Origin of the sequence: Arthrobacter sp. SW1, assembly GCF_001766675.1 — a bacterium.
Classification (GTDB): domain Bacteria; phylum Actinomycetota; class Actinomycetes; order Actinomycetales; family Micrococcaceae; genus Arthrobacter.
This window is the reverse complement of record NZ_MJLT01000013.1, coordinates 1-49976: the sequence shown is the minus strand read 5'-3', so window position 1 is coordinate 49976 and position 49976 is coordinate 1. Positions and strand designations below refer to the sequence as shown.

General features: G+C 66.2%; 46 protein-coding genes. 32 read left to right on the top strand and 14 right to left on the bottom strand.

Annotation, left to right across the window (positions count from 1 at the left end):
* Nucleotides 1-211: IS30 family transposase (locus BIU82_RS19305; RefSeq protein ID WP_139146562.1), on the top strand; the 211-nt coding region annotated here is incomplete at its 5' end.
* Between the two features lie 80 nt (nucleotides 212-291).
* Here BIU82_RS19305 and BIU82_RS09415 read toward each other — a convergent pair.
* Nucleotides 292-2451, bottom strand: coding sequence for a Stk1 family PASTA domain-containing Ser/Thr kinase (locus BIU82_RS09415; protein WP_070349215.1), 2160 nt, complete (start codon nucleotides 2449-2451; stop codon nucleotides 292-294).
* A gap of 80 nt (nucleotides 2452-2531) precedes the next feature.
* Nucleotides 2532-3842: a lytic transglycosylase domain-containing protein gene (locus BIU82_RS09410; RefSeq protein WP_070349214.1), complete on the bottom strand. Its 1311-nt coding sequence runs from the start codon at nucleotides 3840-3842 to the stop codon at nucleotides 2532-2534.
* A gap of 239 nt (nucleotides 3843-4081) precedes the next feature.
* On the opposite strand from BIU82_RS09410, the gene BIU82_RS09405 reads away from it, so the two are divergent.
* Nucleotides 4082-4435, top strand: a complete 354-nt coding sequence (locus BIU82_RS09405; RefSeq protein ID WP_070349213.1) for an Rv2175c family DNA-binding protein — start codon at nucleotides 4082-4084, stop codon at nucleotides 4433-4435.
* A gap of 106 nt (nucleotides 4436-4541) precedes the next feature.
* Here BIU82_RS09405 and BIU82_RS09400 read toward each other — a convergent pair whose 3' ends face one another.
* Both BIU82_RS09400 and BIU82_RS09395 read right to left on the bottom strand, forming a co-directional pair.
* Nucleotides 4542-5633, bottom strand: a complete 1092-nt coding sequence (locus BIU82_RS09400; protein WP_070349212.1) for a polyprenyl synthetase family protein — start codon at nucleotides 5631-5633, stop codon at nucleotides 4542-4544.
* Nucleotides 5630-6025 (bottom strand): hypothetical protein, encoded by a 396-nt coding sequence (locus BIU82_RS09395; RefSeq protein ID WP_363968107.1) that lies wholly within the window; start codon nucleotides 6023-6025, stop codon nucleotides 5630-5632. Before BIU82_RS09395 ends, BIU82_RS09400 begins: the two co-directional genes overlap by 4 nt.
* Nucleotides 6026-6330: 305 nt before the next feature.
* Here BIU82_RS09395 and dinB point away from each other — a divergent pair, with 305 nt between their 5' ends.
* From dinB to dnaE, 23 genes are all read left to right on the top strand, one after another.
* Nucleotides 6331-7527 carry a DNA polymerase IV gene (gene dinB / locus BIU82_RS09390; RefSeq protein ID WP_070349210.1) on the top strand — a complete coding sequence of 399 codons (1197 nt, stop codon included), beginning with the start codon at nucleotides 6331-6333 and terminating at the stop codon, nucleotides 7525-7527.
* Between the two features lie 223 nt (nucleotides 7528-7750).
* The gene (locus BIU82_RS09385; protein ID WP_070349209.1) at nucleotides 7751-8113 is read left to right on the top strand and encodes a DUF3040 domain-containing protein; all 363 of its coding nucleotides are present in this window, start codon (nucleotides 7751-7753) and stop codon (nucleotides 8111-8113) included.
* A gap of 320 nt (nucleotides 8114-8433) precedes the next feature.
* A complete protein-coding gene (mraZ, locus tag BIU82_RS09380) occupies nucleotides 8434-8865 on the top strand; it encodes a division/cell wall cluster transcriptional repressor MraZ (protein ID WP_070349208.1) in 432 nt (143 codons plus the stop codon).
* A 161-nt stretch (nucleotides 8866-9026) separates the two neighbouring features.
* On the top strand, nucleotides 9027-10025 hold the full coding sequence (rsmH, locus tag BIU82_RS09375; protein ID WP_070349207.1) for a 16S rRNA (cytosine(1402)-N(4))-methyltransferase RsmH: 999 nt from the start codon (nucleotides 9027-9029) through the stop codon (nucleotides 10023-10025).
* Complete coding sequence (locus BIU82_RS09370; protein ID WP_070349206.1) at nucleotides 10022-10678, top strand: hypothetical protein; 657 nt, start codon at nucleotides 10022-10024, stop codon at nucleotides 10676-10678. Before rsmH ends, BIU82_RS09370 begins: the two co-directional genes overlap by 4 nt.
* Before the next feature lie 42 nt (nucleotides 10679-10720).
* The gene (locus BIU82_RS09365) at nucleotides 10721-12517 is read left to right on the top strand and encodes a penicillin-binding protein 2 (RefSeq protein WP_070349205.1); all 1797 of its coding nucleotides are present in this window, start codon (nucleotides 10721-10723) and stop codon (nucleotides 12515-12517) included.
* A 255-nt stretch (nucleotides 12518-12772) separates the two neighbouring features.
* Entirely contained in the window at nucleotides 12773-14338 is a 1566-nt protein-coding gene (locus BIU82_RS09360; RefSeq protein WP_253182733.1) for a UDP-N-acetylmuramoyl-L-alanyl-D-glutamate--2,6-diaminopimelate ligase, read from the top strand.
* Nucleotides 14339-14344: 6 nt separating this feature from the next.
* On the top strand, nucleotides 14345-15835 hold the full coding sequence (gene murF / locus BIU82_RS09355; protein WP_070349203.1) for a UDP-N-acetylmuramoyl-tripeptide--D-alanyl-D-alanine ligase: 1491 nt from the start codon (nucleotides 14345-14347) through the stop codon (nucleotides 15833-15835).
* Nucleotides 15832-16941 (top strand): phospho-N-acetylmuramoyl-pentapeptide-transferase, encoded by a 1110-nt coding sequence (mraY, locus tag BIU82_RS09350; protein ID WP_070349202.1) that lies wholly within the window; start codon nucleotides 15832-15834, stop codon nucleotides 16939-16941. The genes murF and mraY overlap by 4 nt, the downstream gene beginning before the upstream one ends.
* Complete coding sequence (murD, locus tag BIU82_RS09345; protein WP_070349201.1) at nucleotides 16923-18491, top strand: UDP-N-acetylmuramoyl-L-alanine--D-glutamate ligase; 1569 nt, start codon at nucleotides 16923-16925, stop codon at nucleotides 18489-18491. Before mraY ends, murD begins: the two co-directional genes overlap by 19 nt.
* A gap of 2 nt (nucleotides 18492-18493) precedes the next feature.
* Complete coding sequence (ftsW, locus tag BIU82_RS09340; protein WP_070349200.1) at nucleotides 18494-19762, top strand: putative lipid II flippase FtsW; 1269 nt, start codon at nucleotides 18494-18496, stop codon at nucleotides 19760-19762.
* Nucleotides 19763-19768: 6 nt separating this feature from the next.
* Nucleotides 19769-20905: an undecaprenyldiphospho-muramoylpentapeptide beta-N-acetylglucosaminyltransferase gene (gene murG / locus BIU82_RS09335; RefSeq protein ID WP_070349199.1), complete on the top strand. Its 1137-nt coding sequence runs from the start codon at nucleotides 19769-19771 to the stop codon at nucleotides 20903-20905.
* Nucleotides 20902-22272 carry a UDP-N-acetylmuramate--L-alanine ligase gene (murC, locus tag BIU82_RS09330; RefSeq protein WP_070349198.1) on the top strand — a complete coding sequence of 457 codons (1371 nt, stop codon included), beginning with the start codon at nucleotides 20902-20904 and terminating at the stop codon, nucleotides 22270-22272. The genes murG and murC overlap by 4 nt, the downstream gene beginning before the upstream one ends.
* On the top strand, nucleotides 22265-23155 hold the full coding sequence (locus BIU82_RS09325; RefSeq protein ID WP_070349197.1) for an FtsQ-type POTRA domain-containing protein: 891 nt from the start codon (nucleotides 22265-22267) through the stop codon (nucleotides 23153-23155). Before murC ends, BIU82_RS09325 begins: the two co-directional genes overlap by 8 nt.
* Before the next feature lie 239 nt (nucleotides 23156-23394).
* Nucleotides 23395-24636, top strand: a complete 1242-nt coding sequence (ftsZ, locus tag BIU82_RS09320; protein WP_070349196.1) for a cell division protein FtsZ — start codon at nucleotides 23395-23397, stop codon at nucleotides 24634-24636.
* Between the two features lie 18 nt (nucleotides 24637-24654).
* Nucleotides 24655-25344 (top strand): polyphenol oxidase family protein, encoded by a 690-nt coding sequence (locus tag BIU82_RS09315; protein WP_070349195.1) that lies wholly within the window; start codon nucleotides 24655-24657, stop codon nucleotides 25342-25344.
* Nucleotides 25345-25393: 49 nt separating this feature from the next.
* Complete coding sequence (locus BIU82_RS09310) at nucleotides 25394-26107, top strand: YggS family pyridoxal phosphate-dependent enzyme (protein WP_070349220.1); 714 nt, start codon at nucleotides 25394-25396, stop codon at nucleotides 26105-26107.
* A gap of 98 nt (nucleotides 26108-26205) precedes the next feature.
* A complete protein-coding gene (gene sepF, locus BIU82_RS09305) occupies nucleotides 26206-26739 on the top strand; it encodes a cell division protein SepF (RefSeq protein ID WP_070349194.1) in 534 nt (177 codons plus the stop codon).
* A 101-nt stretch (nucleotides 26740-26840) separates the two neighbouring features.
* Nucleotides 26841-27128: a YggT family protein gene (locus tag BIU82_RS09300; protein WP_070349193.1), complete on the top strand. Its 288-nt coding sequence runs from the start codon at nucleotides 26841-26843 to the stop codon at nucleotides 27126-27128.
* A gap of 163 nt (nucleotides 27129-27291) precedes the next feature.
* Nucleotides 27292-28026 (top strand): DivIVA domain-containing protein, encoded by a 735-nt coding sequence (locus BIU82_RS09295; RefSeq protein WP_070349192.1) that lies wholly within the window; start codon nucleotides 27292-27294, stop codon nucleotides 28024-28026.
* Nucleotides 28027-28122: 96 nt separating this feature from the next.
* Nucleotides 28123-28716, top strand: a complete 594-nt coding sequence (gene lspA / locus BIU82_RS09290; RefSeq protein WP_070349191.1) for a signal peptidase II — start codon at nucleotides 28123-28125, stop codon at nucleotides 28714-28716.
* On the top strand, nucleotides 28709-29635 hold the full coding sequence (locus BIU82_RS09285) for an RluA family pseudouridine synthase (RefSeq protein ID WP_070349190.1): 927 nt from the start codon (nucleotides 28709-28711) through the stop codon (nucleotides 29633-29635). The genes lspA and BIU82_RS09285 overlap by 8 nt, the downstream gene beginning before the upstream one ends.
* A 50-nt stretch (nucleotides 29636-29685) precedes the next feature.
* Nucleotides 29686-33240 carry a DNA polymerase III subunit alpha gene (gene dnaE / locus BIU82_RS09280; protein ID WP_070349219.1) on the top strand — a complete coding sequence of 1185 codons (3555 nt, stop codon included), beginning with the start codon at nucleotides 29686-29688 and terminating at the stop codon, nucleotides 33238-33240.
* Nucleotides 33241-33301: 61 nt separating this feature from the next.
* Here the strand turns inward: dnaE and BIU82_RS09275 are convergent, their stop codons facing one another.
* Nucleotides 33302-33802 (bottom strand): flavin reductase family protein, encoded by a 501-nt coding sequence (locus BIU82_RS09275; RefSeq protein WP_070349189.1) that lies wholly within the window; start codon nucleotides 33800-33802, stop codon nucleotides 33302-33304.
* A gap of 129 nt (nucleotides 33803-33931) precedes the next feature.
* Between BIU82_RS09275 and BIU82_RS09270 the strand changes: the two genes are divergently transcribed.
* The 3 genes from BIU82_RS09270 to nrdR all read left to right on the top strand — a co-directional run bounded on the left by BIU82_RS09270 (nucleotide 33932) and on the right by nrdR (nucleotide 36615).
* A complete protein-coding gene (locus BIU82_RS09270; protein ID WP_253182732.1) occupies nucleotides 33932-34534 on the top strand; it encodes a hypothetical protein in 603 nt (200 codons plus the stop codon).
* Nucleotides 34535-34543: 9 nt separating this feature from the next.
* Nucleotides 34544-35914, top strand: a complete 1371-nt coding sequence (gene hisD, locus BIU82_RS09265) for a histidinol dehydrogenase (RefSeq protein ID WP_070349188.1) — start codon at nucleotides 34544-34546, stop codon at nucleotides 35912-35914.
* 173 nt (nucleotides 35915-36087) lie between these two features.
* Complete coding sequence (gene nrdR / locus BIU82_RS09260; protein ID WP_074466420.1) at nucleotides 36088-36615, top strand: transcriptional regulator NrdR; 528 nt, start codon at nucleotides 36088-36090, stop codon at nucleotides 36613-36615.
* A 70-nt stretch (nucleotides 36616-36685) separates the two neighbouring features.
* Here nrdR and BIU82_RS09255 read toward each other — a convergent pair whose 3' ends face one another.
* The 3 genes from BIU82_RS09255 to map form a co-directional block, all read right to left on the bottom strand.
* Nucleotides 36686-37453 (bottom strand): SDR family oxidoreductase, encoded by a 768-nt coding sequence (locus BIU82_RS09255; RefSeq protein WP_139146561.1) that lies wholly within the window; start codon nucleotides 37451-37453, stop codon nucleotides 36686-36688.
* Between the two features lie 2 nt (nucleotides 37454-37455).
* Nucleotides 37456-38256: a polyphosphate--glucose phosphotransferase gene (ppgK, locus tag BIU82_RS09250; protein ID WP_070349186.1), complete on the bottom strand. Its 801-nt coding sequence runs from the start codon at nucleotides 38254-38256 to the stop codon at nucleotides 37456-37458.
* 67 nt (nucleotides 38257-38323) lie between these two features.
* On the bottom strand, nucleotides 38324-39202 hold the full coding sequence (map, locus tag BIU82_RS09245) for a type I methionyl aminopeptidase (protein ID WP_070349185.1): 879 nt from the start codon (nucleotides 39200-39202) through the stop codon (nucleotides 38324-38326).
* 60 nt (nucleotides 39203-39262) lie between these two features.
* Here map and BIU82_RS19665 point away from each other — a divergent pair, with 60 nt between their 5' ends.
* On the top strand, nucleotides 39263-39427 hold the full coding sequence (locus BIU82_RS19665) for an SPOR domain-containing protein (protein WP_139146560.1): 165 nt from the start codon (nucleotides 39263-39265) through the stop codon (nucleotides 39425-39427).
* 85 nt (nucleotides 39428-39512) lie between these two features.
* Here the strand turns inward: BIU82_RS19665 and panB are convergent, their stop codons facing one another.
* Nucleotides 39513-40433 (bottom strand): 3-methyl-2-oxobutanoate hydroxymethyltransferase, encoded by a 921-nt coding sequence (gene panB, locus BIU82_RS09240; RefSeq protein WP_070349184.1) that lies wholly within the window; start codon nucleotides 40431-40433, stop codon nucleotides 39513-39515.
* 187 nt (nucleotides 40434-40620) lie between these two features.
* Between panB and glnA (BIU82_RS09235) the strand changes: the two genes are divergently transcribed.
* A complete protein-coding gene (gene glnA / locus BIU82_RS09235; RefSeq protein ID WP_070349216.1) occupies nucleotides 40621-41961 on the top strand; it encodes a type I glutamate--ammonia ligase in 1341 nt (446 codons plus the stop codon).
* A 9-nt stretch (nucleotides 41962-41970) separates the two neighbouring features.
* Entirely contained in the window at nucleotides 41971-44982 is a 3012-nt protein-coding gene (locus BIU82_RS09230) for a bifunctional [glutamine synthetase] adenylyltransferase/[glutamine synthetase]-adenylyl-L-tyrosine phosphorylase (RefSeq protein WP_070349183.1), read from the top strand.
* Nucleotides 44983-44998: 16 nt separating this feature from the next.
* On the opposite strand, the gene BIU82_RS09225 is transcribed toward BIU82_RS09230, so the two are convergent.
* The 3 genes from BIU82_RS09225 to glnA (BIU82_RS09215) form a co-directional block, all read right to left on the bottom strand.
* Nucleotides 44999-45484 carry an NUDIX hydrolase gene (locus BIU82_RS09225; protein WP_070349182.1) on the bottom strand — a complete coding sequence of 162 codons (486 nt, stop codon included), beginning with the start codon at nucleotides 45482-45484 and terminating at the stop codon, nucleotides 44999-45001.
* A 13-nt stretch (nucleotides 45485-45497) separates the two neighbouring features.
* Complete coding sequence (locus BIU82_RS09220) at nucleotides 45498-45824, bottom strand: hypothetical protein (RefSeq protein WP_070349181.1); 327 nt, start codon at nucleotides 45822-45824, stop codon at nucleotides 45498-45500.
* Nucleotides 45825-45946: 122 nt separating this feature from the next.
* Entirely contained in the window at nucleotides 45947-47371 is a 1425-nt protein-coding gene (gene glnA / locus BIU82_RS09215; protein WP_070349180.1) for a type I glutamate--ammonia ligase, read from the bottom strand.
* A gap of 318 nt (nucleotides 47372-47689) precedes the next feature.
* Between glnA (BIU82_RS09215) and BIU82_RS09210 the strand changes: the two genes are divergently transcribed.
* Nucleotides 47690-48127 carry an RDD family protein gene (locus BIU82_RS09210; RefSeq protein ID WP_070349179.1) on the top strand — a complete coding sequence of 146 codons (438 nt, stop codon included), beginning with the start codon at nucleotides 47690-47692 and terminating at the stop codon, nucleotides 48125-48127.
* A 69-nt stretch (nucleotides 48128-48196) separates the two neighbouring features.
* Here BIU82_RS09210 and BIU82_RS09205 read toward each other — a convergent pair whose 3' ends face one another.
* Both BIU82_RS09205 and lipA read right to left on the bottom strand, forming a co-directional pair.
* On the bottom strand, nucleotides 48197-48949 hold the full coding sequence (locus BIU82_RS09205) for a DUF4191 domain-containing protein (RefSeq protein WP_070349178.1): 753 nt from the start codon (nucleotides 48947-48949) through the stop codon (nucleotides 48197-48199).
* Nucleotides 48950-49025: 76 nt separating this feature from the next.
* Nucleotides 49026-49976 (bottom strand): lipoyl synthase (gene lipA / locus BIU82_RS09200; RefSeq protein ID WP_070349177.1); only part of this gene is annotated, 951 nt, incomplete at its 5' end.

Below are 49976 nucleotides of genomic sequence, written 5' to 3'. Positions count from 1 at the left end.
CTTCTGCGACCCGGCCAGCCCCTGGCAACGCGGCTCCAATGAGAACACCAACGGGCTGCTGCGCCAGTACTTCCCCAAAGGCACCGACCTGTCCGTCTACGGGCCAGAGGATCTTGAACACGTGGCCCAGGAACTCAACGGCCGACCACGCAAAACGCTCGACTGGGATACCCCAGCCGAGCGCCTGCGTGATCTACTACTAGCCATCTAACCAACAAGTGTTGCAACGACCCTTAGAAACCGCCCCGCGGATTCCGGGGCCTCAGCTGTACGCTCGGGCGGACGGGAAGGCTAGACCACCGTCAGCGTGATCGTGGAGCCTTCGGGAACGGCGGTGTCCACGGGATCCTGGTCCCGGACCGTGCCGAAGAAGCCACCCAGGACGTTGTTGATCTCCACTTCGAAGCCGAGCTTCTTCAGCTCGCGCTCCGCCTGCTTGGCCTGCTTGCCGATGAAGTTGGGCACCTCGACCATCCGTGGACCCTTGGAGAGGGTCAGGGTGACGACGCCGCCGCGGTTCAACGTGCCGTCCGACGGCGACTGGCTGAGCACGGCTCCGGCGGGAACCTTCTTGTTGAAGACGCCCTCCGGAGCGACCTTCACGGTCAGCCCGGCATCGCTGATGGCCTTTGATGCTGTCGCCTGGTCCATGCCGCGCACGTCCGGCACAGGGATGGGCTGGGGACCCTTCGAGACCACCAGGGCCACGGCGGTTCCGCGGCGCACGGGGGTGTCTTTGGCCGGGGCCTGGGACAGGACGGTTCCGGCGGGCGCCTTTTCGTCGTACTTTTCGGTGACCTGGCCCAGCCGCATCTCCGCGGCAGCCAGCGCCTCCTTGGCCTGATCCAGGCTGAGGCCGCCAAGGCCCGTCAGGGGAAACAACTGCGGCCCCTTGGACACAAAGAGCGTGACCGGCTGGAACTTCCGGATCTCGACGCCCGCCGCCGGATCGGTGCCCACGGCGTATCCGGCCTTCACCTGGTCATCGAAGACATCCTGGGCCTGGGACTGGAAGCCGGCGGTGCGCAGGATCTGCTGCGCCTCCACCACCGGCTTGTTCTTCAGCGGCGGGATAGTTCCGGGCGATCCAGGGCCCATGCCGAAGAACCAGCCGGCGGTTCCGGCCAGGATGGCCAGGAGCAGGATCACCAAGGTCCAGACGATGGCGCGGCGCCGCGGATTGCCGTTCCGGAGCGTACGCGACGGTGTCGCAGCAGCCTTCGCGCGGTCCTTCTCGGCCTGCTTCGCAGCCCGTTTAGCCTCGCGCGCCGACAACGCCGCCGGGGCGGCGTCCTCGTCCGAAGCCTCCCCGCCGGCAAGCGAGGCGCCCGCTGTGGAAGCCGGGCCCGCGACGGCGGCCGGCGGCAGCACCGACGTCGGGAACGCCTGCGCGGAAACGGCCTGGGGTGGGGGCACCTGGGAGGGGAAAACCTGCGTGGGTGAAGCAGCGGAACGCGGCATGACGGAAGTCGGCTGGTGCCCGGAAGCGATCACCTCCGTGGGCCGGCCGCCGTCCTCCCGCACGGCCGTGTGGTCGAGGAATTCCGTGTGCGCCCCGGGCACCGGTCCGGCGGCGGCAGCGCCAGGCGGCACCTGGTCCAGTTGCTCATCGCTCAGCGTGGTGCGAATGTGCCGGAGCTCGGAAAGGAGGGCCCCGCCGTCGATGGGGCGCTGCTCCGGGTCCTTTGCAGTGCACCACTGAACAAGCTCGTCAAGGTCCGCGGCCAGTCCGGGAGCCGCGGACGAAGGCGCCGGCATCTCCGTGTTGACGTGCTGGTACGCCACCTGGATGGGCACGTCGCCCGTGTAGGGCTGGGTCCCGGTCAGCATTTCGTAGAGCATGACGCCGGCGGAGTAGATGTCGCTGCGGGCGTCGGCGGCCTGGCCGAGGACCAGCTCCGGAGCCAGGTAGGCGACGGTGCCGATCAGGGAGCCGGTGCTGGTGGTGGCCGTGACGGCGCGGGCGAGGCCGAAGTCGCCCACCTTGATCCGGCCGTCGTCGGCGATCAGCACGTTCTCCGGTTTCACGTCCCGGTGGATGAGCCCTGCGGCATGCGCAGCGGCGAGGCCCTCGATCACCGGATCGATCAAAGCCAGCGCCAAACGCGGGGGAAGGGCGCCTTTCTCCTGCAGGACATCACGGAGCGTGTGGCCCTTGATGAACTCCATCACCAGGTAGGCGGTCTGCCCGTCCTGCCCCTGGTCCAGCACACCCACCACATGCGGGTGCGAAAGGCTTGCGGCAGCGCGGGCTTCCCGCCGCAGCCGGTCCAGGAAGCTGGCGTCATTGGCCAGGTGCGGGTGCAGGACCTTCAGTGCGACGTCGCGGTCCAGCCGCTCATCTGTGGCCAGGTAGACCGTGGACATCCCGCCGCCGGCCAGCCGGGCGCGAACGAGGTACCGGCCGTCCACGAGGGCGCCGAGAAGGTGGTCCGAGACTTGTTCCTGCACCCTACGATCCTAAGTGAGCCAAGACAACGGGCCCGAATCGCCGCCGCGATCCGGGCCCGTGCCGTCAGTGGAAAACCGTCCTAGAACTGCTTCATGAGGGCCTTGACCGAGGCCACGTACTGCTTGGTGTCCGCGTACATGCCGTTCTTGCTGACGGAGTACTGGCCCTGGTAGTAGCCGGCGATCGCCAAGTCGAGGGTCTTGCTGGTGCTCACGAGGGCGCGGATGATCGCGACGCCGGCCGTGGCGTTGTCATAGGGATCGAGCAGGTTGAGCTTGCGGCCCACCAGTTCCGAAGCCCATTCGCCCGAGGACGGGATGACCTGCATGGCGCCGATGGCATTGGCGGGGGAGACCGCACGCTGGCTGAAGCCGGACTCCTGGTAGGAGAAGGCCAGCGCCAGGGACGGGTTGACGCCCATGCGGCGGGCGGTGTCCGCCACGATCGCCTTCATCTGCTCGCGGGTGGGAACGGGCGATGCCTCGAGGATCGCCTTGTTCTTGTTCGCCGAGCTCACGACGGCGGCCGGGTACGTGTAGCCCAGGAAGGAGCTGGGAACCAGGGGCTTGGTGCTCGACGCCGGCTGCAGCGTGGCTGCGCCTGGAATGGCGAGCTTCTGGCCGGGGTAGATGATGGTGCTTGCCTTGAGCCGGTTCGCCGACAGCAGCGCAGACAAGGAGACCTTGTGCCGGTAAGCGATGCCGCCGAGGGTGTCGCCGGCCTTGATGGTGTAGGAACCCGGGGAGGCCGCCTTGGCCGGGGCAGGGGCCGCGGGGCGGGGAGCCGCCACGGCAGCGCCGCCGAGTTTGATCTTCTGGCCGGGGTAGATGATGGAGCCGGCGTTCAGGCCGTTCCAGCTGAACACCTTGGACAGTCCGACGCCGTGGCGTGCCGCGATACCGCTGAGGGTATCGCCGGGCTTCACGGTGTACGTGCGGCTGGGCGCCGTGGCAGCTGCCGCGGGACGCGGCGCCGGCGCTGCGGATGCGGCGCCGGTCAGCTTGATGCGCTGGCCGGGGTAGATGATCGAGGTGGCCGAAAGCCGGTTCAGCTTCAATACGGCGTTGGTGCCGAGGCCGTGGCGTGCTGCGATGCCGCTGATGGTGTCACCGGGCTTCACGGTGTAGCTGGCCGGAACCGTGCGCAGGGCGCTGGGAAGCGTCGTAGCTACGGAGTTCGCCGGAATAACCGCACCCACGGCCTGGGCGGCCTGTGCCTTCATCGCTGCGGCGAGGCTCGCCGGAATCCGCTGGGGCTGCGATGCCGGGGCGGAGGCGGCAGCGGGCTGCGCGAGTGCCAGCGAAGAGAGTACGACGGCGGGCAGCGCCGCGGTGGTCGCCGCAATCACGGGCACGCCGGTTGTCTTCTTGGACGAGCGGGGGATCGTCATAGGAATTCCTCATCTCAGCTGCGGCCCGTGGTGAGTCCACTGCTGCCAGTGATGCCAATGTTACTAATGTGATTAAAGTGCACAGAGATGCAATTGTGATCAAAGTGAATCTCTCACAGATTCGGGAAAGGCACAAGAAAACACCTGCTCAATGGCACATTCCGGTCCGCCAGGAACATTTCCGGAACGGGACGGGCGCCGGCTAGGCGAAGGCCGCCGGGGCGTGGCAACCTTGTTCCGTGAGTAATGTAGAAAGCCTCGTTTCCGAATGGCTGCCGCTGCCCGACGTCGCCGAAATCCTCAACGTTCCCATCACGAAGGTCCACGGACTGTTGGATGAACGTGCACTCGTGGCGTTGCGGGTCGGCGAACGGAAAATCCGCAGCATCCCGGCCCTTTTCCTCCAGGACGGCCACGTCCTCGACAGCCTGAAGGGCACGGTGGCCGTGCTCGGTGATGCCGGTTACAGCGACGAAGAGCTGATCGTCTGGCTCTTCACCCCGGACGAATCCCTCCGCGGCCGCCCCGTGGACGCATTGCGCGAGGGCCGCAAGACCGAAATCCGCCGCCGCGCCCAGTCTTTGGCTTGGTAGGAGCGGATCATCCTAAGAAGAGGCCCGCTTAAAACAGAGGACGACGGCGGCAGTCACCTGCCGCCGTCGTCCTCTGTCTTTTAAGCAGTCGCTTGTTCCCGGAGCCTCAGGCGGCCCGGCTCACCGCAGCCTCGGCGAGGCCGCGGAGCGCTGACAGCGGAAGTTCGTCCAGCGGAAGCTGTTCCAGGGCTTCGAATGCCCGGCCGCTAAGCTCATCGATCATTGCCTCGGTGGCTGCGAGGGCGCCGCAATCCACCATGATCTGCCGGATCTTCTCCACCTCGTCTTCGTCGAGCTCCTGCCGGCCGAGGGTGGCATCGAGGTAGGCGGAGGTTGCGGCGTCGCTGCGGTTGATCGCAAAACCCACCAGGACCGTGCGCTTGCCTTCGCGCAGGTCGTCGCCGGCGGGCTTTCCCGTGGTGTCCGGATCGCCGAACACGCCTAGGACGTCATCGCGAAGCTGGAACGCCTCGCCCAGGGGGAGGGCGAACGCCGAGTAGCCGGCCAGCAGGGCGTCGTCCGCTCCCGCCAGCGCCCCGCCGAGGGCCAGGGGATGCTCGGTGGAGTACTTGGCCGATTTGAAGCGGATGATCGATGTGGCCCGTTGAACGGCACCGGCGCGGTCCCGGACCGGCCCGGCGACTTCTTCGAGGATGTCCAGGTACTGCCCGGCCATCACTTCCGCGCGCATGAGGTTGAAGATCCGGCGCGCGGTGGTTCCGGACGCGGCACGCGCGCCGATGCCGGTGAACGCCTCCTCGCTGAAGGAGAGACACAGATCTCCGGTCAGGATCGCCGCAGCATGGCCGAATCGTTCGTCGTCCAGCGCCCAGCCTTGCGATTGGTGGAGCTGGCTGAAGCGGCGGTGCACGCTGGGCCCGCCCCGGCGGGTATCCGAACGGTCGATGATGTCGTCATGGATGAGGGCGGCGGCCTGGAACAGTTCCAGGGCGCAGCCAGCAGTCACGATGTCCGTGTGGCCGGCCGCTCCGCCGGCGCCACGCCAGCCCCAATAGGCCATGAGGGCGCGCAGCCGCTTGCCGCCTGTCACCAGGTTCGAAATGGACGCCATCAGTGGCGCGACATCCGGGGAGATGCCCGCCATGATCGAGTCCTGCCCGGCAAGAAAGGTGTTGAGGGAGTCTGCGACGTCGGCAATGAAGCGGCCCTGCTCGGCCGCCGCCTGCTGGGCCGTCACTTCAGGGACCCGGCTGCCACGTTGGCGCCAACGGTGAAGGTGGAGGCGCCGGCTTCTTCAACTACCGAGATATTGGCCGTCTCGCCATTGGCGCGGATGAAGTCCCGCGACTTTGTGCCGCCCACGGCTTCCCCTGGGACAGCCTTGAAACCCTGGGCCGCAAAGGCCTTGGCGTAGAACGTGAACACGGCCGTGGCCGGTGCCGGGATGGTGGCCACGAGGGCCGCGGAAGCAGGGGAGGAGTTCTTGTCCACGCTGCTGGACTTGAGGGAGGCCTTGGGCATCAGCGGAATGAGCTTCTGCGGGAATCCCGGCGCCAAAGAGGCGACGGCGGCGGCCTCGCCGGGTGCGGGCGTGGTTGCCGATTCGAGCGCCGGAGCGGATGCTGGCACTACCTGAGGCTGGGAAGCAGCGGCCGAAGGAGAACCCGAAGTCGAAGGAGCGCTGCACGCCGCGGCAGCCAAAGCAACGCCGGCGGCGCAAGCAGCCATTGCCATGCTTTGCTTTCGAATGAACTTCACAGGGGATCCCTCCTGGGGAGACGGTGCCGGATGCTCCTACAGTTTAGCCTCGGGGCCCATTGCGGAATTTCCAAGCGGCGGCTGCCCGCAAAACAGCCCCTCGAAGCCGGGCATAGGATTTTCCTGTGAGTACAGACCGAGGTTCCGGCGGAGCCGTAGGGCCAATCGACGCGGCAATGCTGAAGGAACTCCGGCGCACCAGCATCCTGCACGTGGACATGGATGCCTTCTTCGTCTCGGTTGAACTGCGTTCGCGCCCTGATTTGGTGGGCAAGCCGGTGATTGTCGGATTTCCAGCGGAACGCTCGGTGGTGCTGTCCGCCTCCTATGAGGCCCGCACCGTAGGAGTGAAATCCGCCATGCCGATGGCGGTGGCAATGCGGCTTTGCCCGTCTGCAATCATCCTCGAACCCCGCCACCACCTCTACTACGAGGTTTCCCGTGAACTGATGCGGATCTTCGAATCGATCACCGAACTCGTTGAGCCGCTCAGCGTTGACGAAGCATTCCTTGATGTGGGCGGAGCCATCCGCAGGCTCGGACCGCCAGTGGACATCGCCAAGCTGATCCGGCGCCGGGTATCCGCCGAGCTGGGAATCACAGCATCCGTCGGGATTGCGGCAAACAAGTTCGTGGCCAAGATCGCCTCGACCCGCTGCAAGCCGGACGGGCTCCTGATGATCGAGGCCGACCGCACGGTGGAGTACCTGCACAGCCTGCCGGTCAAGGCGCTCTGGGGCGTGGGAGCGAAAACCGCCGAAGTCCTGGCACGCCTGGGTATCAGCACTGTTGCTGACGTCGCCGCGACCCCTCCTGCCGCCCTGCGGAAAATCCTGGGCGCCTCAGGCGAGCACGTCCACCGGCTGTCGATGGGCCTTGACCCGCGGCCAGTGACCCCGGTCAGGGTGGAAAAAAGCATCGGCGCGGAGGAGACGTTCGCCGTCGACGTTTTCGACGACGCCGTGCTCCACCGCGAATTGCTGCGGCTCTCGCACCGTACAGCCACCCGGCTGCGGGCCGGAGGCCTGCTGGCACGCACGGTAGCCCTGAAGCTTCGCTATGCCGACTTTTCGACCGTCACCCGAAGCAAGACGGTCCACACTCCGGTGGACAGCGCGCAGCTCGTCTACCAGGTGGCCTCCCAGTTGCTCGCTTCCCTGGGTGCGCGTCCGATGAGCGTCAGGCTGATCGGCGTACGCCTGGAGCAGCTTGAATCCGCGGAAGCGACCGCGATGCAGCTGAGCCTGGACAGGCGCGATGACAACTGGCGTTCGGCAGAGCAGGCCCTGGACGAAGTGAGCCGCAAATTCGGCGGCAAGACGGTGCTTCCGGCGAGGCTTCTCGAGCGTCCGCCCGAACAGGGCGCCGGATAGTTCCGAAAGAGGCCGGGGGCAGGGCGTTGGCGTCTTTCAGAACAGTGCCCGACAAACTATCCTAGAACTACACACAGAATTAGCTCGTCTGGACAAAGTGCCTCATCGCGTCTGGTTCCATGGACAAGGACTGGGAACCCTTTTCAAGGCCGGTCCGTTTAGGGGATAACAGAGGCGATGGCCGCCCATTATCCGGACCTTGGCCGACTATAAGGAGGTCGCGATGCCCCTCTCGGAGCATGAACAGAAGCTTCTTGAGCAGCTTGAGAAGCAACTGCATGAGGACGATCCGAAGTTTGCCAATTCCATGGGGTCGGATCCCATCCGTGCTTGGTCCACCCGGCACATCATCGTGGGGGTCCTTGGAGCCGTCGCCGGTGTCCTGCTCTTGTTGGTCGGCATCACCCTCCAGAACATCTTCCTTGGAGTCCTGGGCTTCATCGTCATGGGTGCCGGCGTGTATTTCGCCACGCTGCGCAGAATCTCGGCCGGCAAGCCCAGATCCGGCAAGCCGGGCAAGACAAAGAGTTCCTTCATGAACAACCTCGAAGAGCGCTGGGACGAACGCCGCCGCGGCGACGACTGACAGTCCGGCGGAGCGGGAAGTCCCGAATCCTCCACTTCGCACCACAAACCCCGATTTTTGAAGAAAAGGACCCGCCTGGCGGGTCTTTTTCCGTTTAAGCACCGTTTCCTTGCCGCCGCCGCCACCGGTTGTGATTTTTCCTCCACTTCCCGCCACACCCCTGTATTCCGGGCTTTATGCGGCAGTTCACCGGCCCTGATGGAGCCGAAACGCCCGCGTGTGCGTTGACTGTGGGGGCTTGTGGAGTAAAGTGGAGGGCGTAAGAGGGTAGTGGCGGAGTTGGGCAGGTACGGCACCTTTCACAGATGGGCGGTGGGCCAATGTTTCTTGGCACGCATTCGCCGCGTCTGGACGAGAAGGGCCGCATCATCCTTCCCGCCAAGTTCCGCGAGGAACTGGCAGACGGTCTGGTCCTCACCAGGGGGCAGGAGCGCTGCATCTACGTCTTCAGCCAGCGGGAATTCGAACGTATTCACGAGTCCATGCGGGAGGCCCCCATCTCCTCCAAGCAGGCCCGCGACTACATCCGGGTTTTCCTGTCCGGAGCCTCTGACGAGGTACCTGACAAGCAGGGGCGCGTGACGATTCCGCCGGCGCTCCGGGCGTATGCAGGCCTTGGCCGGGAACTGGCAGTCATTGGCGCCGGCACCCGGGCCGAGATTTGGGACGCCCAGGCTTGGAACGACTACCTCACCGAGAAGGAAGCCGCCTTCTCGGAAACCGACGACGACAACCTTCCCGGATTCATCTAGACGCCGGGCAGGACCAGCTTCTTGGACGGGATCTCCAGCCGCCCATCGCTCGCCAACCTGGCTCACCTTCCCCGGAGCCAGGCGGACGCAGGGATAGGCGCGGATGGGGATCCGGCCCAAGAAGCATTTAAGAGCCAGTGAACGAATGCCGAGGAGGCCGCATGGACGGGCAGGACACGCCGAAGCCGACCTCTGAGCGCCATGTGCCGGTACTGAAGGACCGGTGCATCAACTTGCTGGCACCCGGTTTCGAGACAGCGCGCAGCCGCGGCGAAACCCCGGTGGTCATCGATGCCACCCTCGGCATGGGCGGCCACTCCGAAGCAATGCTTCAGCGCTTCCCGGACCTGCACCTGGTAGGAATCGACCGGGACGAAGAAGCCCTGGCGCTCGCGGGGGAGCGGCTCAAGCCTTTCGAGGCCCGCACGGACCTGGTCCACGCCGTCTACGACGAAATCGAAGATGTCCTTGAAGACCTTGGCCTGGTCGAGGTACATGGCATCCTCATGGACCTTGGCGTCTCGTCCCTGCAGCTCGACGAACGGGAACGCGGTTTTGCGTACTCCTACGACGCTCCCTTGGACATGCGGATGGACACGAGCCGCGGACAGACAGCCGCCGACGTCGTCAATACCTACTCCGAAGAGGAACTGGTCCGCATCATCCGGAAGTGGGGCGAGGAGAAGTTCGCCGGCCGGATCGCCAACCGGATCGTCGCGGCGCGTGCAGAGAAGCCCTTTACCACCACGGGTGAGCTTGTGGAGCAGATCCGCAGTGTTGTTCCGGCCGCGGCTGCCAAGTCGGGTGGCCACCCGGCCAAGCGGACGTTCCAAGCGTTGCGCATCGAGGTCAACGAGGAACTGGACGTTCTGGAACGGGCGGTTCCCGCCGCCGTCGACTCGATCGCCCTCGGCGGCCGCGTGGTGGTGATGTCCTACCACTCGCTCGAGGACAAGATCGTGAAGTCGGTCTTCCAGAAGCGCTCCAAATCGTCGGCTCCGCTGGGCTTCCCGGTGGAACTCGAAGAACACAAACCTGAACTGAAAACACTGACCAAGGGCACGGAGGTGCCCACCGCGGAAGAAATCGCGGAGAACCCGCGGGCCGCATCGGCCCGCTTGCGCGCCGTCGAACGCATCAAGGCAAGGAGAAACGCATGAGCACCGCAGCAGCGAAGGCAATGCCGTCCACCGTGGGCAACACGGCGCGCGCCTTGCCGTTGCGTTCTCCCGCGCCCGACGCCGGCCGGAAGGTCCGCACGCCGCTTTCCGTCGTGCGCAGCACCCCCGGGAAGCGCCGGGTGCCTTTTTTCGTGTTCTGCTTCGGTGTCCTCGCTGCCGCATTGCTGACCGTGCTGGTGCTGAACATTTCGGTGTCGACGGCGCAGTACGAGCTGGTTCAGCTCAAAGCCCGCGCCGCCACGCTCACAAAGCAGAACCAGGAGCTGACACAGCAACGCCAGGCATTCGAAGCTCCCCAGAATCTGGCCGGCAAGGCAGCACAATTGGGAATGGTGGCATCCACGTCCAAGAAGCAGATCAACCTGGACACCTTGAAGATCACCGGAACCGCGACGCCCGCCGCCAAGGGAAGCAACCCCGGAGCGGTCATCGCAGCTCCAGCGATTACGGGTCAGCTTGATGTGGTTCCGCCGGCAAGCACCAAGGAGCCTCTGGCAAGCCGGACTCCCGTAGCGGAAGCCCCGGCAGCAACGGCGCCGAAGCCGGCAGTCAAGCCGGCGCCCAAGGCTCCGGTGGCGGACCTCAACGGGGGCTCGGTACCTGCTCCGCAGCAGAGGGTGCCCGGGCAGTAGGACTCCGGTCGAACGGACAGCAGCAAGCAGCAAGGAAACGACGTGGCGCAGAACTCCGGGAAATCGAAAACGAAGAAGGCGCCATCTGCCAAGCGGCGGCTGCGTGTCGGGCTTGGCCTGATGCTCGCCCTGCTGCTGGTGGTTGGCGGCAAGCTCTTCCTTGTCCAGGGTCTGGACGTCGGTGGCATGGCCGAAGCCGGCATCAACAAGCGACTGCGGCCTGTCGAGCTTCCCGCGGAACGCGGTCAGATCCTTGATTCCAACGGCACCGTGCTGGCGAGCAGCGTGATCCGCTACGAGATTTCGGTGGACCAGCGGGTCAACACCAACACTCCGGAGTTCGTACGTTACAACCCGGAGACCAAAGACTATGACGAGATCAGCCGTGAGCAGGGGATCAAGGACCTCGCCGCCGCGCTGGGAGTTGACGTTGAAGCCCTCACGCAGTCGGTGACGGGGGAGAAGCCGTATGTGCTCCTGGCCAAGGACGTGAAGCCGGACCTCGAAGACATCATTACGAAACTCTCGATCCCGGGCGTCGTGTCCAAGGCCACCAGCAAGCGGGTGTACCCCAACGGCAGTGTGGCCGGGGGCGTCATCGGCTTCCTGAAGGACGGCACCACGGGCCAGGCCGGCATTGAGCAAACCCAGGACGAGGCGCTGCGCGGCACTCCGGGCAAGCGGCTCTTCGAGATCGGCGCCGACGGCCTCCGCATTCCGGTAGCGACGGACGAACTCACTCCCGCCGTCGACGGCAAGGACGTGAAACTGACGCTCAACACGGACCTGCAGTATTTCGCACAGCAGGCCATCCAGACGCACGTGGAAAAGTACGGCGCCCAGTGGGGTTCGATCGTTGTCATGGACGCCAAGACGGGCAACATCATCGTCATGGCGGACACCAACGCCCCCGACCCGAACAACCCCGGCGGAGTCGCTGCGCAGGACCGCGGTGTCCGATCCGTCACCGCGGCCTACGAACCCGGCTCAGTGGAGAAAACCCTGGTTGCCGCCGCCCTGATCGAAGAAGGCAAGTCCAATCCGCTGGAAACGTTCACCATCCCGCCGCAGTTGGTGAAAGACGGCGAAGTCTTTGGCGACGCCTTCGATCACGGGACCGAAAAGCGGACCCTGGCCGGCATCCTCGGCTGGTCGATGAACACCGGTACCGTCATGGCCGGGAGCCGCTTGAGCAAGCAGGAACGCTATGACTGGCTGCGCAAGTTCGGCATCGGCGAAGCACCGCAGATCGGCCTGCCGTCCGAGGCCAAGGGCATCCTCGCACCCCCGGACCAGTGGGACAACCGCCAACAGTACACCGTGCTGTTCGGCCAGGGCGTCTCGCAGTCCACGCTGCAGACGGTCCGGGCGTACCAGAGCATTGCCAACGACGGCGTCATGCTGCAGCCCCGCCTGATCGACAGCTACATCTCACCGGACGGCACGGAAGAGAAAGCAGCCGCCAAGGATCCGCGCCAGGTCATCAGCAAGGAGACGGCCAAGAAGGTCCGGGACATCCTTGAGAGCAACGTCACTGAGGGCCAGATCAAGGAGGCCGCCATTGACGGGTACCGGGTCGGGGCCAAGACCGGTACCTCGGAGGCTCCGCGCGAAGACGGGCTCCCGGGCTTTGACGGATTCACGACCTCCATGGTCGGCATGGCGCCCATGGAGAATCCGCGCTTCATCGTCGAGGTGGTGGTCCAGCGGCCGAAGGGCGGCGTCCGCGGCAGCAGCAACGGCGGGGTCTTCGGTGCCGTGATGGGGCAGGTGCTGCGCAGCTACAACGTTCCGCCGTCCACGGGTACCCCGGCCCGCTTCCCCCAATTCGCCAAATAGCCGGTCCGCCAAAATAGCCGGTCCGCCCGCCAAGTAAGCTTGTGTGGCAGTTGTCCGGCCACCAATGATCCATCCGTGCAGCCGCCGGGAGTTCGCCCTGAGCCATCAGGCCCGGCAGCGCGGCACGTTCCACGAGTACCATCGGAGATCCTTTTGCCAGAGCAGAAAGACGCTGTCCAGAGCCCCCAGGGGCCGCACACGACGGCGGGAGCAGCCCCCGGAGGCAGCGGATTCCGCCCCGCACGGGTCGCGCCCGTGCCGTTGGACGTCATCGCTTCGGCATTGGGAGTCCAGGTTCCCGCCGGCGCCGCGGGCATTTCCGTGACAGGCGTGTCCTTGAACTCCCGTGCGGTCGAGCCGGGCGACCTGTACCTGGCGCTTCCCGGTGCCAGCCGGCACGGTGCCGAGTTCGCCGGGCAGGCGGTCGCCGCCGGTGCCGTCGCCATCCTGAGCGACGACGACGGCGCGCGCCGGCTGGCCGCCGACGCCACCAACAGCGTTCCGGTTCTGGCCGTCCGTGAGCCGCGCGCCGCCGTCGGGCCCCTCTCCGCGCTCGTCTACCGCAGCCAGCCGGCGGGGGAGGCTTCGCCGGCCCTGTTCGGCGTCACGGGTACAAACGGCAAGACCACCACCACGTACTTCATCAACTCGCTGCTGCGCGCACTGGGCAAGACGCCGGGCCTGATCGGAACCATCGAGATCCTGGCGGGAGCCGAGGCCATCCCCAGCCTGCTGACTACGCCGGAATCCCCGGACGTGCACGCGCTGCTCGCACTGATGCGCGAACGCGGCCTGGACGCTGCGTCCATGGAGGTGTCCTCGCATGCCATCTCCTACCGCCGGGTGGACGGGGTGATGTTCGACGTCGCCGGCTTCACCAACCTGACCCAGGACCACCTGGACCTGCATGGCAGCATGGAAGAGTACTTCCGCACGAAGGCCGAACTGTTCACTCCCGGCCGCTGCCGCCGCGCAGTCGTGATCGTCGACGACGAATGGGGCCGCACGCTCGCGGCCGAAGCCAGTGTTCCGGTCACCAGGCTGTCGCTGGCGTCCGGGCCAGATGCTTCCGGATCCGCTGCCGACTGGGTCCTCGCTTCCAGCTCGCCCCGCGGGCTTGGCAGCGCCTTTGTGCTACGGCACCGTGACGGTGTGGAATTGCGTGCCCGCACTGCCTTGCCGGGCGACTTCAACATTGCGAATGCGGCCCTCGCCACCATCATGGTCCTCGAATCCGGCGTCGGCCTGGACCCGCTGCAGGCCGCCTTGGACTCCGGCGACCCGTTCGCCGTCGCGGTCCCGGGCCGCATGCAGCTGGTCTCCGATGAACCCGCCGCCGTGGTCGATTTCGCCCACAACCCCGACGCCCTCGCACGCGCCCTCGAAGCCGTGCGCTCCCGCGAAGAAGGTTCCCGCGTGATCGTGGTGTTCGGCGCCACCGGGCAGCGCGACCAGGGCAAGCGACCCACCATGGGTGCCATCGCGGCGCGGCTGTCCGATGTGGTGATCATCAGCGACGACGACCCGCACGATGAAGACGCCGCCGCCATCCGGGCCGAAGTGCTCGCCGGCGCCGTTGCGGCGAAGGAGGAAGAACAGCTGGACTGCGAGATCATCGAGTCCTTCCCGCGCGATGTCGCCATCCGCAAGGCGGTGGAACTCGCCACGGAGAAGGACACCATCCTGGTGGCCGGCCGCGGCCACGAAGTCTGGCAGGAAGTCAAAGGCGTCAACCTTGCCCTCGACGACAGGGAAGAACTGAAGGCCGCCTTGACAGCCCGGGGATTCCGGGTTCCGGCAGACGAACGGATAGAGTCCTAGACCGAGATGATTGCACTGACAGCGGCGGAAATCGCCCATATCACCAATGGCACTCTTGTGGCCGATCCCGGCATTGTTCCCCTTTCCGTTGTGACGGACTCACGGGAGGCCGGTCCCGGATCGCTCTACGTGGCCAAACCCGGCGAACACGCGGATGGCCACAACTTCGTCGGCGCAGCGTTTGACCGCGGAGCCGTGCTGGCGCTGTGCGAACGCAAGGTGGCCGACGCCTCCGGCCGGCCGTACCCCGCAGTGATCGTCGAAGATGCCGTGCTCGCCATGGGTGCCCTCGCCGCCGAGGCCGTCCGCCGGATCCGCGCGGAACGCGCCGCGGCCGGGGAGCAGTTCACGGTCATCGGCATCACCGGTTCGGCGGGCAAGACCACCACCAAGGACCTGCTGGCGGGCATCCTGTCCAAGGCCGGAACCACCGTCGCTCCGCAGGGTTCATACAATGGCGAAGTCGGCGTCCCCCTGACGGTGTTCACGGCCGACGCCGGAACCCGGTACCTCGTCATCGAGATGGGTGCCACGGGCCTCGGCCACATCCAGTACCTGGCGGAGATGGTCAAGCCGGACATCGGCGTGGTGCTGGTGGTCGGTACTGCCCACGCCGGTGAGTTTGGGGGAGTGGAGAACATCGCCAAGACCAAGGGCGAGCTCCTCGAAGCACTCAGCAGCAACGGCACCGCCGTCATCAACCTCGACGATCCGCGTGTGGCGGCCATGGCCCCGCGCACCGTGGCCCCGATCCTTGGCACGAGTTCCAGTGGCGCGGCGGGTGCCGCCGTCGAGGCCCGCAACGCGGACATCGACGCCCTGGGCCACCCCGCTTTCGACCTCGTCCTGCCCGACGGCGGCGGGCCGCGGCCCGTGCGCAGCAAACTGATCGGTGCCCATCACCTGGGCAACCTGCTCGCCGCAGCTGCCGCGGCATACGCAGCCGACATCCCGGGAGACGACATTGCGGCCTCCCTGTCGGAGCAGACCGCCGCCAGCCGCTGGCGCATGGAGCGCACCGAACGGCCCGACGGCGTCACGGTCATCAACGACGCCTACAACGCAAACCCGGAATCCATGCGGGCAGCGTTGCGGACGCTGGCGGACATCGGCCAGGGCCGGCGCACCTGGGCCGTGCTCGGCGCCATGCTGGAGCTCGGCGAAGATTCGATCCGCGAACACACGGCCATCGGAACCCAGGTGGTCCGGCTGAACATTTCCCGGTTGCTCGTGGTGGGTCGCGAGGCGCGGGCGCTGTACATTTCGGCCATCCAGGAAGGCTCCTGGGGTGATGAATGCGTCTTCACCGAAACGGCGGATGAAGCTTTTGAACTCTTGCAGTCGCAGCTGGAACCGGGGGATTTGGTGCTGTTCAAATCGTCCAACGGGGTCGGGCTGCGGCATCTGGGGGATCGGATAGCATTAGCCCCACGTGCGGGGACGACCATGGACACCGCGGCCGTAGCTGCCGCCGATGAAGGGAACGAGCTGCCGTGATTGCACTGTTGATCGGAGCCGGCGTCGCCCTCCTGGCGGCCCTGATCGGGACCCCGCTGTTCATCCGCTTCCTGGTGTCCAAGGGCTACGGCCAGTTCATCCGCGACGACGGACCTACCTCGCACCACACCAAGCGCGGCACGCCCACCATGGGCGGCACCGTGGTGGTGGCCGCCGTGCTCATCAGCTACGGCCTGACCCACCTCATCATGTGGATGATGAACCCGCGTTCGCCCGGACCTTCCGTGTCAGGATTGCTGTTGCTCTTCCTCATGGTCGGCATGGGCTTCGTGGGCTTCCTCGATGACTTCATCAAGATTTCCAAGCAGCGCAGCCTGGGCCTCAACGCGAAGGCCAAGCTCATCCTGCAGGCTGTTGTCGGCGTCGCCTTCGGCATCCTGGTGCTGCAGTTCCCCAACGCGGACGGCCTCACCCCGGCGTCCTACCAGATCTCCCTGGTGCGCGACATCCCCTGGCTGAACCTGGCCTTCGGCGGAACGGTCCTTGGCGCCATCCTCTTCGTGATCTGGTCCAACCTGATCGTCACCGCGGCCACCAACGGCGTCAACCTGACGGACGGCCTGGACGGCCTCGCAGCGGGCGCATCGATCATGGTCTTCGGCGCCTACACCCTGATGGGCATCTGGCAGAACAACCAAGCCTGCGGTTCGCCCCGCGAAGCGGGCAGCGGCTGCTACATGGTCCGCGACCCCATGGACCTCGCCCTCCTCGCCGCCATCATGAGCGCAGCCCTCGTCGGCTTCCTGTGGTGGAACACCTCGCCGGCCAAGATCTTCATGGGCGACACCGGCTCCCTGGCCATCGGCGGTGCGGTCGCAGGCTTCGCGATCCTTTCCCGCACGGAACTGCTGCTGGGCATTATCGGCGGCCTGTTCGTGCTGATCACCCTCTCCGTGATCATCCAGGTGGGTTACTTCAAGGCCACCAAGGGCAAACGCTTCTTCAAGATGGCGCCGTTGCAGCACCATTTCGAACTCAAGGGCTGGGCTGAAATCACCGTGGTGGTCCGCTTCTGGATCCTCTGCGGACTGTTCGTCGCCGCAGGCCTCGGTATTTTCTACGCTGAATGGGTGGTACTGCTGTGAACACCAGCGACCGTTTGAAGGACCTCACCAGCTGGGACGCCGACTGGCGGGGCCTGCGCGTGGTGGTCACCGGCATCGGAGTTTCCGGCTTCTCGGCGGCGGACACCCTGATCGAACTCGGTGCCCGCGTGGTGGTGGTCGATGCCGCTACGACGCCGAAGGCCGAGGCCCAGGCCGACACCCTCAAGATCGTCGGTGCCGTGGACGTCCTGCTCGGCCCGGAGGCCGTCCTGAGCGTCCCGGAGATCGACGGCGAAAAGCCGGACCTGGTGGTGACGTCGCCGGGATGGCGGCCGGACCAGGCCCTGCTCGCCGCCGCGAAGCGCGCCCACATCCCGGTGTGGGGCGACGTCGAACTCGCCTGGCGCCTGCGTGTGCGGGAGGGCCGCAAGACGGCGGAGTGGCTTACCATCACCGGCACCAACGGCAAGACCACCACGGTGGGCATGACCGAATCGATGCTTCAGGCCGCAGGCCTGAAGGCCATTGCGGTCGGCAACGTGGGAACGCCCATCCTCGATGCGCTCCGCGACCCGGTGGACTACGACGTGTTCGCCGTCGAACTGTCCAGCTTCCAGCTGCACTGGAGCGAATCCCTGTCCCCGGCGGCCAGCGTCTGCCTCAACGTCGCCGAGGACCACGTGGACTGGCATGGCTCGTACGACGCCTATCTGGCGGACAAGGCAAAGGTCTTCGAAAACACCCGGATCGCCTGCATCTACAACGCGGAGCAGATCGAAACCGAGCGGATGGTGGAAAACGCCGACGTCGTGGAAGGCTGCCGCGCAGTCGGCTTCACCACGGTGACCCCCGCCATCAGCATGCTGGGCGTCGTCGAAGGCCTCCTGGTGGACCGGGCCTTCATCGCCGAACGCAAGGATTCGGCGGCCGAACTGGCCGCCATGTCCGACCTCGGTCCCGTCGCGCCGCGCCACCTCGTGGCCAATGCCCTCGCCGCCGCGGCGTTGGTGCGTGCCTATGGCGTGGAGCCCGCGGCCGTGCGCGAAGGCCTCAAGCACTACCTGCCGGGCAAGCACCGCATCCAGCCTGTCAGCAAGCACGGCGACGTCCTCTGGGTCAACGATTCCAAGGCCACCAACCCGCATGCCGCTGCCGCCGCACTGGCTGCTTTCGACAACGTGGTGTGGATTGCCGGCGGCCTGTCCAAGGGCGTCAACTACGACGATCTAGTCAAGGAACAGGCGCACCGCCTCAAGGCCGTGGTACTCATCGGCACGGATACCGAAGCGCTTGAAGCATCGCTCCAGCGACACGCAGCGGATGTGCCGGTGATCGGGCAGTCCAAGGGTCAGACTGAAGAGGCCGGTAAGGAACTTTCGCCGATCTTCGGAGACACGGTGATGGCCCAGGCCGTCGCGGCTGCTGCCCGGATCGCCGGGCCGGGCGACACCGTGCTGCTGGCGCCGGCGGCCGCGTCCATGGACCAGTTCACTTCCTACGCCCACCGTGGCGACGCGTTCATCCAGGCAGTCCGCGAACTCGTGGAAGGCGAATCCGTGAAAGGCACCGCACAGACCACCGAGGAGTAGCAATGGTCACCACGCCCACCCGCCAGGCGCCGGCGTCGAAGGCCGCCCGGCAGAACCCCGGGCTTCGGGACCGATTGCGGAAACTCTGGGCCGGTATCGAAGGCAAGGGCGCGGCGGCCAACAGCTCCACGTACTACCTGATCCTGGGCTGCACCCTGGCCTTGACCGCCATCGGCATCATGATGGTCCTCTCCGCATCCAGCGTCGAGGCCATCTCGGTGGGCAAGTCGCCGTATGCGGATGCGACGAAGCAGGCGGGTTTTGCTGTCATTGGCGTGATCGCCATGTACCTCATTTCGCGGACCAACGTGACGTGGATGAAACGCCTTTCATGGCCCGCGCTTGGTGCGGTCCTGGTGTTGCTTGTGCTGGTTCAGGTCCTCGGCCGGAAGACGCTCGGCAACCAGAACTGGATCGATGTCGGCGGCGTCAGCATCCAGCCCTCCGAATTCTCGAAGCTCATCCTCTGCGTCTGGATTGCCACGGTCCTGGCCCGCAAGGAGAAACTGCTCCATCGCTGGATGCACGTCATCGTCCCGGTGGTCCCGGTGGCCGGAGCGGTTGTGGCCCTGGTCCTGGTGGGCAACGACCTGGGTACGGCCATTGTGATCATGGCCATCATCGCCGCGGGGCTGTTCTTCGCGGGCGTTCCCGGGAAAATGCTCGCCATCGCCGGAGGCTTCGGCGCCGTGGCAGCCACGCTCCTGACAGTCAGCAGCCCGAACCGCATCTGCCGCATCACCTCGTGGCTTGGCAATCCCTCTGCGGCCTGCACCACGGATTATGATTTCGACTTCCAGTCCACCAACGGCATGTACGGCCTCGCGCAAGGCGGCTGGACCGGCCTGGGACTTGGCCAGAGCCGGCAGAAGTACAACTGGCTTCCGGAAGCTCACAACGACTTCATCTTCGCGATCATCGGCGAGGAACTCGGCCTGCTGGGCACCATCGTGGTGCTCTTGCTTTTCGCGATCCTCGGCATCGCCATCTTCCGCGTGGTCATCCGGCAGACCGACCCGTTCCAGCGGACCCTGGCCGGCTCGATCATGGTCTGGCTGCTCGGCCAGGCGAGCATGAACATGGCCGTGGTCACGCAGCTCCTCCCGGTCATCGGTGTGCCGTTGCCCTTCATTTCCTACGGCGGTTCGGCACTGTTGATGTCCCTGTGCGGCGTGGGCGTAGTGTTGTCCTTGGCCCGCGCCCAGATGGCCCCCGCCAAGCGTCCCCGCCTGTGGCGCCGATCCGCGAAAACTGCACGAAAGCGTAAATAGCACTTCATGAATTCCCAGCCCGAGGAAAACCGAACCGGGGACACCCGGACCAAGCCGCTGTCCGTGGTCCTGGCCGGAGGCGGAACCGCCGGTCACATCAGTCCGATGCTTGCCATCGCGGACGCCCTCAAGGCGGCCCGCCCCGATGCGTCCTTCCTGGCGGTCGGTACGGCCGAGGGCATGGAAACCCGCCTTGTCCCGGCTGCCGGCTATGAACTCGCCACCATCGGCCGGGTGCCGTTCCCGCGCCGGCCTTCCGCGGCAATGCTGAAGTTCCCCGCGCGCTTCGCCGGAGCCGTCAAGCAAGCCGGCCGTATCCTCGACGACGCCCGCGCCGACGTGCTCGTCGGCGTCGGCGGCTACGTTTGCACGCCCATGTACCTCGCAGCGCGCAAGCGGAACATCCCGATCGTCATCCACGAAGCGAACAGCCGGCCGGGCCTGGCCAACCGGGTGGGTGCGCTGTTCAGCCGCCACGTGGCCGTCGCCTTCGCGGGAACCAAGCTGAAGGACGCACGCCACGTCGGGATGCCCATGCGCACAGCGATCTCCAGCCTGGACAGGAAAGCCGCCCGTGCGGCTGCCCGTACCGCCCTGGGGCTCGACCCGGAGCGGGCGGCGCTGATCGTCACCGGTGGATCCTCGGGAGCGCTGAGCATCAACCGCACTATCGCCGGAGCCCTGCCCGCGCTTGCGGCGGCCGGCATCCAGACCCTGCACATTACCGGGCGGGGCAAGGAAGTCACCGACGACGGCGGCGCGCTGCTCAGCGCCGAAGGCTACCGGCAGGTGGAGTACGTGGACGGCATGGAGAACGTCTACGCCGCCGCGGACGTCCTGCTGGCGCGTGCCGGCGCCGCGACCGTCTGCGAGGTGGCCGCCGTCGGCGTTCCCGCGGCGTTTGTCCCGCTTCCGGTGGGCAACGGCGAACAGGCACTGAACGCCCGCGGCCTCGTGGAGGCAGGCGCCGCCCTCATCGTCGAGGACAAGGACCTGACCGCCGGCTGGCTGGAGCGCGAGCTCATCCCGCTGCTGGGCGACCGGCAGCGCCTTGACCACATGGCCGCCACGGCCGAACGCCTTGGCATCCGAAACGCCGATCAGCGGATGGCTGATCTTGTCCTGGAAGCGGTATCCGAATGACCCAGCCCATCGCAGACCTGAGCTCCCTCGGCCGGGTGCATTTCATCGGCATCGGCGGCGTCGGGATGTCCGCCGTCGCCCGGATCATGGTGGCCCGCGGGGTTACGGTCAGCGGCTCGGACGCCAAGGACCTCCCGGTCATGCGCGAGCTCGCCGCGGCAGGTGCGCGGATCGCCGTCGGCTATGCAGCGGAGAACCTGGGCGACGCCCAGACCGTTGTGGCCGGTTCCGCCATCCGGCAGGACAACCCCGAGCTGCTCGCCGCACGGGCTGCCGGCCTGCCGGTGCTGCACCGCTCCGAGGGGCTGGCGGCCACGATGGGATCAGACCGTGTGGTTGCCGTCGCAGGAACCCATGGCAAGTCGACCACTACCTCCATGGTGACGGTGCTGCTGCAGCAGGCAGGCCTGGATCCCTCCTTCGCGATCGGCGCCAACGTGCCCGCGCTTGGCGTCAACGCCGCGAGCGGCAGCTCGGACATTTTCGTCGCCGAGGCCGATGAATCCGATGCCTCCTTCCTGAACTACCGGCCGTTGATTTCCATCGTGACCAACGTCGAGGCCGACCACCTGGACCATTACGGGACGCCCGAGGCCGTGTACGCGTCCTTCGATTCCTTCGCGGCTCTGCTTCCGGCGGACGGCCTGCTGCTCGCCTGCGCGGACGACGACGGAGCGCGCGCCCTCGCTGACCGGGTCCGGGCAGCCGGGACCACCCGGGTCATGACTTATGGAACCGCCGACGACGCCGACGTCCGGCTGTACGACGAAGGAACCAGCGGAAGCTGGGTCAGCCTGGCAGGGGAGAAGCAGCGCCTCGAACTGCAGGTACCTGGTCGCCACAACGCACTGAACGCCACCGCCGCCTTTGCGGCCGCCGTCGAACTCGGAGTGGAACCCGGCGCCGCAGCAACGGCCCTGGCACATTTCAGCGGCGCGGCCCGCCGCTTCGAATTCAAGGGAGAGGGCAGGGGAGTGCGGGTCTACGACGACTACGCCCACCACCCCACGGAGGTCCGTGCCGCACTGTCTGCCGCCCGTACCGTCGCCGCCGGCCGTAAGGTCCATGTGCTCTTCCAGCCGCACCTGTTTTCGCGGACCCGGGAGTTTGCCCGGGAGTTCGCCGAAGCCCTCAACCTGGCGGACACCGCCTTGGTGCTGGACATCTATCCGGCCCGCGAAGATCCCATCCCCGGCGTGACCAGCGAACTCATTACGGGGCAGCTGGAGTCGGGGCGCCTTGTGGCGGCGGACGACGCCGTGGAGCACATCACGGCCGCGGCAAGTGAGGGCGACATCATCCTCACTGTCGGTGCCGGCGACGTGACGGCTTACGGGCCCCTGATCGTGGAGCGGCTGGGTGGCTAGCACGCGCAAGCCCACCTTCAAGCCCGGTGCCACTGATCTTGGTGCCACCAAGCCCGGTACCACTAATCCTGGTGCCACAGCACCGGGCGTGATCAGCGCCGAACGCACGCTCGACGACGACGCCTCGCAGCCGGCGAAAGCGAAGGCTCCGGCCAAGGCCAACACCGCCACGGTCCTCGCGTTCCCGGAGCCGAAAGGCCGCAGGCGGAAGCGGATTGTCCTGACGGTCATCGGTGTCGTGGTTGCGCTTGTCGCCGCGCTGATGGCGGCGGTGGTCTATTCGCCCCTGCTGGCGGTCCGTACCGTGACCGTCGACGGCACCAAACTGCTCAAGGCCGACGCCGTCAGGAAAGCCCTCGCACCGGTTGAGGGCACTCCGCTGCCGCAGGTCGACGACGCCGAGATCGCCCGGCTGCTCAAGCCGCTCGTCCAGGTCCGCTCGGTCAGCACGGAAGCCCGACCGCCGTCGACCCTGCTGGTGCATGTGGTCGAACGGGTTCCCGTTGCGCTGCTGAAGAAGGGTGACACGTACCAGCTGGTGGATGTCGACGGCGTGCAACTGGGTTCCACCAAGGACCCGGCCACCGTGCCACTGCCGCTGATCGACGGCAGCGCCGCGAAACCCGAACTCTTCAAAGCCATCACCGCGGTGCTGGCCACGCTGCCGCCCGACGTGCTGGCCAAAATGGCGAGTGCCTCGGCCAAGTCTCCGGACGCCGTCGAGCTGAAGCTCGTCGACGGGAAGACGGTGGTGTGGGGCAATGCGGAGGAGAAGGAACTCAAGGCGCGGGTGCTCGAGGCGCTCCTCAAGGCCCCGGCCGATCCGCAGGTGCCGGTCAACGTCTATGACGTCTCGGCACCACGGCATCCGCTTACCAAGTAGTCGCCGGGCGGGCGCCGGCCCGGTAACAACCCGGCCGGTAACAAGGGGACGGGAAAGGGCGAAATGCGGAACATTCACACGACACGCGGAGCGGGTCATTGAATGTCCGATTCCCAGCCCATACCGTCACATAAGAGTTACTTGACATAACTATAACCTTCAACTAGAGGGTTAAGGTCCAAGGATTCAAGTTGGACTCGATCAGTTTCGCTATAGGACACAAGCAAGGGGCACGAAACGTGGCAGCACCGCAGAATTACTTGGCCGTCATCAAGGTCGTCGGCATCGGCGGCGGTGGCGTGAACGCCGTCAACCGGATGATCGAAGTCGGCCTTCGGGGTGTCGAGTTCATCGCCATCAACACCGACGCGCAGGCGCTCCTCATGAGCGACGCCGACGTCAAGCTCGACGTCGGACGCGAACTCACCCGCGGCCTCGGCGCGGGTGCCAACCCCGACGTCGGACGCCAGGCCGCCGAGGACCACGCCGATGAGATCGAAGAAGTGCTGCGTGGCGCAGACATGGTCTTCGTCACCGCCGGCGAAGGCGGCGGCACGGGCACCGGCGGCGCCCCCGTCGTTGCCCGCATTGCCCGTTCGCTGGGTGCGCTGACGATCGGCGTCGTGACCCGCCCCTTCACCTTCGAGGGCCGCCGCCGCGCCAACTCCGCCGAGAACGGCATTGACGCCCTGCGCGACGAAGTCGACACGCTGATCGTCATCCCCAACGACCGGCTCCTCTCCATCAGCGACCGGAACGTCTCCGTCCTCGACGCCTTCCGCTCCGCCGACCAGGTGCTGCTCTCCGGTGTCCAGGGCATCACCGACCTCATCACCACCCCTGGCCTGATCAACCTCGACTTTGCCGACGTCAAGTCGGTCATGCAGGGCGCCGGTTCCGCCCTCATGGGCATCGGCTCGGCTCGTGGCGAAGACCGGGCCGTCAAGGCTGCCGAACTCGCCATCGCCTCCCCGCTGCTCGAAGCTTCGATCGACGGCGCCCACGGCGTGCTGCTCTCCATCCAGGGCGGTTCGGACCTCGGCCTCTTCGAAATCAACGAAGCTGCCCGGCTGGTCCAGGAGGTGGCCCACCCCGAGGCCAACATCATTTTCGGTGCCGTCATTGACGACGCCCTCGGTGACGAAGCCCGCGTCACGGTCATTGCCGCCGGCTTCGACGACGTCAAGGCCACGTCGCCGTCCATGAACCAGCCTGCCGCGCAGTCCGCTGCCCAGCCGGCCGCCCAGCAGGCTCCGGCCGCGCCCGAGCGTCCCGCCGCTCCTGCCGCGGCGCCGGCCTACCAGGCTCCGCAGCACGTGCCGGCAGGCGTCGCCAGCTCCGGACTGAGCAACTGGGGCCAGCAGCGCCCGGCTGCCCTGCCCGCGGACTCCGGCTTCGACGTCGAACTTCCCGCAGTCGTGGAACCCGAGCTCTCCGGCGGCCGCGCCGATGACCTCGACGTGCCCGACTTCCTGAAGTAACCCGGGAGCCGGTCAGCAGTGTTTTGGTGGCGTGAGGAGGTCCGGCCGGGAGTGACGGTGGCCTTTACGGATACCGACGCCGGCAACCTCGCCCTGCACGTCGGAGACGATGCGGGGGACGTCATGGCCCGCCGGGCCCGGCTGGAGACAGCGTCGGGGCTCGGCGGCCGGAGCTTCCAGTACATGTCCCAGGTGCACGGCAACGCCGTGGCCTTCATCGACGGTACCGCTGAAGCGCCGACCGCGGACGCCATGGTCTCCACCGGGCAGCCCCTTGCCGTGATGGTGGCCGATTGCGTCCCGGTGGTGCTCGCCGGTGACGGCGCCGCGGGTCCGGTCCTCGGCGTCGCCCACGCCGGCCGGCCGGGCGTCGCGTCCGGCGTCGTCCCGGCGGTTGTCGCCGAAATGCGGGAACGCGGAGCCCAGGACATTGCCGCCTGGATCGGCCCGTCCATCTGCGGCAAATGCTACGAAGTCCCCGAAGCGCTCCGCGCCGACGTCGCCGCAACCGTCCCCGCAACATGGGCGGAAACGTCGTGGGGAACGCCGGCACTGGACCTGCCGGCAGGGGTCCGGGCACAACTGGGAGCACTTGGCGTCCCCGTTGAATATTCCGGCGGATGCACCAAGGACACCGAGGCGCTGTTTTCCTACCGGCGCCAGCAGCAGACCGGCCGCTTTGCCGGATTGATCTGGACTCATGACTGAGCCGGATTCGGGAAGGACCGGCGCTCCGGGTGCCGGCCGGGAAGGCGACATGGACGAACGGGCACTCCAACTCCAGGAGCGGCTGTCGGCCGTCCGTTCACGGATCACTGCCGCCACCCGTGCGGCCGGCCGGGCGGAGGAACCGGAACTCATCGTCGTCACCAAGTTCCATCCGGCCGCCGACGTCGAACGGCTGGCGGCGCTTGGGATCCGTGACGTGGGGGAGAACCGTGACCAGGAAGCCTCCGCCAAAGCTGCAAGCCTGGCGCAGCTTGGCCTGCGGTGGCACTTCATCGGCCAGTTGCAGAGCAACAAAGCCAAGTCCGTGGTGAAGTACGCGCATTCTGTGCAATCCGTCGACCGGCCGCAGTTGGCTGAGGCCCTTGCCAAAGCGATGTTGCGTGCCAAGGATGACAACGGCCGCGCCGACCTTGAGTGCCTTATCCAGGTCAGCCTCGACGACGACGCCGGAGAGCACCGCGGCGGTGCCGCCCCCGCCGACGTCGAACGGCTCGCCGACAGCATCGCGGGTTCCGCCGGGCTGCGGCTCGCCGGGGTGATGGCCGTGGCGCCGCTTGGCGCCCGCCCCGAAGACGCGTTCGACAAGCTGGCCGGAATTTCGGCGGCGTTGCGCAGGAACCATCCCGCCGCCGTCGCGATTTCCGCCGGCATGAGCCAGGACCTGGAAGCCGCCGTCCGGTACGGGGCGACACACCTGCGGATTGGCTCCGATATCCTCGGTTCCCGGCCACCCGTGGGGTAGCGTCAAAGTATTGGAAGCGACGGGCCTGCGCATCCATGTCAAGGCATCCATGTCAAGTCACGGGCGGCCCGCCACAGCAGACACGATTGGAGTCCAGCATGGCTGGCGCACTGCGCAAGACAATGGTTTATCTTGGGCTCGCCGACGGCGATGAGCACTACGAGTCTGAGCACCACCTGCCGCAGCGGGAAGAGGAACGCGCCGCCGCTGCCGAGCCGGAGGAACGCCGCGCCCCTGCCCCGGTGCGTGAAGCCGTCCGTGAAGTACCCCAAGCCGCCGCCGAAGAGGAATACCGCGCCCCCGTGACACCCATCAAGCGTGCGGCATCGAGCCGCGAAGACAGCTCCGGACTGCGTCAGATCACCACGATCCACCCCCGCTCCTACAACGATGCCAAGGTCATCGGCGAGAGCTTCCGGGACGGCATTCCGGTGATCATGAACGTCACTGACATGGGCGAAGCGGATGCCAAGCGCCTGGTGGACTTCTCCGCCGGCCTTGTTTTCGGCCTGCACGGCAGCATCGAACGGGTCACCAACAAGGTGTTCCTGCTCTCTCCGTCCTACGTCGAAGTCCTGGGTGACGACAAGAAGGCCAGCGAAGGCCAGGCCTCGTTCTTCAACCAGAGCTAGGCTCAAAACAGCTTTTGACAGATGCCAGGCAGGCCTACTGCCTGGCATCTGTGTTGGAATAGAAGAACGTCAGCCGCGATCGAGGAGAACTGAGCTAAGCCGTGGGCATTGTTTTTGGCCTTATTTACATCGCACTGCTGTTGTTCCAGATCGCGCTCATTATCCGGATCGTCTTCGACCTGGTGCAGATGTTCGCCCGCCAGTGGCGTCCGCGCGGCGCAGCCCTCGTGGCCGCCCACGTGGTCTACTCGGTCACCGATCCGCCCATCAAGCGTGTCCGCCGCCTCGTTCCGCCCCTCCAGCTCGGCGGAATCTCCCTTGACCTGGCGTTCCTGATTGTCTTCATCGTGGTGGTCATTGCGATGGGATTCACCTGGGCGCTGGTGTAGCTTTCTTTGTAGTACAGGGAGCCGGCCGCTACGGCGGTCCGGCCCCGGTTCCCGTGATTAATGCCAAAGGGTGTTGAATTGGGGGAATCAGATGATATTTAGGTACCGTAGTTTTTGAACGGCCGGAAGGCCTCCTGACTAACTAGACCAACGAGGTGACCAGATGGCTTTGACGCCAGAAGACGTTGTCAACAAGCGCTTTCAGCCGACCAAGTTCCGTGAAGGCTACGACCAGGACGAGGTCGATGATTTCCTTGATGAGATCGTCGTCGAACTGCGCCGCCTGAACCAGGAGAACGACGAGCTCCGCAAGAAGCTCGCCGAGGCCGGCACCCCTGCTGCCGCCAACGCCGCGCCGGCACCCGTTGTCGAAAAGGTCCCTGCGCCCGTCAAGGCCGACAAGGACGCAGAAGCCAAGGCAAAGGCCGAAGCGGAAGCCAAGGCTGAAGCCGAGGCCAAGGCCGCCGAGGAAGCAGAGGCCAAGAAGAAAGCCCAGGCTGCCGAGGCCGCCGCGCTGGCTCCCGCCCCTGCTGCCGCCACCCCGGCTCCCGCCGTTGCGTCGCCCTCTGCCGAGTCCGCCGCAGGCCTGCTCGCCATGGCCCAGCAGATGCACGACAAGCACGTTGCAGACGGTGAACAGCAGAAGGAAAAGATCATCGCCGAGGCGCAGATCGAAGCTTCCACCCTCGTCAATGACGCCCAGGAAAAGTCCCGCAAGATCCTCGGCGCCCTGGAGCAGCAGCGTTCCGTCCTTGAGCGCAAGGTTGAGCAGCTCCGTGGCTTCGAGCGCGACTACCGCTCCCGCCTGAAGGCCTACATCGAAGGCCAGCTGCGCGACCTGGACGCCCGTGGTTCCGTTGCCGCGCCCGAGGTCGGCGAAGCTGCGGCTGAGGTCTAAGCAAGTATTCTGAAAGCCGGTGGCTGAGGACTCCTCGGCCACCGGCTTTCGCTGTTAAGCGCAGCGCACCCACGGCCAACCCCGGATGAAAGCACTATGAGCGACGAACACAACAGCGGCACCACGGAGCCGGCCCGCACCCCCCGCCGGACTCCGCGCCCCGGCCTGCTCTGGCTCTTTGCCGGCTTTGCGGCGTTTGCCTACGCCTTTGACCAGCTGACCAAACTCTGGGTCACCGCCACCATGGTGGAAGGTGAGCGGATCCCGGTGTTTCCGCCGCTGCTGCACTGGTACTACATCCGCAATTCCGGAGCGGCCTTCTCCATCGGCGAGAACGTCACCTGGGTCTTCACCCTGGTGATGGCCGGCGTCTCCGTGGCCATCTTCTTCCAACTGCGCAAACTCGGCTCGGCGTGGTGGGCACTGGCGCTGGGCCTTCTCCTGGGCGGTGCCCTGGGCAATCTCACCGACCGCCTCTTCCGGGAGCCTTCCTTCGGGATGGGGCACGTCGTGGACTTCATCCAGCTGCCCAACTTCGCCATCTTCAACATCGCTGATTCCGCCGTGGTGAGTGCCGTCGTCGTGATCTGCCTGCTGACCCTGCGCGGAATCGGCATGGACGGCAGCAAACAGCAGGCGGCGCCCGCCACGCCGGCGCAGCCTGACCAGGAGGCATCCGGCGATGCCTGAAACGTACCTCGTTCCTGAGGAGCTCGGAGGAGCGCGGGCCGATGCCGGCCTGGCCAAGCTCATGGACATCTCACGCTCGGCTGCCGCGGTGCTGCTCGCGGAAGGGAACGTCCTCGCCGGGGGAGCAGTCCTTGGCAAGTCCGCCAAGCTGGCTGCCGGCTCCGTCCTGTCAGTTACCGTTCCCGAACGCCGGGATCCCTTGGAAGTGGTGGAGGAAGTAGTGGAAGGCCTGAACATCCTGCTGGACGATGAGGACTTTGTCGTCATCGACAAGCCCGTGGGTGTTGCGGCACATCCCTCACCCGGCTGGGTCGGCCCCACGGTGGTGGGCGGCCTCGCCGGCGCCGGGTACCGGATTTCCACCTCGGGTGCCGCGGAACGCGCCGGCATCGTGCACCGCCTCGACGTCGGAACTTCCGGTGTCATGGTGGTTGCCAAGACCGAACACGCCTACACCGTGCTCAAGCGGGCGTTCAAGGAGCGGACCGTGGACAAGGTCTACCATGCGGTGGTCCAGGGCCTGCCCGAACCCCTCGAAGGAACCATCGACGCCCCGATCGGCCGCCACCCCGGCCACGACTGGCGCTTCGCCGTCATCGAAGACGGGCGCCCCTCGGTGACCCATTACGAAGTGCTGGAAGCCTTCGGCAAGGCCAGCCTCGTGGAAGTACACCTGGAAACCGGCCGGACCCACCAGATCCGCGTCCATTTCTCGGCCCTGCGCCACCCCTGCGCAGGAGACCTCACCTATGGCGCAGATCCGCGCCTTGCCGCCACCCTGGGCCTCACCCGGCAGTGGCTGCACGCCCGCAAGCTCGGCTTCAACCACCCCCGCAGCGGTGACTGGGTGGAGGTCACCAGCCGGTACCCGGCAGACCTGCAGTACGCCCTGGACCTGCTCGCCAGCGGCGACGCCTGAGCTCCACGCAGTTGCGGCTTGCGCGGGCCGCCCGGCGGTAGACTGTCGTGGTGACTTCCAGCAATGCCTCGTTCGTCCACCTGCACACCCATACCGAGTACTCGATGCTGGACGGCGCGGCGAAGCTCGGTGAGTTGTTCGCCGAAACCAACAGGCTTGAGATGCCGGCGCTGGCCATCACGGACCATGGCTACCTGTTCGGCGCGCACGACTTCTGGAAGAAGGCCAAGGACGCCGGGGTGAAGCCGATCATCGGCGTCGAGGCTTACGTCACCCCGGGTACTGCCCGCGGCGACAAGGAGCGCGTCCGCTGGGGCGACGAGAGCCAACGCAGCGACGACGTCTCCGGTGGTGGTGCCTACACCCACATGACGCTGCTCAGCTACAACAACACCGGCATGCGCAACCTGTTCAAGGCATCATCCATTGCCTCCCTGGACTCGGTCTTCGGCAAGTGGCCCCGACTGGACCGTGAGCTGCTGAATACCTACTCCGAGGGCCTGATCGCGACGACGGGTTGCCCCTCCGGCGAGGTCCAGACCCGGCTGCGGCTGGGGCAGTACCGCGAGGCCGTCGAGGCTGCCGCCGAATTCCGGGACATCTTCGGCAAGGAGAACTACTACTGCGAACTGATGGACCACGGGCTGTCGATCGAAACCCGGATCCGTGAAGACCTCCTGCGCCTGGCCAAGGACCTGGACCTGCCGCTTGTCGCCACGAACGACCTCCACTACACGCACGAGCACGACGCGAAGGCGCACGAGGCCCTGCTGGCCATCCAGTCCGGCTCCACGCTGCTTGAACCCAGCTACGACCAGGGCGGCTCACGCTTCGCCTTCTCCGGAACCGGCTACTACCTGAAGTCCCCCCGGGAGATGCGGGAGCTCTTCCGTGAGCTGCCGGACGCCTGCGACAACACCCTCGCCATCGCCGAGCGGTGCGAGGTGTCCTTCACCCACAACAACTACATGCCCAAGTTTCCCTGCCCGCCAGGGGACAATGAGGACTCCTGGCTGGTCAAGGAAGTCGAACGGGGACTGCACTACCGCTATCCCAAGGGAATCCCGGATGACGTCCGCAAGCAGGCCGATTATGAGCTCGGCATCATCAGCTCCATGGGCTTCCCGGGCTACTTCCTGGTGGTGGCCGACTTCATCAACTGGGCCAAGGACAACGGCATCCGTGTCGGCCCTGGCCGTGGCTCGGGTGCAGGTTCCATGGTGGCGTACGCCCTGCGCATCACCGACCTCGACCCGCTGCGCCACGGCCTGATCTTCGAACGCTTCCTCAACCCGGACCGTGTGTCCATGCCCGACTTCGACGTCGACTTCGATGATCGCCGCCGCCCGGAAGTCATCGACTATGTCACCCGGAAGTACGGCGACGAACGCGTGGCGATGATCGTCACCTACGGCACCATCAAGACCAAGCAGGCGCTCAAGGACTCGTCCCGCGTGCTCGGCTATCCCTTCAGCATGGGTGAGACCCTCACCAAGGCGCTGCCGCCCGCAGTCATGGCCAAGGACATCCCGCTTGCCGATATCCAGAACCCCCAGGCGAAGCGCTACGGCGAGGCCGGGGAGTTCCGGGAACTGCTGGCCACCGACCCTGAAGCCGCGAAGGTCTTCGAAACGGCCCTGGGCCTCGAAGGGCTGAAGCGCCAGTGGGGCGTACACGCCGCCGGCGTCATCATGTCCTCGGATCCGATCATCGACGTCGTGCCGATCATGCGCCGCATCCAGGACGGCCAGGTCATCACGCAGTTCGACTACCCCACCTGCGAAGGCCTCGGCCTGATCAAGATGGACTTCCTCGGCCTGCGGAACCTGACGATCATTTCCGACGCCATCGAGAACATCAAGCGCAACCGCGGCATCGACCTCGACCTTGAACACCTTGAACTGGACGACGCCGAGTCCTACGAACTGCTTGCCCGCGGCGACACCCTGGGCGTTTTCCAGCTCGACGGCGGCCCCATGCGTTCGCTGCTCAAGCTCATGAAGCCTGACAACTTCGAAGACATCTCGGCCGTGCTCGCGCTGTACCGTCCGGGTCCGATGGGCGCCAACGCCCATACCGACTACGCGTTGCGCAAGAACGGCGTGCAGCCGGTGGTTCCGATCCACCCGGAACTGGAAGAGCCCCTCAAGGACATCCTGGGCGGCACCTTCGGCCTGATCGTGTATCAGGAACAGGTCATGGCCGTGGCACAGAAACTGGCCGGGTACTCCCTTGGCCAGGCAGACATCCTCCGCCGTGCCATGGGCAAGAAGAAGAAGGAGGAGCTGGACAAGCAGTTCGCGGGCTTCCAGCAGGGCATGCTGGACAACGGGTACTCGGCCGAGGCCGTGAAGACCCTGTGGGACATCCTGCTTCCGTTCTCCGACTACGCCTTCAACAAAGCGCACTCGGCCGCCTATGGCGTGGTTTCCTACTGGACCGCGTACCTGAAGGCGCACTACGCGCCCGAATACATGGCCGCCCTGCTCACCAGCGTGGGCGACGACAAGGACAAGTCGGCCATCTACCTCAACGAATGCCGGCGCATGGGCATCACCGTGCTGCCGCCGGACGTCAACGAATCGGCCCTGACCTTCACCCCGGTGGGCAGCGACATCCGCTTCGGCATGGGCGCCATCCGCAACGTCGGCGCCAACGTCGTCGACTCCCTGGTGGCCGCGCGCCAGGAACAGGGACGCTTCGAATCGTTCTCGGACTTCCTCATGAAGGTTCCCGCAGTGGTCTGCAACAAGCGGACCATCGAATCGCTCATCAAGGCCGGTGCCTTCGACTCGCTTGGCCACGCGCGCCGTGCCCTGGCGATGATCCACGAAGAAGCGATCGACTCGGTGATCACGCTCAAGCGCAATGAGGCGATCGGCCAGTTCGACCTGTTCGCAGGCCTGGACGAGGAGAAGTCCGAAGCCTCCTTCAGCACAGAGATTCCGGACCTCCCGGAGTGGGAAAAGAAGGACAAGCTCGCTTTCGAACGCGACATGCTGGGCCTCTACGTCTCGGACCATCCGCTGCAGGGCCTGGAAGGGGTGCTCGGCCAGCACGCGGAGTACCCGATTTCCGCGCTGCTCGCCGAAGACGGCCCGCACGACGGCGCCATCGTCACCATTGCGGGCATGATCACCTCGCTGAGCCGCCGGATCGCCAAAGCCAGCGGCAACGCCTACGCCCGGGCCGAGATCGAGGACCTTGGGGCGTCGATGGAGGTCATGTTCTTCGGCCAGGTCTACGGTCCGATTGCCTCAGTGCTGGCCGAGGACCTGATCGTGGTGGTCAAGGGTCGCCTCCAAAGGCGCGACGACGGCGCTGTCACCCTGAACTGCATGGAACTGTCCGTTCCGGATCTCAGCGAAGGCGTGAACGGTCCGCTGGTGATCACCATGCCCACGTACAAGGCCACCGAGGCAGTGGTGACCGAGCTGCGCGACGTCCTCGGAAACCACCGGGGAAATTCGGAGGTCCGGCTCAACCTGCAGGGCGACACCAAGATCGAGGTCATGGCCCTGCCGATCCACCTGCGGGTGAACCCGAATCCGGCGCTGTTCGGCGACTTGAAGGTGCTCCTCGGCCCGGCCTGCCTGGACGGGTAGCCTGCGCGGTTGATCCAGCGGCCTGGCCGGCCAGTCCAGGCTCTCAGATTTCGCGGGCTGTTCAGATTTCGTAGTCGAGGGGGACCGGCTGCCCGTAGCTGCCCGAGTGGTACAGCAGCGGGCTGCCGTCTTCGCCCACCTGGCCGTCCACTACTTCGACCACTACCACCGCGTTGTTTTCGAAGGACAGCCGCATCTGGATCTTGCCCACCAGCCAGCCGGTCACGTTCTTCAGGAGCGGCACTCCGTGGGGGCCCGGTTCCCAATGGTCTCCCTCGAAGCGTTCCGTGCCGCGGGCAAAGCGGTCGGCCAAGGCCTGGTTCTCGTGGCCGAGCATGTGCAGGCCGATGTAGCTGGAGTTCGCCACTGCCGGCCAGGAGCTGGAACTGCGGGACATGTTGAAGGTGAAGCGGGGCGGCTCGGCAGACAGGGACGCTACCGAGGTGGCGGTGAATCCGAAGGGCTTGCCGTTCAGTTCCGCGGTAATGATTGCAACGCCCGCGGCATGGCGGCGGAACATCTCCTTGAAGGTCCTCTCGAAGGACGGGGTGTCCGAAGCCATGGCTTGCTCCTTGAGATCGTGATGTGGTTCTTGGATCAGCGTATTCCCGCAGGCCGGGCCAACGGTATTCCAGGCCGGCCGGGCCGCCTTGTTGCGGCACGGAACGCAATGTTTGTTAATGTGGCAGGCATGACCTTGCCTGCGTATGAGAGCACCGGCCGACTCCCCGGCGATGAACCGGGCGGGGAAGAAGCGGCCCCGGCCGCACGGCACAGGAAGGGCACGCAGCATAGGAAGGACAAACACGGCAAGGGCAGCCTGGCCTGGCTCTGGTTCGTGGTGCCGCCGTTCGCCGGCGCGGTCCTGGGCATCGCGTGGTGGCTTTTGGCACCCGGTGGGGCCAACCTGCTCAGCGGCGATCCGGCCATGGCGGATCCGTCCGCCCCTTTGACCCGTTTGCCCCGCGACCTGATGCTGGCCGCGCTGCTGCTCCTGGCCGGCTGTTTTACGGCTGTGCTGCTCGATTCGACCCCGGCGGACAAAGGCCGGCCCATGCGTACCCTGCTAGCAACCGCGGGCGGACTCGCAGGCGCCGTTGCCGCGTGGCAGCTTGGCCTGTTGGCCGATCAATGGTGGGGATCCGGCGTGCCCCTGCCGGACGAAGACGGATTCACGCTTCGCTCTTTGGTGGTGCTGCTCGTGTGGCCCGGGGCCGTAGCGCTCCTGGCCTTCGTATTCAACCTGATCGGCCTTCTGGCCAAGGGAACGCAGCCGGACGCTTCGGCGCACTAAACTGGCCGGGTGACCATTTCTCCGGAGAACCCGACTGCCTCTGTAACCGAGTCCCTTGAGTTCCGCAGCATCGACCTGCGGGGCCGGACCCTTTCGCTCGCCGAACTGCGTGCCGCCGTGCCGCGGGCGCAGCATCAGACGGTCGCCGACGCCGAGCAGAAGGTCCTGGACATCATCGCCGCCGTCCGCTCCCGCGGCTTCGCGGCGTTGGGGGAGTTTGCCCTCGCGTTCGACGGCGTCGAGCAGTCCCACCCGCGTGTCCCGGCAGCGGCACTTGCCGAAGCGCTCGAAAGCCTCGATCCGGCCGTCCGCTCGGCGCTGGAGGAATCGATCAGCCGCGCCCGGCGCTTTGCCGAAGCGCAGCGTCCGGCCGATGTCGACGTCGAACTCGGCGACGGCGCGGTGGTCAGCCAGAACTGGGTCCCGGTGGGCCGCGTCGGCCTGTACGTGCCCGGCGGGCTGGCTGTGTACCCGTCCTCGGTGATCATGAACGTTGTTCCGGCCCAGGCCGCCGGCGTGCCCTCGGTGGCGTTGGCCTCGCCGCCGCAGAAGGAGTTCGGCGGCCTGCCGCACCCCACCATCCTTGCTGCCGCGGCGCTACTCGGCATCGACGAGGTGTACGCGATCGGTGGCGCCCAGGCCGTTGCGGCCTTCGCCTACGGTATTTCGGGCGCGGACGGTGCCGAAGCCCTTGAGCCGGTGGACGTCGTCACGGGCCCGGGCAACATTTTCGTGGCCACGGCGAAGCGCCTGGTGAAGGGCGTCGTCGGCATCGACTCCGAGGCCGGCACCACCGAAATCGCGATCCTCGCCGATGCGGGCGCCCGTCCGGAGCTTGTAGCCGCGGACCTCATCAGCCAGGCAGAGCACGATCCCAAGGCCGCCTCCGTCCTGGTGACGGACTCCGCGGAACTGGCGGCCGCCGTCGACGCCGAACTCAAGCGCCAGGCCGCTGCCACCAAGCACCGCGAACGGGTGGTGACCGCCCTCTCCGGGCCGCAGTCCGGCGTCGTGCTGGTGGACAACCTGGAACAGGGCATCGCTGTTTGCGACGCATATGCGGCCGAGCACCTGGAAATCATGACGGCGGACGCGCCGGCGGTTGCCGCGCGGATCCGGAACGCCGGTGCGATCTTCGTGGGAGAGTACAGCCCCGTCAGCCTGGGCGACTACTGTGCCGGTTCCAACCACGTGCTTCCCACCAGCGGAACGGCGGCGTTTTCCTCCGGGCTGAACGTCACCACCTTCCTCCGGGCGGTGCAGTTGATCAACTACAACCGCGCCGCGCTTGAGGAAGTGAGCAAGCACATTGTCAGCCTGGCCGGAGCCGAGGACCTGCCCGGTCACGGTGATGCCGTGACGATCCGCTTCGCCGGGTAGTTCAGAAGAGCAAAAGCACTACATATACGGCCGGCAGCACTACATGTAGTAATTACATGCTTGTCATTAGGGCTGGCTCAAACGTAAAATGGTGGCGGAAGCATTGCTTCCGCCACCATCGCGTTTTCCGGCAGCTGCCGACCGCGGACAACAAAGATCCAGGGGAGGCCGGCATGTATTGTCCGTTTTGCCGTAACCCTGACTCCCGCGTGGTGGACAGCAGGATGGCCGACGACGGATCCTCCATCCGCCGTCGCCGTCAGTGTCCCGAATGCGGCCGCCGCTTCACCACGGTGGAAACCACCAGCCTGTCGGTGGTCAAGCGTTCAGGCGTGGGTGAACCCTTCAGCCGCAGCAAGATCATCAACGGCGTCCGGAAGGCCTGCCAGGGCCGCCCTGTGACCGAAGACGACCTCGCCATGCTGGCCCAGGAGGTCGAAGAAAACATCCGGGCATCCGGCGCGGCCGAGATCGATGCCCACCAGGTGGGTCTTGCCATTCTTGGCCCGCTGCAGAAACTCGACCAGGTCGCGTACCTCCGCTTCGCCAGCGTGTACCAGGCGTTTGAATCCCTCGAAGACTTCGAGTCCGCCATCGCCTTGCTGCGGGAAGAAGCAGCGCAGGGCCAGGTTGCGGGCACGGCCGCCAAGGGAGGCCGCGGCAAGGCCGCAGCCAAGGGCACGCAGAAGGGCCTGTTCTAGCCAGGCCCGTTTGAGCTCCGGTGGTGGCGGCGGAGGGGAAGCCCCCGCCACCACCGGCACCACACGTTCCTCAGCGGCCGCCGGATACCGGGAGCACCGCACCGGTGATGTATGCTGCCTCGTCGGACAAGAGCCAGAGCACCGCTGCCGCAACCTCTTCGGGTTCAGCCGCCCGGCCCATGGGAATCGTGGGGCTCAGCCTTTCAATCCTGTCCGGCATGCCCGCCGCCGCATGAAGGCCGGTGTTCGTGCTGCCGGGAGCAACGCAGTTCACCCGGATCCCCTCGCCGGCCACTTCGGCCGCAAGTCCCGTGGTCAGGACGTCTACGGCCCCCTTGGTGGCCGCGTAGTGAACCCAGGTTCCCGGAGAACCGGCCTTCGTTGCGGTCGAAGAGATGTTGATGATGGATCCACCGGCACCGCCGTTTCCGGTGGAGAGCCGCCGCACCGCTTCTTGGCTGACGAAGAGCACACCCGCCACGTTCACGTCCACTACACGTTGCACGGTTGTGGTCGGGACGTCGCTGAGCCTGCCGATGTGGTTGCCCGTGATTCCGGCGTTGTTGACCACCGCAATGAGGCGACCCATGGCTGCCGCGGCCTCGAAGAGTGCCACCACCTGCGCCGGGCGGCTGACATCGGCCTGGATGGCTTCGGCCTGCCCGCCCATTGCATGGATGCGGGCAACCACGTCCCGCGCACCGCTGGCATCGGCGGCATAGTTGACCGCCACCGCGTATCCTGCGGCCGCCGCCCCTAGTGCTATGGCCGCCCCGATGCCGCGGCTGGCGCCGGTGACGATGACGACGGAGGCCGCGGCCTCTTCAGCCGCCAACACAGCTACTTGACGAGCTTGTGGTGGACGCCGACTTCGAGCGCCGCGCCGACGATGCCGGCGTCATTCTTCAGTTCGGCGGTAACGATCCTGGTCCGCAGCTCCAGGTGCGGGAAGTACTCGTCCGAACGCTTCGAAATGCCGCCGCCGATGATGAACAGCTCGGGGGAGAAGAGGAACTCCACGTGCTGGAGGTAGCGGTTGAGCTTCACGCCGTATTCGTCCCAGCTCAGGCCATCGCGTTCGCGGGCGACGGCGGATGCCTTGGTCTCGGCGTCGTGGCCGTCGATCTCAAGGTGGCCGAGCTCGGCGTTCGGAACCAACTGGCCGTTGAAGATGAACGCGGAGCCGATACCGGTGCCGAGGGTGATCACCAGGACGGTGCCGTCCACACCTTCACCCGCACCGTAGCGGGCCTCTGCCAGGCCTGCGGCGTCGGCGTCGTTGATGACCTCGACCGGGCGGCCCAGGCGCTTGCTGAACAGTGCGTCGACGTCGGTGCCCAGCCAGGACTTGTCGACGTTCGCCGCGGAACGGACCACGCCATGCTGGATGATGCCCGGGAAGGTGACGCCGACCGGCGAGTCAACTGCCGGCGCCTCGGCGCGCTCCGAGAGCTCCTCGACGATCTGGGCCACGACGTCGGCAACGGCCTCCGGAGTGGCGGGCTGCGGCGTGGGGATCCGGAAACGCTCGCCGATCAGCTTGCCCTTCTTCAGGTCCACGATCCCGCCCTTGATGCCGGTACCGCCGATGTCGATCCCGATCAGCGGGGCGTTCTTGTGGCTTTTCGAATCCTTCGTCAATGCATGTCCGTTCTTGGCAGGTGGGTGGGCGGCGGGTGGATGAGCACGGGATGACCGGCGGAGCCGTTTACGGCAGGGTGAGGATCTCCGCCCCGTTGTCGGTCACCAGCAGGGTGTGTTCGAACTGCGCGGTGCGCTTGCGGTCCCGGGTCACTACAGTCCAGTTGTCCGGCCACATGTCCCATTCGATGGTGCCCAGGGTCAGCATGGGTTCAATGGTGAAGACCATGCCGGACTGGATGACGGTGTTGTAGGCCGGAGCGGCATCGTAGTGCGGGATGATCAGGCCCGTGTGGAAGGCCTCACCCACCCCGTGGCCCGTGAAGTCGCGGACCACTCCATAACCGAAGCGCTTTGCGTAGGATTCGATGGCCCTGCCGATCACGTTGATTTCGCGGCCCGGTGCCACTGCCTTGATGGCCCGGTTGAGGGACTCCTGCGTCCGCTCGACCAGGAGACGGGATTCTTCGTCCACGTCGCCCACCAGGAAGGTGTAGTTGGTATCGCCGTGCACGCCATTGATGAACGCGGTGATATCGATGTTCAGGATGTCGCCGTCCTGGACCACCGTGGAATCGGGGATTCCGTGGCAGATGACTTCGTTGAGCGAAGAACACAGGGACTTGGGGAAGCCCCGGTAGCCGAGGGTGGACGGGTAGGCGTTGTGGTCCATGAGAAACTCATGGCCGATCCGGTCCAGCTGGTCCGTGGTGACGCCCGGCTGGATGTGCTTCCCCACCTCGACGATCGCTTGCGCTGCGATGCGGCCCGCAATGCGGATCTTTTCGATGGTTTCCGCTGACTTCACCTCGGAGCCGGTGAACTTGGCCGGAGCCGGCTTGCCGACATACTCGGGGCGTGCGATCGACGCCGGAACCGGCAGCTGCGGGCTGACGGTTCCTGGGGTGAGCGTGCCGATGGGTGCGGTCAAAGCGGGGGAAGGCATAGATTGATCATATAAGGGAGCAACGAGACGCAGCTAACAGGCAGCCAACAAGGAGTCACTGTGACGGAGTACTGGTACAACGTACAGACGCATGAGATCGAAGAGGATGCCCAGTCGGACTGGACCCAGTTGATCGGGCCGTACAAGACCCGCGAGGAAGCGGAGCACGCCCTGGAGAGAGTCAGGGCGCGCAACGAAGCCTGGGAAAAGGACGACGAAGACTAGTTCGCGAGGGGCCCGAGCTGGCGGGGACGAAGCGAAGCTTGGCCCCGAACTAGTCGCTGGTTTGGTTCCAGGCAGTCGCCGGGACCTAGAAGGAGTGCTCCGGGCCGGGGAAACTTCCTGAGCGGACGTCCTCCGCGTAATTACGGGCGGCATCGCCGAGGATGGTGCGCAGGTCCGCGTACTGCTTGACGAACTTGGCCATCTTCCCGCCCCGGAGCCCTGCCATGTCCTGCCACACCAGAACCTGCCCGGTGGTGACGTTGCCGGCGCCGATTCCGATGGTGGGCACGGAGACGGCGGCATCCACGGCTGCGGCGGTCTCCGCGGGAACCATTTCCATCAGCACGCTGAACGCTCCGGCGTCGGCCAGCGCGACGGCGTCGTCGATCAAGCGCCGGCCATCATCGCCGCGGCCCTGGACCCGGTAGCCGCCCAGGGCATGTTCGCTCTGCGGAGTGAACCCGATGTGCGCCATGACCGGAATGCCGGCCTGCACCATGGCCTTGACGGTGGGGGCGTAATAGGCACTGCCTTCGATCTTGACCGCGTGGGCCAGTCCCTCCTTGAGGAAGCGCACGCCCGTGGCCACGGCCTGCTCGGCCGACACCTCGTAGCTGCCGAAGGGCAGGTCAGCCACGATCAGGGCCCGCTTTGCCGAGCGCGCGACGGCGCGGCACAGGGGGAGCAGTTCATCCACCGTGACGGGGAGGCTGCTTTCGTTGCCGTAGACATTGTTGGAGGCGGAGTCGCCCACCAGCAGGACCTCGATGCCGGCCTGGTCGAAGATTTCGGCCGTGTACTGCTCGTAGGCCGTGAGCATCGCGAAGCGTGAACCGTTGGCCTTGGCCTGCTGCAGATGATGGATGCGCACGCGCCCGGCGGGGGCAGCAGGCACGCCGGCGCCGGCGGAGACGGCTGCCGGGCCGGAACCGTAAGGGGCTGCCGTTTCGGAGGACGGGCCGGCGTTGGGGGCGGTGTGCGATTCAGGATGGTTGCTTGGGGCCATGACAAGAGCGTATGCGGTCCCGGCCCGGCGGGCCACCGGGGGACAACGGCCCCGTTTGTAAACGCTGTGTTACAGGCAGCTGTGGCAGCGTCATTGGCGGACAATGCTTAGTAGAGTGAAGGCTGAGCTGCTGCGCCCGGAGCAAAACTCCGGCCGCGGCATGGACATTGATCTGAAAAGGGGCCCTATGGACCGCCAGCAAGAGTTCGTACTCCGGACCATCGAAGAGCGTGATGTGCGCTTCGTTCGCTTGTGGTTTACCGACGTCGTCGGTTCGCTTAAGTCGGTGGCGCTCGCGCCGGCTGAGGTGGAGGGGGCCTTCGAAGAGGGCCTGGGCTTTGACGGCTCCGCGATCGAGGGCCTCGCCCGCGTCTTCGAGTCGGACATGCTGGCCCAGCCGGACCCCGCTACGTTCCAGATCCTGCCCTGGCGCGGCGACACGGAACAGACCTCCAGGATGTTCTGCGACATCCTCACCCCCGACGGCGAGCCCTCTGCGGCCGACCCCCGCAACGTCCTCAAGCGCACCCTCGCCAAAGCCGCGGACATGGGCTTCACCTGCTACACCCACCCGGAAATCGAGTTCTACCTGCTGAAGTCCAGCGAGCTCGGCCCGAACGGCGCCCCCGTTCCCGTGGACGAGGGCGGCTACTTCGACCACGTCCCCGGCGGCGTGGCCCAGGACTTCCGCCGCACCGCGGTCACCATGCTCGAGTCGGTGGGCATCTCGGTTGAGTTCAGCCACCACGAAGGCGGGCCCGGCCAGAACGAAATCGACCTCCGCTACGCCGACGCCCTCCAGACCGCGGACAACATCATGACGTTCCGCACGGTCATCAAGGAGGTCGCTCTGCAGCAGGGCACCTACGCCACCTTCATGCCCAAGCCCTTCACCGACCACCCGGGCTCGGGCATGCACACCCACTTCTCCCTCTTCGAAGGCGACACCAACGCTTTCTACGAGGCGGGGGCGGAGTTCCAGCTCTCCAAGACCGCGCGCCAGTTCATCGCCGGCATCCTGAAGCACGCTCCCGAGTTCACGGCAGTCACCAACCAGTTCGTGAACTCCTACAAGCGCCTCTGGGGCGGCGGTGAAGCTCCCAGCTACCTGAGCTGGGGCCACAACAACCGCTCCGCCCTGGTCCGGGTGCCGCTCTACAAGCCCGGCAAGGGCCAGTCCGCCCGCATCGAATACCGCGGCATTGACTCCGCCACCAACCCGTACCTGGCTTACGCCGTCCTCCTGGGCGCCGGGCTCAAAGGCATCGAAGAAGGCTACGAACTGCCGCCGGCGGCAGAGGACGACGTGTGGTCGCTGACCTCTGCTGAACGCAAGGCGATGGGGCACGCTCCGTTGCCGTCCAGCCTGCACGACGCCATCCGTGCCATGGAGGACTCCGAACTGGTGGCCGAGATTCTGGGCGAGCAGGTCTTCGAACACTTCCTGCGCAACAAGCGCGCGGAGTGGCAGGACTACCGGCTCCAGGTGACCCCTTACGAGTTGCAGCGCAACCTCGGCATTCTCTAGGCGGGCGGGATGAGCCTGGCACGCCGGCTCATTTCGGCCGGCTTCAGCGACCTGGACAAGGGGGAGCGTTTCCTTGCCGCCCGCGAACTCGACGGGATCGACCAGGAAACCCTTTTCGACGGCCTGTACCTGAGCGCGAGCCCGGATACGGCCCTGCAGACCCTGGTGCGGCTGATCGAGAAGCACCCGCCCCTGCGCGACTTGGCGTCCGCCGGCCTGGACCGCAGCGAACCGTTGTACCGGCTCCTTGGCGCCTCCGAGGCGTTGGGCGAGTTCCTCATCCGGCATCCTGAGCACCTTGACGTTTTCGAGGAACGGATCAGCCCCGAGCCGCAGGCCCAGGATCCGTCCGTGCTCCGCGCGAAGCTGCTTGCCTCGGTCCGTGCCGACGCCTCCTCGCCGCGCCCGGTGGCCGGGTTGACCGGGACGGCTGCCTACGCGGCCTTGCGCACCGCATACCGCCGCGGCCTGACCGAGCTTGCCATCAGGGACCTGTGCGCCGCCAGCCCGCAGGATGCGATGCCGATCGTCGGCGCCGAACTCGCGGACCTCGCCGGGGCCGCTATCGAGGCCGCCCTTGCCGTGTCGCGCGCGGAAGCCGCCGCCACCTTCGACCCGGCGGAGGTGGCCGCCGTCAGGCTCGCCGTCATCGGCATGGGCAAATGCGGGGCCCGCGAACTGAACTACATTTCCGACGTCGACGTCATCTATGTCATCGAAGCGCAGGGCCTGGACGATGCCCGCGCCGCAACGATCGGAACAGCGCTGGCGAGCGGGATTTCCCGCGCAATTTCCTCCACGGCGCCCGAGCCGGGCCTCTGGGAGGTGGACGCCAACCTCCGGCCGGAAGGGAAGTCCGGTCCCTTGGTGCGGACGCTGCCGTCGCACCTGAGCTACTACGCGCGCTGGGCGGACAGCTGGGAATTCCAGGCGCTGCTCAAGGCCCGCACCATCGCCGGGGACCGTGAGCTCGGCGAGCGTTACGAGGCCGCCGTCCAGCCCCTCGTCTGGGCTTCGTCCGGACGTGAAGGCTTCGTGGAGTCGGTCCAGGCCATGCGCCGCCGCGTCACCGACAACATCGCCCCGGCGGAGGAACAACGCCAGATCAAGCTTGGCCCCGGCGGCCTGCGGGACGTCGAGTTCACCGTGCAGCTGCTGCAGTTGGTGCACGGAAAATCGGATGAGTCGCTGCGCTGCCGGGACACGACGTCGGCCATCGCCGCACTGTCATCCGGCGGTTACATCGGCCGTGCCGACGCCGCGGCCTTCGACAGCGCCTACCGTTACCTGCGCCTGCTCGAGCACCGCATCCAACTGTTCCAACTGCGCCGAACCCACCTGATGCCCGTCAGCGAGGATGCCCAGCGCTTCCTCGCGAAAGCCGTGCTGGGACCTTTTTCCTCGGAGCGTCCCCACCCGGACGCCCTCCTCGGTACGTGGCAGAAAACGAAGCGCTCCGTGCGGGAACTCCATGAGCGCATCTTCTACCGGCCGCTGCTCAACACTGCGGCCAGCCTCAGCAGCGAAGACGCAAAGCTCAGCCCCGAAGCGGCGCAGGGCCGCCTTGCGGCATTGGGCTACCGCGACCCGCAGGGTGCCATGCGCCATATCGAGGCACTCACCGCGGGCGTCAGCCGCCGTGCGGCCTTGCAGCGGCAGCTGCTGCCCATCCTGCTCGGCTGGCTCGCCGAAGGTGTTGACCCCGACGCCGGCCTGCTCGCCTTCCGCCGCGTCAGCGAGGCCCTCGGAACCACGCACTGGTACCTCGGCATGCTGCGCGATTCGCAGGCCGCGGCGGAACGGCTCTGCCATGTGCTGTCCAACTCGCGGCTGATCGCCGACCTCTTGGAGGTTTCGCCGGAGTCCGTCGCCTGGTTGGGCAACGACAAGGAACTCCGGCCGCTGTCCTTCGAGGCACAGTGGCAGGAAATCCAGTCGAAAATGTCCCGGCATGCCGAGCCGGAAAGCGCCATGCGCCTCATCCGGCTGATCCGGCGCCGGGAAATCCTGCGCATCGCCATTGCGGACAGCTCCGGCCTCCTTGACCAGGACGCGGTGGGTGCAGCCCTCGCGGACGCTGACCGGGCTGCCGTGCTCGGTGCGCTGCATGTCGCCGAAAACATAGTGTCCGACGGCGGCCCGCTCAAGACGCGCGTGCTGGTCGTCGCAATGGGCCGCCAGGGCGGGCGGGAAATCGGCTATGGTTCCGATGCGGACGTCATGTATGTCCATCGGGCCGAGCCGGGCGCGACGGATGAAGAAGCCCAGAAACAAGCCCTGGCGATCGTCGCGCAGCTTTCGAGCCTGCTGACCCAGCCCCTGAAGCCGGCCATCATGGCCGAGCGGGTTCTTGCCGTTGACGCCGACCTGCGGCCCGAGGGCAAGAACGGCGCCATGGTGCGCTCCTTGGATTCCTACGCCGAGTATTACCGGCGCTGGTCGCTCGTCTGGGAAGCCCAGGCGCTCCTGCGGGCCCAACCCATGGCAGGCGATGACGGACTGGCGGAGGACTTCGTCGCCCTGATCGATCCGATCCGGTACCCGGAGACGTTGGCCGACAGCGAGCTGCGCGAGATCCGGCGCATCAAGGCCCGCGTCGAATCCGAACGGCTGCCGCGCGGGGCGGACCCGGCGCGGCATGTGAAGCTGGGCCGGGGAGGCCTCAGCGACGTCGAGTGGCTCGTCCAGCTGCTGCAGCTCCAGCACGCGGGGAAGCACTCCGCCCTGCGCACTACTTCCACCATGGCGGCCTTGGATGCGGTTGAGGAGCTCGGACTGATAGGCAAAGACGACGTTGACCTGCTGCGCGGCACCTGGCGCCTGGCCAGCCGGATCCGTTCGGCCAACGTCATCTGCACCGGCCGGGCCTCCGATCTGCTGCCCGCCTCGCGGCGCGACCTTGAGGCCGTGGCCAGGTGGTGCGGCTATGCCCCCGGGCAGGCCGCGGTCTTCGAGGAGGACTACCTGCGGATGAGCCGGCGAACCCGGGCCGTGTTCGAACGGGAGTTTTACGGCCAGTAGTCCGGCCCCGGCAGCCTCAGATGACTTCTTCGCGGTCCTGCAGTTCGACCACGCGGCCTTCACGCAGGCCGGTCAGCGCCGACGCGACGTGGAAGGCGCCATGGACGCCGAAGTATCCGGGGAACTCCTCCTCCGCAACGAAACGCCATTCGGTGAGTTCTTCCTCCTGCAAGGCGATCTGCGCACCGGCCGGGAGGACCCCGCCGTCGTACAGGAAGTTCAGGCCGTCGCCGATCGGTGACGGAAACGCCGAGTGGCCGATGATGAGCAGCGCTCCGGGAACGATGTCGAGGCCCAGCTCCTCGCGCCCTTCGCGGCGGGCTGCCGCACGCGGAGCCTCGCCGGCATCCACCGTGCCGCCGGGCAGGAGCCATCCGTCCTTGTAGTTGGGCTTCACCGCGAGGACCCGGCCGCCGTCGTCGCGGATCACCAGGCCCGCGGCCACGCGCCGGCGGGGGAGCGTACGGAAGTATTCGCGGCTTTCAGGGCTGAGTTCGGGCATGCCGCAACTCTAGCTACTGCGGCCCGTGATGTCCCATCTGGGCCTGGTTCAGAGCGCTCGGCATGTCGTACGGGTTCGGCTTCCGGTCGGCATCGGATGCCATCCCTTCGCGGTTGTCGTACGTGCGGGGTGTGTTCAGGTCCCGGGACCGCAACCGGAGCCCGACGGCGAGCAAGCCGAGTGAGTCCGCCAGCAGCACCAGGCCGAGCACGAACATGACCGTCGCTCCGCCGTCGGCCTTTCCTCCGACGACCGCCGCGAGCGGGCCGGGCAGGATCAGCACACAGGCCGCGAAAGCCAGGCCGGACAAGACCAGCAGGATGGTCCACTTCTTCTTCATTGTTTCCCCCAAACGTTGGCACGGTTCCTTAAGCCCCATTCAAACGGGAAAACAGGCAAAACAAAAGGACGGCCACAGCTGGGAAGCTGTGGCCGTCCTTTGTGCATGCGGAGCCGGGAGGCTTAGACGCCGTAGTAGAGCTCGAACTCGTAGGGGTTCGGGCGCAGGGACAGCGGCTTGATCTCGTTCTCGTACTTGTACTCGATCCAGGCGTCGATCAGGTCCTGGGTGAAGACGCCACCGGCCTGCAGGAACTCGTTGTCCTCGCGCAGGGCCTCGAGTGCTTCCTCAAGGGAGCCCGGAGCCTTCGGGATGTCCTTGGCTTCCTCTGCGGGGAGCTCGTAGAGGTCCTTGTCGATCGGAGCCGGGGGCTCGATGCGGTTGCGGATGCCGTCGATGCCGGCCATCAGCTGGGCAGCGAAGGCCAGGTACGGGTTGGAGGAGGGGTCCGGCGCGCGGAACTCAATGCGCTTGGCCTTCGGGTTGGAGCCCGTGATCGGGATACGGATACCGGCGGAGCGGTTGCCCTGCGAGTAGACCATGTTGACGGGGGCTTCGAAGCCCTTGACCAGGCGGCGGTAGGAGTTGACCGTCGGGTTGGTGAAGGCCAGGACGGCGGAAGCGTGCTTCAGCAGGCCGCCGATGTACCAGCGGGCGGTGTCGGAAAGGCCGGCGTAGCCCTTCTCGTCGTAGAACAGCGGTTCGCCGTTGCTCCACAGCGACTGGTGGCAGTGCATGCCCGAGCCGTTGTCACCGAAGACCGGCTTCGGCATGAAGGTGACGGACTTGCCCCAGGCGTCGGCGGTGTTCTTGATGATGTACTTGAACTTCTGCAGGTCGTCGGCAGCCGCGGTCAGCGTGGTGAACTTGTAGTTGATTTCAGCCTGGCCGGCGGAAGCAACTTCGTGGTGCGAACGCTCGACGACGAGGCCGGCCTTGTCCAGCTCAACGCACATGGCGTCGCGCAGGTCAGCCTGCTTGTCGGTGGGGGAGACGGGGAAGTAACCGCCCTTGACCGGGGTCTTGTGGCCGAGGTTGCCGCCTTCTTCCTTGCGGCCGGTGTTCCAGTAGGCTTCCTCGGAATCGATCTTGTAGAAGCTGCCCTGCGGGGAGGACTCGTACTGGACGTTGTCGAAGACGAAGAACTCGGCCTCGGGAGCGAAGAATGCGGTGTCGGCAATGCCGGTGGAGGCGAGGTAGGCCTCAGCCTTCTCGGCAACGCCGCGCGGGTCGCGGTGGTACGGGTCGCCGGTCCGCGGGTTCACGATGGAGAAGTTCAGCGCGAGGGTCTTCTCGATGCGGAAGGTGTCGATGAAAGCGGAAGTAACATCCGGAATCAGCTGCATGTCCGATTCGGCGATGCCCTGGAAACCGCGGATGGAAGAACCATCGAACAGCTGGCCGTGAACGAAGAAGTCCAGGTCAACGCTCTTGGCCGGCACGTTGAAGTGCTGCTGGACGCCGGGCAGGTCGGTGAAGCGGATATCGACGAACTTGACGTCTTCTTCCTTGATGAACTGGAGAACTTCTTCCGCAGTCTTGAACATCTATGCTCCTAACGCATAACAGGGAACGGCCACTTGCCGTCTGATCCAGCGAAAACCGAAGCCGGCGGAACACAAAGAGGTATCCCCGGTGCGGTGGCTAGCAACTTATACAACCTTAGGGATACGGAGTTTCCCGGGAGTATCGGCATTGTTTCAGGCAGGTTACAGAACCGCCTGCTGTGTAAACGCTACTGGCAGCACGGCCGGCGGTCCATGCCGTCCGCAATGCGACTGCCTTCCGCGGCAGCAAAGCGGCGCTGGCCCCGAACGCGGCGGCCGCCGTCGGGAACGCCATGGTGATGCCGTTAAACTTGACTGGTGGTTTCACGTAAAGATCTTGGCTCATGGCTCACCGGCCCGGACACGTCCGGCATTTCCAAGTATCCGGGGGAGCGGCTGGGCCTGCCGGAGTCCGGCCCGGGCTCCATGGCCCGTGCCGGCCGGCGCATCCTGGCCATCTGCATTGACTGGGGGCTGGCGCTGCTCATCAGCAACTTCGCCTTCGGCGGCAACCAGTGGGCCACCCTCGCGGTATTCGCTGCTGAACAGATCCTCCTGATCGGCACTTTGGGCTACAGCATCGGACACCGCATTGCCGGCATCCACGTGGTGAAGCTGGGCGGCGGCCCTGCCGGCCCCCTTGCCGCACTGGTCCGCGCCCTGCTGCTGTGCCTGGTCATTCCCGCGGTCATCTTCGACCCGGACCACCGCGGGCTCCACGACAAGGCCATGGACACCATCCTGATCCGGATGTAGCAGGCCGGGTATTTAAAGCGAAAGAACCGCTCCCTGCAGGGAACGGTTCTTTCGCTTTAAGGCCTTGGTCTAGCGTCCGCGCTGGGGCCGTGCCTTGTAGGGGTCGATGCCCTTCGGGATCGGCAGGCGGTTGCCCAGCGAGCTGATGCGCTTGCTGACGGCGCTGACTTCAACCTTGGTGAGCTCGTTCTTGAGCTTGTTCATTGTCTTGGCTACCTGGCTGATGGGTACCTGGCCTTCGCCGCGGCCGCTCTCAATCATGTGGATCGTGACGTTCGGCAGGATGCGGGAGAGCTTCTTGCGCTCGGCTTCGAGCAGCGGCTTCACCCGGTGCGAAGGGCCTTCGCTGACCAGTACGACGCCGGGACGGCCGATGGCGCGGAAGACGGCATCCTGCGTTCGCGGGTTGACAGCCACCGGCTGCTGCTCGGTGATCCAGCCGCGGCGGAGCGTACCGAGTGCGGCGCCCGAGGCGCCGGGCTGGTTCTCGATCTGTGCGAACGCGGCGCGTTCGGCACGGCGGGAGAGGATGAAGACGGCGGCCAGCAGGCCCAGCGGAATGCCGATGATCAAGCCGGTGATCGGGTTCTGCAGGAGGAAGCCGATCAGGAGGCTGACCGCGACGACGCCCAGGAACGCCAGCACCATGAGCAGGACGACCTGGGGATCGCTGCGGCGGGTCATCTTGAAGACCTCGCCGATCTGCTTGAGCTGGCTCGGCTTCTTGGCCTTGGCTTCCTTGGGCTTGCGGGAGAACAACCCGCGCTTCGGAGCGTCGGCTGCCGAGGGGGTCGGTTTGCTGGAGTCAGGGGATTTCGCCATAGTGCCTTAATTCTACGTGATGACGAAGGACCGGATGCCTGTAGGAAGGCATCCGGTCCCGTGTGCTTTGGTGATGTTACGCGCCGTGGCTGAGGAGGGTTTTGGCTTCCTGACGGGTGGTGCCGGAGTCCTGGATGCCGTCGGCGATGTGGGCGAGGTGTTCGGGGATGTCGCGGCCCTTTTTGCGCATGGCGGTGGCCCAGAGCCGGCCGGCGCGGTAGGAGGAACGGACCAGGGGGCCGGACATGACGCCGAGGAAGCCCAGGGCTTCGGCTTCTTCGCCGAGTTCGACGAATTCCTGGGGCTTGACCCAGCGGTCCACGGGCAGGTGCCGCTCGCTCGGGCGCAGGTACTGGGTGATGGTGATCAGGTCGCAGCCGGCCTCGTGCAGGTCTTTGAGGGCCTCGCTGATTTCCTGGCGGGTTTCGCCCATGCCCAGGATCAGGTTGGACTTGGTGACCATGCCGTGGTTCCGGCCCTGGGTGATGACGTCCAGGGAGCGTTCGTAGCGGAAGGCGGGGCGGATGCGCTTGAAGATCCTCGGCACGGTTTCGACGTTGTGCGCGAACACTTCCGGCTGTGAGTCGCAGATGGCCTTGATGTGCTCGGGTTTGCCGGAGAAGTCCGGGATGAGGAGCTCCACGCCGGTGTTGGGGTTCAGTTCGTGGATCTTGCGCACGGTTTCGGCGTAGAGCCAGACGCCTTCGTCTTCGAGGTCGTCGCGGGCCACGCCGGTGACGGTGGCGTAGCGCAGGTTCATGGACTGCACCGAGCGGGCGACCTTGGTGGGTTCGAAGCGGTCCAGGGGTGAGGGTTTGCCGGTGTCGATCTGGCAGAAGTCGCAGCGGCGGGTGCATTCGGAGCCGCCGATCAGGAAGGTCGCTTCCTTGTCTTCCCAGCACTCGAAGATGTTCGGGCAGCCGGCTTCCTCGCACACGGTGTGCAGGCCTTCTTTTTTGACCAGGTTCTTCAAACCGACGAACTCCGGCCCCATCTGGACCTTGGCCTTGATCCACTCGGGCTTGCG

Coding starts and splice junctions, on each gene's coding strand:
- murF (WP_070349203.1), top strand. CDS start 14,345: ATGATTGCACTGACAGCGGCGGAAATCGCCCATATCACCAATGGCACT.
- BIU82_RS09225 (WP_070349182.1), bottom strand. CDS start 45,484: ATGCCCGAACTCAGCCCTGAAAGCCGCGAATACTTCCGTACGCTCCCC.
- glnA (WP_070349180.1), bottom strand. CDS start 47,371: ATGTTCAAGACTGCGGAAGAAGTTCTCCAGTTCATCAAGGAAGAAGAC.
- BIU82_RS09205 (WP_070349178.1), bottom strand. CDS start 48,949: ATGGCGAAATCCCCTGACTCCAGCAAACCGACCCCCTCGGCAGCCGAC.
- glnA (WP_070349216.1), top strand. CDS start 40,621: ATGGACCGCCAGCAAGAGTTCGTACTCCGGACCATCGAAGAGCGTGAT.
- BIU82_RS09220 (WP_070349181.1), bottom strand. CDS start 45,824: ATGAAGAAGAAGTGGACCATCCTGCTGGTCTTGTCCGGCCTGGCTTTC.
- ftsW (WP_070349200.1), top strand. CDS start 18,494: ATGGTCACCACGCCCACCCGCCAGGCGCCGGCGTCGAAGGCCGCCCGG.
- nrdR (WP_074466420.1), top strand. CDS start 36,088: ATGTATTGTCCGTTTTGCCGTAACCCTGACTCCCGCGTGGTGGACAGC.
- BIU82_RS09295 (WP_070349192.1), top strand. CDS start 27,292: ATGGCTTTGACGCCAGAAGACGTTGTCAACAAGCGCTTTCAGCCGACC.
- map (WP_070349185.1), bottom strand. CDS start 39,202: ATGCCTTCCCCCGCTTTGACCGCACCCATCGGCACGCTCACCCCAGGA.
- dinB (WP_070349210.1), top strand. CDS start 6,331: ATGCTGAAGGAACTCCGGCGCACCAGCATCCTGCACGTGGACATGGAT.
- panB (WP_070349184.1), bottom strand. CDS start 40,433: ATGGCCCCAAGCAACCATCCTGAATCGCACACCGCCCCCAACGCCGGC.
- lspA (WP_070349191.1), top strand. CDS start 28,123: ATGAGCGACGAACACAACAGCGGCACCACGGAGCCGGCCCGCACCCCC.
- BIU82_RS09270 (WP_253182732.1), top strand. CDS start 33,932: ATGACCTTGCCTGCGTATGAGAGCACCGGCCGACTCCCCGGCGATGAA.
- murC (WP_070349198.1), top strand. CDS start 20,902: ATGACCCAGCCCATCGCAGACCTGAGCTCCCTCGGCCGGGTGCATTTC.
- sepF (WP_070349194.1), top strand. CDS start 26,206: ATGGCTGGCGCACTGCGCAAGACAATGGTTTATCTTGGGCTCGCCGAC.
- BIU82_RS09410 (WP_070349214.1), bottom strand. CDS start 3,842: ATGACGATCCCCCGCTCGTCCAAGAAGACAACCGGCGTGCCCGTGATT.
- mraZ (WP_070349208.1), top strand. CDS start 8,434: ATGTTTCTTGGCACGCATTCGCCGCGTCTGGACGAGAAGGGCCGCATC.
- rsmH (WP_070349207.1), top strand. CDS start 9,027: ATGGACGGGCAGGACACGCCGAAGCCGACCTCTGAGCGCCATGTGCCG.
- BIU82_RS09310 (WP_070349220.1), top strand. CDS start 25,394: ATGGACGAACGGGCACTCCAACTCCAGGAGCGGCTGTCGGCCGTCCGT.
- BIU82_RS09275 (WP_070349189.1), bottom strand. CDS start 33,802: ATGGCTTCGGACACCCCGTCCTTCGAGAGGACCTTCAAGGAGATGTTC.
- BIU82_RS09285 (WP_070349190.1), top strand. CDS start 28,709: ATGCCTGAAACGTACCTCGTTCCTGAGGAGCTCGGAGGAGCGCGGGCC.
- murD (WP_070349201.1), top strand. CDS start 16,923: ATGGGTGGTACTGCTGTGAACACCAGCGACCGTTTGAAGGACCTCACC.
- BIU82_RS09370 (WP_070349206.1), top strand. CDS start 10,022: ATGAGCACCGCAGCAGCGAAGGCAATGCCGTCCACCGTGGGCAACACG.
- BIU82_RS09385 (WP_070349209.1), top strand. CDS start 7,751: ATGCCCCTCTCGGAGCATGAACAGAAGCTTCTTGAGCAGCTTGAGAAG.
- murG (WP_070349199.1), top strand. CDS start 19,769: ATGAATTCCCAGCCCGAGGAAAACCGAACCGGGGACACCCGGACCAAG.
- BIU82_RS09230 (WP_070349183.1), top strand. CDS start 41,971: ATGAGCCTGGCACGCCGGCTCATTTCGGCCGGCTTCAGCGACCTGGAC.